The sequence below is a fragment of the Lunatimonas sp. genome, assembly GCF_020832325.1.
In the GTDB taxonomy this organism is placed as follows: domain Bacteria; phylum Bacteroidota; class Bacteroidia; order Cytophagales; family Cyclobacteriaceae; genus Lunatimonas.
The window spans coordinates 1-57,671 of the sequence record NZ_JAFIEU010000018.1 but is presented as its reverse complement, the minus strand read 5'-3'; the positions used below and the strand labels follow the sequence as shown (position 1 = coordinate 57,671).

Genomic DNA, 57,671 nt, shown 5'->3' with positions numbered 1-57,671 from the left:
TTTAAATGAGATTTAAAGAAACTTTGATGAATTTAGTTAAAAAAATAACCTGGTTTTGCTGGCTGCTTGTCCTACAGGGGACGGTCCTGATGGCCCAAGGGGGTGCGCAGGATGCCAGAACATTGGACACCAAAATTGCAGATTTACTCAATCGCTTTCCAGCAGAGGACGCTACAGCCCAAGCCGGCCTTATGGAGAACATGGCTTCCCTTGGCCAAGAAGGTCTTGTGAAAATGGCGATGATGCTTTCGCCGAATGCTTCCAATGAAAAATTAACATATGCCTTGGCGGGATTTGCGTTTTATGCCAGCCATCCTTCCAAGAGCGACTATGCAAGAATGGCCGTGCAGGCGTATGGAAAAGCCTTGGACAAACTGGAGTATCCAGAAGGCCAGGATTTTCTACTCGCACAGTTTAAATGGATAGGTAAGGAAGATGCGGCACCTTTCGTGGAGCCGTTTTTGCACGATGACTACCACTCGGCCAGGGCTTCGCAAGTGTTGGAAAACATTGGTTCAAGTTCTTCCGAACAGGCATTGCTATTGGCACTGCGTACATCTTCCAACGATGAACACAAGGTTAATTTTATACAGGCTCTCGGTGGAATAGGTAGTTCTTTGGCCTTGGACGATATCAATCCTTACGCCCAGTCACCCAATGCGGACCTAAGAAAGGTGGCGTTGTATGCCCTAGGTGAAATAGGGGATCCTAAAAGTGCCAAGATACTTAACCGTGCGGCAAAGGCAGCCGGTGCATCGTACGAGCAAACCAACGCGACGGCCACTTACCTGAGGTATATCTCCAAATTAGCGGATGCAGGGCATACCAAAACAGCCTTGAAATTGGCGAAAGGTCTCCATAAATTGGCTGCGAGCGCAAATCAGCCGCATACGCAGGCCGGCGCACTGGCTCTTTTGGCTCGCTTAGAACCTACCAATGCTCCCAAACTTTTGGCTGCAGCGGCGCTGTCTGACAATGCACAGTACCGTGGAGCTGCGTTGAAATATGCGTTATCATCGGGACTTGCAACAAATTTATCGATTTGGAGCCCCTTGTTGGAAAGGGCCTCACCAGAGGCCAAAGTTGCGATTATCGGTATGCTTGCGCAAGTGAAAGACCCGGCAGCACTTTCTCTTTTGAAGCCGCTGATGGTGTCTCCGGATCTCATGGTCCGAGTGGCAGCGATTGATGCATCGGTACCGGTAGGAGGTGACGCTGCCTTAGCTGATTTACTGGCCCAAACAGCAAATGCTGACGAGGCGATTCTTGCTCGGATTCAAACCGCACTGAAGACCATGCCCGGATCGAATGTCACCGGCGAGGTAGCCAAGACGATTCCTGGTGCAAACGCATCGGCAAAAGTGATGTTGATGGAGGTACTCGCAGCCCGTTCGGCAGAGGATTACATGGAGGTTGTCTTAGCGCAAGTGACTGACGGAGATGAATCGGTTCAAGGCGCAGCTTACGCCGCTCTTAGTTCTCTGGCCAATGCCAGTCATGCGGGTCAGCTTTTAACTTTATTAAAGTCCAGTCGACAAGAACAGCAGCTTCAGGCAGTCCAAAAAGCGCTGGTGACTTCCGTATTGCGGATGAACAACCAACGAAGCCAAACCAACTGGGTGGCGCAGAATCTCGCTGGATTGGAGCCAAGCAAGCAACCTTATTTATATGAAATCTTGGGGCAAACAGGTGGAGAGGCTGCTATGACACAGCTTGAAAGCATCTATGAGGAGGGAACCACCGCCCAAAGGCTGGCTGTCATAGAAGCTTTGACAAATTCTAAAGACAGCAAGGCACCTACCATGTTGTTGGGGATCGCCCGTGCGGGAGCAGTGGAGTTAAAAGAAGCCGCGCTCAAAGGCTATGTGCAACTGATACCTTCGCAGTCTTGGACTGCCGAAAACAAAGTTATACACCTTCGAAATGCCTTGGAACTGACTACAGTTGATCAGACCAAGTCATCGGCCATTAAAGTTCTGGGCCAATATCCGACGTTTCAGGCATTGGTGACAGCTGGGAGCTATTTGGACATTCCCTCCTTACAGCAAGACGCTGCCCGATCGGTCATGAACATCGTTTCCAACAGCGATCGGTTTTATGGCGAGGCCGTGCGGGGACTGGTAGAAAAGACCCGAGACGTGATCAGTGGGCAGGACAGCCAATATTACAAAACATCGCTGCAAAAATACCTGGATGAGATGCCCGGCGGTAGAGGTTTTTATACGCTTTTCAACGGTGTAGATCTGGACGGGTGGCAAGGGGTATTTTCAAACCCGATAAAAAGGGGGCAAATGGATCAGAGAACCCTTGATAGAGAACAGGCCAAAGCAAATCAGGTGATGCACGACGGCTGGGAAGCCAAAGATGGGTTGTTGGTCTTCAAAGGAAAGGGAGAGAACATAGGTACCGTAAAGCACTATGGTGATTTTGAAATGTATGTGGACTGGAAGATCACCGCAGATGGGGATGCAGGAATTTACTTGAGGGGTACCCCCCAGGTTCAGATTTGGGACATTGCCAGAACCAACGTGGGTGCAGAAGTAGGATCCGGAGGCCTGTATAATAATACCAAGCACGAAAGCAAGCCATCCAAGGTAGCGGATAATCCAGTGGAGGAGTGGAACACGTTCTATATAAAAATGGTTGGCGAAAAGGTGACGGTTTATCTTAACGGAGACTTGGTGGTGGATGAGGTAGTTTTGGAAAACTACTGGGACAGGAGCCAGCCCATTTTTCCATCGGAGATGATCGAGTTACAGGCGCACGGGACCTATGTAGCATACCGGGACCTCTACATCAGGGAATTGGATGCGTCAGCACCGTTTGAGATGAGCGAGGAAGAGAAAGAAGCGGGATTTGAAGTACTCTTTGACGGAACGAATTTGGATAAATGGACCGGTAACAAAACAGATTATGTGGTGGAGAACGGTACCATTGCCATCTACCCGGATAGAGGGGGTAGCGGAAATCTGTTTACCGAAAAAGAGTACGGTGATTTTGAGTTCCGGTTTGAGTTTAAGTTGACGCCTGGTGCGAACAACGGATTGGGTATCCGGGCGCCATTGACTGGAGATGCGGCTTATGCAGGTATGGAGTTGCAGATATTGGACAATACAGCAGATATCTACAAAAATTTGAAAGAATATCAGTTTCACGGATCGCTTTACGGTATAGCGGCTGCCAAAAGAGGCGCTTTGAAGCCGGTAGGTGAATGGAACTACCAAGAGGTAATCGTAAAAGGGAACTCAATCAAAGTAACATTAAATGATGTAGTGATCTTGGATGTAGATATCACAGAGGCAAAAGAAAAAGGTACCCTGGATGGCAGAGAACATCCTGGTCTGTTCAGAACCAAAGGTCATATTGGATTTTTAGGTCACGGAGACGTGGTGTTTTTCCGAAATATCCGAATTCTGAATATGGATAAATAAGGAGAAGAAAATAAGCTCTACAAATAAAAAAGCAGGAGAACCTCTCCTGCTTTTTATTTTTGAAAACTAAACCAACTATTATTTAACTACCATAATATTGGCAAATTTAATAATTAAAAGGAATTTTCAAAATCAATTTGAAAAAAGGTAAGCGAAACCTCACTTTTTGTTATTCACTTTGTAAAGTATGCCCAACGCCAAGGCTTGGCTAAACTGAACCCCGGGGTCTTGATCGATATCGTACAGGGTGATGGTGGTCAAAGTGACGTTGATTACTTGGGTGATTTTTGCCGTTAAGGTGATATCCAGCCGGTGGTCAATATTCTTCAAGCTTAGGGTCTCGTAATTGGCAAACATCATATATCGGGTTTTGATGTTAAAATTTTCGGTGATGTCTTTGTTGTAGTTGGCAAATATTTGCATCGCCAACCACTCAATACGGGTTGTTTCTCCCGCCGGAACACCATAATTTGAGGGTACCGTCTGGATTATGTCTGGGTTATTGACAAAGGTAAAGCGTGGCGAAAATGGCCCGATACGTAGGTTAAACTCATTATTTGGTTTATATTCAAAACCCAAGGATGAGGTCAAAAATCCTGGCGCCATAAAGTCGGATATCAATGACCGCGATTCATTCGGTCCATATTCATATCCTTCGGTGAACTGGCTCAGAAAGTTAAGAGAGAAAAAGGCGCCCCAGTTTTGAGACATTCTGTAACCCATCTTGGAATCAAAAAACATCCGGTCGTTTGATTTTCGCGTTGATTGGCCCTCATTTTTCACGATACCATAGAGCAGTTCAATTTCATTGTCCCATGAAAGGCGGTCCTTACGGTACATGGCTTTACCAGCGATAATACTTCCTAGGGCCACGGAGTTGATCCCCCCCGCTTTCCAGTTGTCGCTAAAACTCGCCTGGTTGAAATTTAGCCCACCGCTAAATTCGGAAACCCAGTACGTTGTGTCTTTTTTTGCTTCTTCAGAGAGTACATCTACGGCATCTGCCAAATCATTGATTTGTCCGTGGATAGTTGAGCTCAGCATGAGGCATAAAATACCCAGAAGTAGTAGAGATTTATTCATCATTTGGTTTTTTTGTGATACATTCCGCAATCTTATTGGATTTCGGTAATAGATTTTAAGTGGTAGTAAAGGAGTTGCCCCAAAATTACCCGAATTCTATGGAATGAAACTTATTTTTCGGGTGTTTTTAGGTGTAAAATTGTTCAAAAATGGAAAAACAAATAGAAGAAGAGTTGATCGTCAGGGATTTTCTGGCCAGGCAACGCACCAAGCTTGCAAACGATCGTACCCTGTTAGCCTATATCCGAACAAGTCTTTATTTTTTAGTTTCGGGTACAGCCTTGATAAAAGTAGAAGATTTGGAAAATGTACGGGAGTTTGGCTACCTATCCTTTTTAATCAGCATACTGCTCGTGGCGTTGGGTTTTGTGAATTTTTTCCGACTCAAGCGGAAGCTGGAGAAAGGAAAGTACTATTCCATGTGAGCGCGCCATAGCCAGATAGTTTGGTAGGCTTTTTGAACTACACGAGCCAACTAAATTAAAACGTTATGAAAATATTTGGAATTATCTTGATTGTAATCGGTGTGATTATGTTTGTGATCACCGGAATCTCATATACCACGGAGGAAACCATCATTGATGCGGGCCCTATTGAGGTGAGCGCCGATAGAGAAAAAGAAATCAATTGGCCTCCTTATGCCGGTGGTGCCGCGGTGGTGGCTGGATTGGTGCTGGTAGCTATTTCGCGAAAAAAATAAGGTTATTTTGGGTTAGTTTTTCCAGAAACGGGCTCACCAGGGCAATTTCTTCCTTATTTTTGGCGATTCAACCTGTTTTTAACTCATTTAACGTACAACTCATTGAAATTAGCAGCCGTGGATATAGGGTCGAATGCGATCCGCCTGCAGATAACAAACGTTACCCATTTCCAAGGTGCCTTTGGGTTGAAGAAATTAGAATATGTACGTTTTCCGTTAAGACTGGGTAGGGACGTTTTCCTCAATCAAGAAATCAGCCCGGGCAGCCGATCGAAATTTGTCCGCTTGATGGGTGTGTTTAAGGAACTCATTGAATTGTATGAAGTAGACCATTACATGGTATGTGCAACGTCTGCCATGAGGGAGTCCAAAAATGGGGAAGAAATTGCTCAAGAGGTGGCCGATACCATCGGGCTGCATATAGAAATAATAGATGGAGATCGGGAAGCCGAACTGATCGATAAAGCCCTGTGGTCTAGCATCGATACCAAGACCTACCTGCATGTGGACGTGGGAGGCGGTAGCACCGAGCTCAATATTTACAAAAAAAAACAAAAAATAGGCAGCAGGTCTTTCAAGATCGGATCCGTGAGGACGCTGGACGAGCACCATGTGCCTCTTTCCATTTGGCGGGACATGGAGGCATTTATAGCCGAGCACCTGAAAAGGGAACAATCGGTCACCTGCATTGGCACCGGAGGAAATATAAACAAGATCATGGAGTTGTCCAACCCTCGTAAGAATAAACGGTATTTGGATAAGCATACCATACAAGTTGTGCAGGAACGCTTGTTGAGCTACAATTACGAAGAGCGTATGCACGTACTCAACCTTAACCCAGACAGGGCAGACGTCATCATCCCTGCCTCCAAGATTTATCTTGCAGCGATGGACGCTGCGGGTTCATCCCGAATGATCGTGCCGGATGTTGGGCTAAAGGATGGCCTCATGAACTTACTTTTTGAGCGCGCCATGAGCAATCAAACGAGTCCTATTCGATAAGTTTTACGCCATAAATCTGTTCCGGTGTAAGCGTAAAGAACTCGGTATGGATATTGAATTCCTCCCCGTTTTCACCGGGCTGTTTGCTGATGTAGTTGCCGTCCTCCTGCATCACGTAGGAGTTCACATTGTCTTTTAGGTTGAAAGAAATGATATTCATTAATTGTTTTTCGAGGAAAGGGGCCTCTACCCGGAATAAGGATTCTAGGCGTTTGTCAAAGCTTCGTACCATGGCGTCTGCACTGCCTACATAGGTCCGGTGTTTTCCGTTATTGTGGAAATGATAAATACGCGAATGCTCCAAGAAATCTCCGACAATGGAAATCACTTCGATATTGTCACTCAATCCCTTTCTGCCTGGCCGGAGACAGCAAATACCCCGAATGATGAGTTTTATGGGGACACCAGCCTGCGAGGCCCTGTAGAGTGCGTAGATGAACTCCGAATCCTCCAACGAGTTTATTTTAATGAAAATTCCAGAAGGACGGCCCTGACGGGCGTGTTCGGCTTCGTCTTCGATAAATTCTACCAAGCTTCTTCTCATCTCTCTGGGTGATGTAAGGAGGTTTTGGTAGGTAGACGGTACCGAGTGGCCAGTGATTACGTTGAAAAACTCCGACACATCGTTTGCCAATACTTCGTTGGTGGTCAGCAGTCCAATATCTGTATAAATACGAGAGGTCTCTTCGTTGTAGTTTCCAGAGCCCAAATGCACGTATCGGGTTACTTTGTTTTCGTCCTTTCTAACGATTAACATCAGCTTGGTGTGTGTTTTGAAGTTGCTGACGCCATAAATTACAAAACATCCCGCTTTTTGTAGACGCTTGGCCTCCCGGATGTTGTTTTCTTCGTCAAATCGAGCCTTTACTTCAAAGAGAACAGAAACGTGTTTGCCGTTTTCTACTGCCCGCAGTAACGCGTTTACGATGCGTGAGTTTTTGGCGAGCCGATAGATGGTCATCTTAATGGCCATTACGCTGGGGTCATCCACGGCCTTGTCCAGTAAGTCCAAGATGGGTTCCATGCTATTGTAAGGATGGTGCAAGAGGATATCCTTGTGCTTTAGTACTTGGAATATATCTTCTGTGGCGGCGTCCGGATAAGACAGCGGCGGAATAGGGTTTGGTGTAGCGGGAATTTTGTCTTTAAACCGTTTATTGCCAATCACCTGCCAAAGCCCTGTAAAGTCCATAAGGCTTTTTCGGGGTATTTTAAAAATGCTGTCGTCACTGATTGTCCACCTTTCCTTGAGCAAGTTTATCATCCATTTGCTGTAGCCTTCCTCGATTTCGATACGCACTACCCGACCGGTTTTCCGTTCATTGAGCTTGCGCTTTACCTCTTCCAGAAAGTTGGTGTCCATGTCTTCGCTTTCTTCTAAAGTGAAGTCACCGTTTCGGGTAATACGAAACAGGTTGATGTGCTCGATGGTCACATTTCTGAAAAGAGAAGAAATGTGTTCCCGGATGATTTCATCTATAGGAACGAATATGGTTCCATTTTCCCGCTCCACCTCAAAGAATCGGGGGATATTGGAGGGGATTTGCACAAAGGACAGTTTTCGATTGTCTTTTTTGTCTCCCTCGCTGATGGTAATCACCCCAAATATAAGCAGCTTGTTCATCAGAATGGGAAACGTATGATACCCATCAAACACCATCGGAGTAAGCATGGGGTATACCGCTTTGAAAAAATAATCTTTGATAATCGATTGCTCCTCTTCCCGTAGATTTTTGACATTGCTCAGTATCAGCCCGGCTTCTTCGGTTTTGGGGAGCAATTCTTGAAGAAATATTTCCTGTTGCTTTCGGTGGAAGTTCTGGCATTCGATCATCAGCTTCATTTTGAAAGCATCCTCCCGTAGTCCGGAATAGTCCACCCGGACTTTGTCGTAATCCAAGTAATTATAGAGGGACCCAACCCGGATCATGAAAAACTCATCCAAGTTAGAGGCTGTGATCGCGAGGAACTTGAATTTCTCGAAAATATTTCTTCGCTCCCGAAGGATTTGATCAAATACCCGCTCGTTGAATTTCAGCCAGCTAAGGTCTCTGCTGATGAGGTCACTGCTGTAAATAATCTCCTCTATTTTATCGCTTTGAATCATTTCTTCTTGATTAGGCTGTAAAAGCACCTTGTAAGTTTACTAAAATATTCAGACATAAAAAAAAGGGCCAAGGCCCTTCCGCTGCTACGGACGGATAGTCCTTCGCTTTCATATCTTACTCATTGGTTTGTAGCGGTTATAACTTGTTCCCTGCCGAAGCTCAGGATAAAATCGAGCATGGATGATTGTCATTGCATCGTATGACGACATCTTGCCATGCCCGATTTCTTAACGGAAATCGTTTAGGGAAGGTTATTTGAAGTTAACCTGCTCCCATCAGGTATCAATTTTGGCGTATTTGGCGTTGCGTTCGATGAACTCCCTTCGCGGAGCCACCTCATCTCCCATCAGCATGCTGAACAGGTGGTCTGCCTCGGCGGCAGAGTCAATCGTCACCTGCTTTAAGGTTCGGGTATTGGGGTCCATGGTCGTTGTCCATAGCTGCTCGGGGTTCATCTCACCCAGACCTTTGTATCGTTGGATGCCTACACTGTCTACCTTTCCGTCAGCCGCCATTTCTTCGGTGATACGCTTGCGTTCATCCTCAGACCAACAATAGCGCTCATCTTTCCCGCGCTTCAACAAGTAAAGTGGAGGCAAAGCGATATACACATAACCTCTTTCGATCAAGGTGCGCATGTATCGGAAGAAAAGGGTCAAAATCAAGGTTCGTATATGGGAACCGTCTATGTCGGCATCGGTCATGATGATGATCTTGTGGTACCTCAGATGTGCGAGGTCCAGCTCTTTTTCATCGTTCATGGTACCTATTTTTACGCCTAAAGCCGTAAGGATATTTTTGATTTCGTCGTTGTCGTATATCTTGTGCTCGAGTGCTTTCTCTACGTTTAGGATTTTACCCTTAAGCGGCAAGATGGCCTGATAATCCCTGTCGCGCCCCTGCTTGGCAGATCCACCCGCAGAGTCTCCTTCTACCAGGTACAGTTCGCATACGGTTGGGTCGGAGTTGGCACAATCGGCGAGCTTTCCGGGTAAACCTCCCCCACCAAGCACGTTTTTCCGCTGAACCATCTCACGCGCTTTTTTGGCAGCATGTCGCGCCTGTGCGGCAAGAATCACTTTGCCTACAATGATTTTGGCCTCCCGCGGATGTTCTTCCAGCCAGAATTGCAGGGTCTCTGATACTGCCCCGTCCACAGCGCCAATTACATCCGAATTGCCCAATTTGGTTTTGGTCTGTCCTTCAAACTGAGGCTCTGCCACTTTTACAGAGATAACAGCGGTAAGGCCTTCCCGGAAATCATCTCCCGAGATTTCCAGCTTCACCTTGTCCAACATACCCGACTTATCGGCGTAGGTTTTTAGTGTTCGGGTAAGGGCTCTGCGGAATCCGGAAACGTGGGTGCCTCCCTCGTAGGTGTTGATGGTGTTGACATAAGAAACTACGTTTTCATTGTAGGAACTGTTATAGCCCATGGCCACTTGTACGGGTACCCCATTTTTTTCCGTTTCAATGTAAATGGGTGTTTCGATGATCTTTTGTTTGTTTTCATCGAGGTATTCCACGAATTCCACCAGTCCCCCTTCGGAGAAAAACTCATCGCTTCGAGGTTTTCCGTCATCGTCTTTGTCCCGGAAATCCTCCAGAAAAATGCGGATTCCTGCATTTAGGAACGACATCTCCCGAAGTCGATTCGCGATAGTTTCATATTTGTATTCGGTGGCTTGGAAGATCTCGTGGTCAGGCTTGAAGTGGATAATGGTGCCTCTTTTCTCCGTCTCACCGATCTCTCTTACGGGATATTGGGGCACACCTCGGGAATATTCCTGCTCGTACATCTTGCCCTGACGGTGTACCGTGGCTAGCAAAGTTGTAGATAGGGCATTTACGCAGGAAACCCCCACGCCGTGAAGTCCCCCGGAAACTTTGTAGGTATCCTTGTCAAACTTACCGCCTGCGTGGAGTACAGTCATGACAACCTCCAATGCAGATCGGTTTTCCTTTTCGTGAAAATCCGTGGGTATACCCCGCCCATTGTCTTCTACCCGGACGGAGTTGTCTTCCAGGACAGAAACCTTTATCGTGTCACAATGTCCTGCCAAGGCTTCATCGATGGAATTGTCCACTACCTCCCATATCAAATGGTGAAGCCCTTTGACGCCGATATCTCCGATGTACATGGCAGGCCGTTTTCTTACTGCCTCCAATCCTTCTAAAACCTGAATATTTTGGGCTGAATAATCGCTGCGATTCGACTCTTTTTCTTTGCTCATGGATGCTAAATAACGTGCTTCGTCATATGTACAGAAAGCACTGTTTAAAAACTCATACGATTTACAAAAATACACAAAAATAACGGAAGTACATACCCTGAATCAGGGGTATTGTTGATCAGGTCTGGCATTGGACTCAATGCCTGAAGCAGCTTCTGTAACTTGTCTACCTAGCCGCTAAAACTGACCCGAACTTAGCATCACTAAATTGCAGGCATACAGCGTTTCGATGCCGTTTTCTTTTGCCATTTTGGCAAGTTCAGGGTTTTCAGTGCCCGGGTTGAAGATTATTCTTTTAGGGGCCAATGAGAGTAGGTAGTCATACCATTCCGGCTGATTTTGAGGGCCGATGTAAAGCGTGATCGTATGTACCTCGTTGATTGGCGGCTTTTCTTTCAGGTTTAGGATGGGTTGACCCAAGACTTCCCCGCTTTTTATCCCTACCGGGACAAAGTGGATGTTTCGCTGCTGTAGCATTTCGGCAGCGAGGTAGGCATACCTGGATGGGTTTGGCGATGCCCCGATGATAACGGTTTTTTTATAATCCATGTAGTTGGTTTGGTACGGTAGTTTTGTATTTGGCAATAAGCTGTTCGGCACAACGCTCGCCGTCCATGGCGGCACTGACGATCCCGCCCGCATAGCCGGCCCCTTCTCCACACGGGTACAAACGGCTAATCTCTGGGTGTTCGAGGGATTCTTTATCCCTAGGGATCCGAACGGGAGAGGAAGTACGACTCTCGACGCCGATGATTTGGGCCTCGTTGGTGTAATAGCCTTTCATCTTTCGGTCAAAGGCCACAAAAGCCTGTCGTAGTCTCTCTGCAATGAAAGGTGGCAATACTTGATCCATCTCCACCGACCGAAGGCCGGGCTGATAAGACGTAGGCAAAAGGGTATCACTTTGCTTTCGGTTGACAAAATCCACCATACGCTGTGCAGGGGCAGTTTGGGTTTTACCCCCCATTTCCCAGGCGCGCTGCTCCACTTCCTGCTGAAACTGCAAGCTGGCCAATGGGCCAAGATGACTATATCCCGGAAGATCTTCCAGTTCCACCGCAACAACCATTCCCGAGTTGGCGAACCGCCCATCCCGCCTGCTTGGACTCATGCCATTGACCACAATTTCACCTGGAGAGGTGGCCGAGGGCACGATGAATCCTCCAGGGCACATGCAAAAGGAAAAAACTCCCCGCTGTACACCCTCGAACGTGGTCTGCTGCACCAGCGAATAGGATGAAGCGGGTAGGTAGGGACCACGGTCTACCTTGCAATGGTATTGGATCTGATCGATCAATTGCTGGCTGTGTTCTATACGAACGCCCAGCGCAAAGGGCTTGGCTTCTATCTGTATTCCTTTGCGATGTAACAGGTGAAATATATCCCTGGCCGAATGGCCGGTGGCCAAGATTACCCCCAACCCGGTGATTTTTTCACCGTTTTCGCAGACCACACCCTTCAGTTCTTGGTTTTCAAGGATAAAGTCTACGACTTTGGTTTCAAATAAAACCTCTCCACCTGCATCTAGGATGGTTTGCCGCAAGGCCGCCACTAGTATGGGCAGTTTGTTGGTACCGATATGCGGGTGAGCATCTACTAAGATGTCCTCTTTGGCACCATGGGCTACAAAAATCTCCAAAATACGACGTATATCGCCTCGTTTCTTGGACCGGGTATACAGTTTTCCATCTGAATAGGTACCTGCACCTCCTTCACCAAAGCAGTAGTTGGATTCGGGATTGACGATATGGTCTTTGTTGATTGCTGCCAGATCGCGGCGCCTTGCACGGACATCTTTTCCTCTTTCGATCACAATGGGCTTAAAGCCCAGCTCGATGGACCTTAACGCTGCAAAAAGGCCTGCAGGTCCTGCCCCGATGATGATCAAGGGGCTTTTGCCGGAAACCTTCGGATAGGTAAAATGAAGTTGTCGCAAAGGAGAAGGTGCTTCGTTGGCAAAGATCTCCGCAGTCACATTTACTTTGACCTGCCGACTTCTTGCGTCGATGGACCGCCGGGCCTGCCGGATGTAGGTTTGTGGAGCCTCTGGAGGAATCCCGGCTTTTTTGCGTACTGCCTCTTGGAAAGCCCGCTCATCGTAAGCTTCCTCGGGCGTAAGGGTGAGTTGTAGTTCTCGCTTCATTTGTGGTAAGGTAGTTATCCTTAAAATCAATGCTGTTTATACTGAATTTGCTCGAGAAAAGTTCAGTGTCGAATTACGGTAAGGTGCTTAGTTCCGCGGTAGGCTGAGTCAAACGGCGTTCGTTCATTTGCTGTGCAAGATGGCCCTTATTGTCCAAAAACTTCTTTCACCACCCAGCTTCTGCCCCAATTTGCCTGCTCGTCGTCATTCCATAATTCGGGATAAAACACCACCTTTTGGAATCGTGGGGGAAGGTATTTCTGCCAGTTTGTTCCGCCGGTGGCGGCTATGTCCACAGGGTCTTTTTGCAGGTACCGTACCGCTGACTTGTAGTGTGCCAATGGCCAATGCACATTGGCTTTACTGTCCAAATCACGCATGAGTTCGGTGAGCTCGGTATCTTTTTCGGAGAAATACAGGTAAAGGCGCCAGAGGTTTTTCTTTCGAAAGTTGGCGATCAATTCTTTCAGCTGATCACCGTATTTTTTTTCGAACGATTGTAGCGTCAACGTTTTTTCTCCGGTGGACAATTCCATGGCTCCAAACTGCCAATACAATATTTCAAATAGGGAATCGATGCTGGTGATATTGATATCTCGGTAGTCCTCTCGTTCTTTGAGGTGTATCAGGTTTTGGATGTCGGTACACATGATCTCGATCATGCGGTACTGGGCGCTCTGAAATCCACTGGACGGAAGCAGCGACATCCGGAATTTCATAAACTGATCCCGTTCCATGCCCTTGGCCATTACGTCAAACGACGAAATCAACAAATCGAAATACATGTTGATTCGGCGCAAGCGCTCTTTAAAAAAGGCAAGTGAAAGGTCCGGATTTCCGGAAATTTGCTCGATTTCCCAGATGATCAGGTTAAAATACAGCTCGGTGATCTGATGGTAGATGATAAAAATTTTCTCATCCTTGAACGAGGTCCGGGGTTGCTGTAACGTTAGCAGCGTGTCCAAGTTGATGTAATCCCAGTAGTTGAGGTAGTCGGCATGGAGCAGGCCTTCTAGATACGACTTCAGGTCCTGGCCAGAAGCGCGAAACTTCGCTTCCAACTGCTTGATTTTTTCGATGATTTCCGCGTTTGGAATCTCTTGATCCATAGTTCCTGCGTGGTGGTATAATAAAGAAAGCGTAAAAATACGTAAAATATGCGGCAAAAACGGCTATATGCCTTAAAAGCCTCCGGTTTCATACCGGAGGCTGTTCAAATGGAGCCAAACTGGCCCAACGTTGTACGTTTTTAGGTAGGCCAGGGCCCGCACGGGTTCCTAAGAAATGGGTTGACAGTCCGCCTTAGAACTTGCGGTATTTGCCGTCTAGGTACTGGTTTGCTTCTTTTTCGGCAAATTTGGCCTTTTTGCTGTCCCAGTGCAGGGTTTGATTGGGGAATCTTCCCGCAATTACGCCCAGCAAGATGGTTTCGGTAAGTCTGGCAGAATAGGAGAAAGGTGCGGAGCACTCATCCTTCCCAAGGCAGGCGTCTACAAATTGGTGGTAGTGTTTTTTGCTTTCCGAATCGTAGTCCTTTACAGGAGCACCTAGATTGAATTTGGCTATGTCCATCTCTTGGTACTTGCCGTCCACGATCAGTCTTGGCAACTGCTGGAAGTGCGGCAGCAACAAGCGTCCCTTTTCACCCATAAACATGGCACCTTGGTCAGGCAGTTCTTCACCATTGGGCAGTTTGAGGTCCTCGTGTGATGCCGGAGCACCGGTGCCGTCATACCATACCCATTTTAGGGTTTCTGCGGTGTAGTTGGTTTGTGGGAATTCATACGTAACGGTGTTGTGCTCGGGAAAACCAAAGCCGGTAGGCTGCCGGCATTCATTTACAATCGTCATGGGGACATCCAATTCCAGTGCGTTGTAGGGGGTGTCAAAGATGTGAACACCCATGTCGCCCAGGGTTCCGCATCCATAGTCCAGCATCTTCCGCCAGTTGCCGGGGTGGTAGTAGCCGTCTTTGTAAGGACGCTCCGGTGCTGTACCTTGCCATAGATTCCAGTCCAGGTTGTTCGGTACGGGATCACTGCCCGCTGGTGCAGGGCCGTCGTATCCCCAGTTTTTCGGTGACCAAGCCCTTACGGTATGTACTTTTCCGATGATTCCGGATTGGATAAGCAGGGTGGCCAATTTATAATCGTAAAATGAATGCACCTGTATGCCCATTTGAGTCACCAGGTTCTTTTTGTCGGCCAATTTTTTCATTGCCCGCGCTTCGGTAACATGGTGGGTTAGCGGCTTTTGGCAGTAGACGGGTTTGTCTAGCTTCATGGCCATCATGGAAGCAGGAGCATGGGTGTGGTCAGGTGTGGAAACGATCACAGCGTCTATGTCGCTTTTCATTTCTTTGAGCATCACCCGATAGTCCGTGAAGGTTTTTGCGTTGGGGTGCAAAGCTTTGGCTTTTGCCAATGCGGAGCTGTCTACGTCGCATAGCGCTACCACATCCACCAGGTCGTGGGATGAAATGGCGTCCAAGTCTGCCATTCCCATGGAGCCAAGACCTATATGGGCCGTTCGAAGCCGTCCGTTGGCACGGGCTTGGGCAAAAAGGGTCGGAGCCATGCTTAAACCCAACACCCCCAAACTACCTTTCTTTAGAAAGTCTCTACGAGCGTTATTTGCTAGGTTGTCGTTCATTGTGTTGCTTTAAAATGTTGATTAATCCAATTCTTTGATTCGTAGGTTGCGGAAGCGGACCACGTCACCGTGGCCAAGGAAGCCGATGTGCCCACGGCTTCGCTGCAATCCGGGATGATCTTCGCCATCGATGGTGCCGTTTTTGGCGGCTTCCAGGTAGTCACCTTCCAGGATAACCGTGCCGTTCAGCACTATTTTGATCTTGGGATGTTCTACCGTCACTTCCTGTTGATTCCATTCGCCCACAGGCTTGAGGAATCCCTTTTTGGCAGGCATGACACCGTAAACAGATCCATGGGCCTGGTAATCTTTGAGGTTGGCGTATTTCTCTGCGGTGTTGTCCAATATCTGAAGTTCCTTGCCCAAGTAGGCAGCGTTTCCTTCCAGCGGGGCATGAATGCCAAGGCCGTTGTTTGCACCAGGAGTCAGTTGGAATTCAAAACGAAGCACAAAATTGCCGTATTCTTTTTCGGTGTATAGGTTTCCGCCGCTTCCCTGACTTGGCTCAATGACGATCATTCCGTCTTTGGCTTTGTAGGATTCCGTATTTCCAACCCAACCTTTGAGGTTTTTTCCGTTAAAAAGCTTTTTGAATCCTTTTTCAGAGTCCTGTGAAATGGTGGCAGAGACAAGGAGCAAACTTGCGATAACGATTCCTGTGAGGGAAAGGTATGCGTGATGTTTTTTCATGACGAGGGTTATATGTAGGTTTTTTACAAATCTAATGGAGATTTTGAATTAATCCGTTGCCTCGTTCCAAAATTCATCGTTAACTTCTCTGCCTCGCTTCGGTTAATGAGTTGGTGTAAATCAAGCGGTAGGTAAAAGAATGTTTTTTTAGTTAAATAGATAGGTTAGTAACCCGATAGGAGAAATATCTGTCAACCATTTTTATAGCCATGGATGAAGGTACTGCTTGAAATGCCAGATTTCGAAGAGCGACAGAAAAAGGGTGGGTAAGTTGACCGATCTTTCCCAATTGTAGGCTTTCGGATACGACGCGTTTTGCCCGGGGAAACTGTAAACTTTCGTATCGTTGAAAAGCCTGTGGCCCCAATTTGTATTTTAGTATGGTCTTTGCCAATACATAAGATCCCTCAATCGCCATGCAACCGCCCTGCCCAAGGTTTGGCGTGGTGGGATGGGCTGCATCCCCCAGTAATGTCATGTTGCCTTTACTCCAACCCCTGATGGGAAGACGGTCCAATGCGCCATTTTTCAGTATCGTTGCTGTGTTTCGGATCAGCTCTGGTATGGGATCATGCCAATCTCCAAATAAGCGAAGCAGTTTTTCCTTGGTGCCCTCCGGGTCGCAATTTTGTTGAAACGAATCGTTGCAGGTAGCCCACCAGCCGTATTTTCCATCCTTAATAGGGACTATTCCCACTCGTTGTCCAATTCCCATGGTTTCGCTGGCATAACCCGTGGCAAAGGTTGTGTCAACTACCCCACGCCAAATAGTATATCCCCTGTGGAGGGGAGCTCCATCGTTGACAATGTGCCGGCGCACTCGGGAGTGGAGGCCATCCGCGCCTACCAGCCCATCTACCAGCCGGGACTCTCCATTGGTAAACCGAATCTGTATTTGCCCATCTTTGGTTTCCTGAAGGCTTGACAGTTCAAAGCCAGGGGATAGTGTTGCCGGTATTCCTGTGAGCAAAATCCCATGCAAATCAGCTCGGTGAATACAGATGATGGGATAGTCACTTTTTGGCGTCGAATGACTAAGCTTTTTACCTTTACTGTTTCGAATATAGACCCGCTGGAAATGGCCGCCGGCACTCAAAATTCGATCCAATAACCCAATCTCCTCCATGACGCATAGTGCGTTTGGAAATACACTGATCGCCGCTCCAGCTTCGCCAAAAGACGATTTCCGCTCAAATATTTCGATGTCGTAGTCGTCAGACCCGAGACAATGGGCAAAGGTGAGTCCAGCGATCCCTCCCCCGATTACGGCAATTTTCTTCTTTGTCTTCATACGTCTGGAATTAGATCTTCATGGGTACAGCGTGGTTCAAACCCCTGTCATAGTCGATCTGCTTTCCCTGCAAATCCGGTCTGCCGGATAAATAGATCGTTTGAACCTTCTAAACCTACCACCTAAATAGGATCGGATTAACACCGATTTGTTTGTTTAGCTCAATTGAGCAAAACAAAAGTAGGTATTTTTTTGTAAATTTGCTCCAATGAGCAATAGTTCGATGGATAAAAAAATAATCTCGGCCGCGGTTACCTTATTTAACGAAAAGGGCTTGGTACAGACAAGCTTTCGGGATATTGGGGGGGCATTGGGGATAAGCGATGGGCATGTGCGGTATTATTTCCGAACCAAGGAGGCCTTGCTGTTGGCTGTATTCAACCAAATGGACGAGGAGATACTCACCAAGATAACTTTGGTGGAAGAGCACTTGGTAGATCTCCATGCACGCTTGAAAGGTCAGATCGAGCATGTATTTGGCGTCATGGCAAGCTACCGCTTTTTCTTTATGGAGTCTCCCAAGACCTTGGGACAGTATCCGGAGCTGATCAATGCCTACACGCTATTGATGGAAAGCCGCAGACACCTATTTCTGATGCTCTTTTCGGAGTTGGGAAAGCGAGGTGTTTTTCACGTTGGATTTGATGGGCCAACACAGGAGCGGATTTTTCAAACCGTCTTTTTGGTGTCAGAGGGTTGGATAAGGACTCATTATCTTTCTAAAGGTACTGCTCCAGACCGGGGAGCCATCGAATCCGTAACAACCCTGCTGATCGGGTTGATTGCTCCGTACATAGAGGAGTAGGCTAGGTCAAGGCTTTTTCGATATTGTCGAAAAGCTGTCTATGCTGCTTTTCAAAAAATGAGGCCATAAAATTCGTGATTGGGAGCACCGATTCGATTTTAAGTTTCTCGGTGACCTGCGTTGAACCTGAGGCAGTCTCAAAGCGGAACAACATGTTGATGTGGGTTAGGCCCATCACGCTGGCGCTTATGTGTATTTCGTCTGGGAACGCGCTTATCGAAGCCGTATAGGAAAAGCGGTACGGGAAAAGGCCAAGAGATACTTTTTCACGTACCAGGTAGTCCCCTCCAGGTAGGGCTGTCATTTGATAAATGAGGGGGTGGACAGAGACAAATCTATCAGGATCCGTTAGGTAGTTCATCACAGCGATCCTGTCTCTATGCACGATAAATTGCAGCTTAGTTACTTTTTCCGCCATCTTGTTCTTGTGTTGGTACACAGGTTTGAGTCACCGAATCAAACGATTTATTTGTGGTATTAACCGAAAACGTCCAGAATGTAGACGCGCAATGCGTCCGGTTCAGGCAATTTTGGAACCGTCCGATACGTACTTCCGTCAGTTATGCTGTTCCTTGAATCCCAGCACTTCCTATTTGAAAATAGCGCCACGTCCTCTCCTAATTCCCTAGAAAGTGGCACTCCCGGAAAGAAGCGATTTGCCAGCTCTTTGCTGGGGATAATCGCACCATTGTGGTCGTTTCCAGCATTGAAGACCATAAAGCCTAGTCCGTCTTTTTGAATGCACAGATCCTCAATTTGTCCTAAGTCACGCGCGTCGATGTAGCAGAAAGCGTTGCGCCGTCGAACCTCCGGATGTTTGAAATAGTAGGGAAAAAGCGTTTCATATTCGAGTGGCTCAATCACATTTCCAATGCGCATTGCTACAGCATCAACAAGCGGTGGGGAAGTTATCCAAAAATCAGGTAGGTTCCAAAGTGGGTTAAAAGAGGTCATGGCCTATGTATTTAAAATCCTGCGATAAGATGCCCCTGTATGTATCTCTACACATCGCTATTCTCCTTTTAGGGAAGTGCATCGCAATTTTTGGACCCTAATTGATGTCGTCTGTCCTTGATAAGATGCTTTGGTTTACTGGTGTTAATATAAAATTAAACACTGAAATAGGTTTAAAAATCAATAATTTATAGCTTTTTATCCAGAAGTAATTTATTATCTTTAAGTCAGTTCGGAATGAGGCGGCTTGCTTCCTAAGTTGCAGTTTTTTTTTGCACGTAAGATAAAATCTGGAGAACGTGCTATAAGTATGAATGACTTCATATCATTCAACGAAGTTGGTTTCAAGCCAAGGGGGGGGGATAAAAAACAAATCTCTGGATACTCCTAGAGACTACATTGATGTTCGGTTTCTCAAGCCCTTTTTTCAGCCAAATTTAGCAATTGCCACAAAATATTTTGATTTGGCGATTTCTCCAAGACTGGCCTACCTAACTTACATTTCACTAGATGACTATCACCTCGATTCTCAAGATTTAAAAAACAGTGTCAGAGATTATTACAATGAAAACAACAATCGGGTGGTTTTTGAGCCCGGAATTATGGTTCGCGGGGGATTTCCTAATGCAAAGTTGGAATTGCAATACAGTTTCTCTACGCTTGCAGACCCTATATTAGATATGTTTTTAGTGAATCACAGCTATTTTTCCATTGGAACGCGGTTTCAACTTGCCGGTCGTTCAGATACAGGAAGTTCTCCCTGATCAACTATTGTTTTTGTGGGTGCGCCGCAATGTATAGGAAAAATTATTTGGCAGGATGTACAGTTAGTGGACATTGTTGCTATCTTTCTTACGAAAATCGGAGTCGATTTTTTTTCATAGATTTCTTTAGAGATGAGTAGGTTTATTTTGGTGAAACGACGGCTATGGCTGTTATTTTTGTTAAGTTCGTTGATGGTCGGCTGCCAAGAGACCGATGACGCTATCGAGCCGGTTGGTTCCCCTCCACCAACCAATGGAGGGGCAGATTTTTTCGATGTTACTGACTTTAGTGTTACGTTATCGGCGGACGACCTTCGTGCAAATGAAGCAGGACGCTGGGCTATTCACAGTGGACTGGTGGACAATAAGGTTTTTTTTAGCAACGAGACGCACCCAAAGGCTGTTTTTCATGGACTTCCGGGAGAGGAATACAAATTACTTTGGTATGTTCGGAATGGTGGCCTGTTGACCACAGACACCGTGAAAGTGCATTTCGCTCCCTTACAGGCTGAAATTCTGGATGACAGTCATTACTTCTATCAGACCCGGCGTAGGTTGTATGGGAAAGCCTATGACCGAGGTAAATGGACGATTGAGGGGAACTATCAATATATTCGGCGTATATCCAGTGGAGGGGTTGTGCTGCCTGACGAACAATCTGAGGCTATTTTATTCAACGGGTATGAAAACACGGATTATAAGATTACTTGGACCACTTGGTACGGAAGTAAAAGCGCGTCCACAACACTAACAATTAGAACCGGGGAGTACCAACAAGAAGAGGCATTGGAAGACTTAGGTAAAGTCTGGCGACCTTCAACGTATAGACGAAACGAGTCTGGCGATGTGACAGAATTATATATGAACAGCGATCCCTATGGTTGGATTTTTGGGGATAGCGTGCAGTTTCCAGCGCTCAAAGCATTGAAGCATCTAACCAAGCTTCATCTCAACGGAAGCAGTCTGTCCAACGTTCCCCATGTTATATCGACTTATACGAAACTTCAGTTCTTGGATCTTGGCCATACCAGAATTACCCAATTGGGCGATGACTTTGGTAATTTAACAGAGCTGGATACCCTTTACATGAACAATCTAAACATACCGTCCCTTCCGGAGAGTTTTGGAAACCTAGCCAATCTGCGGTACTTGGAAATGACGTTCACGGGGCTTACTAGCTTGCCGGAGAGCTTTGGAAACCTAAGCAAATTGGACTACCTAAGCTTTGAACTGAATTATATCGATAAACTGCCTGAGTCTATCGGTAATCTACGGAATTTGAAGACCTTTCGTGGTCCGATCTTGACAAAGAGCATACCCGCTTCTTTTTCCGACTTGACGAACCTTGACTTTTGTTTTTTCACAGTAACGGAAAAACCGGCTGTTTTGCCGCAAGATTTTGGTAGGCTTACCAAGCTGGAAACCCTATGGCTTTGGGGCGATTATCGGACACTCCCCGAGAGTTTTTCGTTGCTAAGGGACCTAAGAGAGTTATGGATTCTCAACGGGACGGGCCTCAGTAGCATACCAGAGAGCTTTGGGGATTTTCCTGAATTATACCATTTGCGTTTGGTCCTGAGACTTTCTGAACTACCTTTTTCGGTAACTAAGATGGTGAAATTAAGAAACCTGGCCTTGCACGGTTATCTCGACTTCTTGCCGGATGATATAGGTTCATTGAGCAAGCTAGAAACCCTTGGGGTGAGTCACGTAGGGTTAAAGGGCATACCGGATAGCATAGGAGAATTAAAGAAACTGACGGATCTTAACCTAAGTATGAATAAACTAACGGAAGTACCAGCCTCCATTGGTGATTTGCACAGTCTGAAAAACCTGTATCTCGGCCGAAATTACATCCCGAAATTTCCCCGTACAATGGGGAGTCTTTCCGAAACACTTCGGGAACTGCATATAAATGCCAATCCCTATGCAGAGGAAGAATTGAAATTTTTGCGGGATGCGCTTCCCAATACCCATATTTTAACCAGGCTGGAGGGCGATAATATGCCCTGGTAGCTCACTGGTCTTTCAATTTTCCGGCAAGGGTCGCATAGTATTTTTTTTGTAATTTTCTTTCGGGGATTGGAAAAAAGTGAGTATACTAGCTTCTACATATCACCTCAAACTCATGAATCGGACGAGCCTTGTCAGTACCTTGCTATGCATGTTGTTTTTTTCGCTACCTGTATATTCCTCCGCTCAGACCGAGCGCCAGCCGAATATCGTCTACATCCTTGCCGATGACATGGGCATTGGAGATGTGTCAAGCTACAACGCCGATTCAAAACTGTATACAACGCACATTGATCGATTGGCCCAAAACGGTGTCAAATTTACCGATGCACATACCAGTTCCGCTGTATGTACACCTACCCGTTATGGGATTTTAACGGGGAGGTATAACTGGCGGTCTACCCTGAAGAGTGGGGTTTTGGGCGGGTACTCCGCACCGTTGATCCCCACGGATCGGCTGACCGTCGCTTCCATGCTGCAAGAGTCAGGGTACCACACCGCCTTCGTGGGCAAATGGCATTTGGGCTGGGACTGGGCATTTACCGAGTCCTATGACCAACTAGACAACCTGGACCGCAATCTTTCGGTGGATTACACCCAACCCATTTTAAACGGACCGAAGGAACTGGGCTTCGGTTATTCTTATGGCTTCAGCAGTTCACTGGATATACCGCCTTATGTCTACGTGGAAAATGGCCGGGTTACCTCCTTGCCTAACCGGGTGACGGTCAATGTGGACGATAAAGGCTTTTGGCGAGAAGGGCCTACGGGAGCAGATTTTGATCACACGCTTTCCCTGAGTCACTTGACAGACAAGGCCATTTCGTATATAGACAGTCATTCTGAGGAGCCCTTTTTTCTGTATTTTCCGCTACCTGCGCCCCACACCCCGATTTTGCCTCTAACCGAATTTATGGGAAAGAGCAATACCAATATGTATGGGGACTTTGTCCTCCAGGTAGACGATGTGGTGGGACGTATCACCAAGGCGTTGGAGGAACGGGGTCTGCTCGAAAATACCATCCTGATCTTCACCAGTGACAACGGGTGTTCACCACGTGCCAATTACCCGGAACTGGCTCGGGCTGGTCACAACCCAAGCGGAAATTACAGGGGCCACAAAGCGGATATTTACGAGGGTGGACACCGGGTTCCTTTTATCGTACATTGGCCGGCAGGCATTGCAAATTCCGGAGCGTCTGAATCCCTCTTGTGTACCACAGACCTGATGGCCACGTTGGCCGATCTGGTAGGCTATTCACTTCCGAATGATGCGGCAGAAGATAGTTTTAGTTTTTTGCCAGCACTACAGACCAATGGGTCGGTGGAGCTACGTCCATCGGTGGTGCATCATTCCATTGAAGGCCGCTTTGCGATTCGAAAAGGACCGTGGAAGCTTATTCTTTGGCCAGGTTCCGGTGGCTGGAGTGCACCCCGCTCCAATGAACTAGAGGGATTGCCACCTATGCAGTTGTATCGATTGGATCAGGACCCTGGAGAGCAGGAAAATTTGATCGCACTAGAGCCTCAGCGTGTCGTTCAGTTGAAGAAGGAGCTGGTCGAGCTGATCAGAAAGGGGAGAAGTACTTCGGGAATTCCGGTTTCCAATGATGGTCCGGAAGTCTGGCAGCAGCTAGGGTGGATGGATGATTGACATAATCCGTTACGAACGGTTGCGTGTGGGTATCTTTGGAGGATCTCCCGGGATTTTTTTTCGTAGATTTAGCCCAATGCATCGCTGAATCTTTAAAGCTATATGATCACCAGAAGAAAACTCTTAAAACGGCTTTCCGCCCTGCCACTAATGGGTGGTTTGTTTGGCTCCCATTGGGCGTTTGGCAAGCCTTCCGTTGCTCCGGCCGCCCTGCCCGCACGTAACGTGATCCATGAAATGGGACTCCGCACCTTTATCAATGCAGCCGGCAATTACACCTCCATGACGGCTTCGCTAATGCCTCCCGAAGTAATGGGGGCGATACAAGAAGCATCTAAGCATTATGTGATGTTGGAAGACCTACAGGATGCGGTAGGGGCCAAAATAGCCGAACACTGCCACGCCGAAGCTGCAATGGTCACCGCGGGCTGTTGGTCGGCATTGGTACTGGGAACCGCAGGTGTGTTGACGGGCACAGATACCAAAAAAGTAGCACAATTGCCGTTTTTAGAGGGCACTGGGATGAAGTCTGAAATTATTCTTCAAAAATCCCACGCCAATGGCTACCACCATGCCCTTACAAATACCGGTGCCAAACTCGTTCTAATTGAAACCCGGGAGGAGTTGGAGGCGGCGATCAACGAAAACACCGCCATGATGTGGTACCTCAACCGAGAGACACCGGTAGGACAGATCAAGCACACCGAGTGGATAGCCATTGCCAGGAAACATGGAATTCCCACCATGAATGACATCGCTGCAGATGTGCCCCCGGTAGAGAACCTTTGGAAGTACAACGATATGGGCTTTGATCTGGTGGCCATTTCGGGTGGAAAGGCCCTATGCGGTCCCCAAAGTGCTGGGATCTTGATGGGGAAAAAGGACCTGATTGCTGCCGCAAGACTCAATGCACCGCCTAGAGGTGGTAATATAGGTCGAGGCAACAAAGTAAACAAAGAGGAAATCATCGGTATGTTAGTGGCATTGGAAACCTTCATCAACCGGGACCATCAGGCATATTGGAAGGAATGGGAGCGAAAGGTAGCTTTTATAGCAGGCGAGATCTCGGGGGTACCGGGATTCAGGTCGGAGACCTTTGTTCCGGAAATTGCCAATGAAAACCCTACCTTAAAGGTATCGTGGGATAAAAACAGGGTAGCTTTGACCGGTGCCCAATTGGGTGAGCGATTGAGAAAGGGCACACCCTCCATCGAAACAATATCCTGGGAAGGGGAAGATTATATACGGGTAGCGGTTTTTACCCTCAATCAAGGCGAAGAAAATGTGGTGGCCAAGCGCCTAAAGGAAGAGCTGCAAGCTGCGGTATCCTAGCATTTTTACCGGATGCTGGTAGCGGTGAGTTTACAATTCTATCCTTGAACTAAGACGTGATAGGCATTCCCGTATGTTGAGGAATTTCTTTTTTGGCGGCCCCGGCGAATGCCTTATCTTTGGCCCTATCCATTGAAGCCAAAAATAACCCCGATGAAGCGAAGAGAATTTTTGATAACTAATAGTAAGGTGGCTGTGATGGCCCCGTTTATTCCTTCCATGTTCAGCTATGAAGGGCTTGAGCGGAAGCGCGATAATCCCACTATGCCCGATTGGGTGGTGCAACTGATTAGGCAAAACGATCAGAGTCTGAAATCCATTTTGGAGCGAACGGAGGCAGATCCATCATCGCCCCAGTTTGGCTCGGTGGTGGACGGAGTGGGCATGGTGACTGCCCATTCGGTTACTTCGCTTATCAAGACCGCGCTAAACGCGTTGATAAGCGAGCCCTCAGCCTATTTTGGGGATCAACGACTGATAGAGGTTGTTGGGGCAGCTGTTGGGGTGCTGCTGAAGTTGCAGCATGCGGATGGTACCATCGATTTGGTGACTACCAACTTCCACTCTACGCCTGATACAGGATTTATCGTCAAATGGTTGGCACCGGGTTACCGGCTGCTAGCGGCAAGCGATGTACCTAATACAGATCGGATCACCAAGCCTCTTTGGACCTTTCTGGAGCGTGCCGGTGAGGCACTAAAGGTAGGGGGGATACACACACCAAACCACCGCTGGGTGGTATGTTCGGCTTTGGCAGAACTGCACAAAATTAGTCCCGAACCCGGTTACCGCAAGCGCGCCGAGCAATGGCTGGCCGAGCGCATCGATTTGGATTCGGATGGGCAATACAACGAACGGAGCAGCTATATTTATTCGTCTCTCAGTAACCGGGTATTGATCAGTACCGCGAGGGGATTCGATATGCCGGAGTTGCTGGACTATGTTCGGAAGAATCTAGCGATGACCTTCTACTACATTCACCCAAACGGGGAGATCGTGACTGAGGCATCTGGAAGACAGGATAATTCCATCGTCGGGTTTTTGGAAAATTACTATTACCCCTACCGATACTTGGCGATCCAGGATAAAAACCCCCAATTTGCCGCCGCTTGTAGGTTGATCGAGCAAACAGCCTTTTCAAAGGTCACCGGATTTCTTCATTATTTCCTGGAAGATCCTTCCCTGTGGCAGGAGCTTCCCGGGTCAACACCCTTGCCGGTATCCTATTCAAAATTGTTTACCCATTCTGGCTTGGCCCGTATTCGAAGGGGTAACTACGACGCCTCCATACTGGCCAATTCCGCTGCCTTTTTTAACTTTCACAAGAAGGAGGCGGTATTGCAGGGAATCCGATTTGCCAGTGCCTTTTTTGGAAAAGGGCAGTTTGTAAGTGAGCACATCGAAGAGGGAGCGGGTACGTTTATTCTTAAAAGTTCCCTGGAAGGTCCGTATTCCCAACCACTTCCTGTGGAGCACCTTCCCAATGACGGAGACTGGGAAAAGATGCCGCGGGCGTTACGGCCGCAGTCGGAGGTTCAGCGATACCATGCGCAGGTTGTCATCAGTGAAGTGGATGGGGGCTTTGCGTTGGATGTGGAAATTGGAGGGACCGATCAGGTTCCCTTTGCCTTGGAGTTTATTTTCCGACCGGGCGGGACCTTCAGCGGGGTGGAGGCACACGATTCTCTGCCAGGTGTTTATTTCCTAAAAAGCGGGATGGGAGCGTACAAGGCTGGCGAAGATACCATCGCGTTTGGTCCCGGACACCATACCCATCAGTGGGTAGACATTCGCGGGGGGCTGCCCCGTACCGGTTCACCCACAGTCTATTTGACCGGTATGACGCCGTTTCGGGAAAGGCTGCTGATTACGTAGGGAGTGCCAAAAAAAATTGGCCCACTGAAATTTTTTTTCAGTGAGTAAAAATATCTTTGTAATAGTATTTAAACCCTAAATGTTACTAAAGAGTTAACAAACGAAAGTAATCCAAGGAGGAGTAAATCCTTATGAGGTCGGTTCCGGAATGGCTTGTGTCTTAGGTATTGGTGCGCTTGCTGTTTCAACAACTGCCACTGTTTTATCTGGTGGCATTTTAGGATATGGGATGCTGTGGAGCATGGGTGTTGCTGCTTCATCTTGTGTTATGTTTGCTGGGAGTGTGGCCTATGGAGGGAGGTAATCACTATGCGGGTGAATTCGATTACATTTAAGTGGATTTATTTGATGCTGGTTTTTCTTGGAGTAGTAGCACTTGTGCTCTTCTTTGCCAGTGGACTATACGCTTACCTAACAGCCGCATTTTCCTTTGGAATAGGAGCATGGGGAATGAAGAGGGGCAAATTGTAGATGGTTTAGGTTAAAACACATTAAGAAATTGATTCACGTAAAGCGCATTTAGTCCAGATTGTTTATCAAGAGTTTGTATTTTAGAACAACAGATTATTCATTTCGAGTGTAGCGTTAGAGAAATGGATTGTTTGTCAAAAAAAGGATGACTATACGGTCATCCTTTTTCTAATTGTGGCAGAGGGTTTGGTTCTCATGTTAGTACATTTTGAACCAGTTGTTTTTTCTTGACATAGGTTTTTCTAGCTCCTAGCCAAATGAGGGTTGCTTACTGGGAATGAGTTCGACTAACCTGATGTTTACTTGTTGAGATATTTCAATCTGTGTAGAAGTCAGTGGAGGTCAAACCCCGGCATTTATGGATTTGACGCTACCAAGTAAGGATTGAGCTTAAGTTTTTCCACAATGTAGTTGATAGCGAGCTGACCCTTCACGGAATTTCCAGCTTCATCTAAAGGAGGAGAAACTACTGCTATACCGAATTTCCCAGGGACAACGGCTATCAATGCACCGCCAACACCACTTTTTCCAGGCAGCCCGGTTTGGTACAACCATTTTCCCGAGTTTTCGTAAAGCCCCGCCGTAGCCATGACCGGTAGTGTGTAGGAGACTGCTTCAGCAGAGACAACACGTTTATTGGTGATCGGGTTGATTCCTCCGCTTGCCAAGGTTGCTGCCATCGTAGCCAGGTCACGAGCGTGTACACTGAGTGCGCATTGCCTCGTATAGATATCTACTGATTGATCGGCATCAAAGTAGATTTTATTATATGCTTTCAGAAGGTGTGCTTTCGCTACGTTTCGTTGGTTGTCGCCTGCTTCACTTATGTAAACCGGTTCATCTACCTCAAGCGTTCGTCCTGCAAATTCCGATAATTTGCTAACAATAGCCTCCCATTTATCATTTGCTGTCTCACCATTTACCAAGCTCGTAGTAGCGATGGCACCTGCATTCACCATGGAGTTAATACCCGACTCTCTATTGATCTCCATGGCAATGATAGAATTGAACGGAAATCCCGTTGCATTGGCACCTACGTTTTCTTTGATTACAGCCGGACCTGATTGATTCAAAACAAGTGAAAGTACAAAAGCTTTGGATACACTTTGAATCGATACTTGTGAAAAATGGTCTCCCGCTGAGTAAATGTTTCCATCAGTATCTACCATGACAATGCCGAAAATAGAGGAATCGACTTTTGCCAGTTCTTTGATGTAATCCGCGTTTTTCCCTTCTTGTATGTCTTTAAACTCACGGTAAGCTTGTTCCACTACTTGTTGGATTTCTTGTTGGTTTTGGGCAATCGAAGAAAAGCTGATTACCCAAAAAACTGCGATAGCAAGTGTTTTTTGAATGTTCATAACGGTTAATTAGATTTAGAGAAACGATACACGAAATTTGCTTGTATTTTATTGATAGCAAAGAAGTTTCCCTGAGCTGCTGGTAATTCAAACTCCGGTGCTCCGGCAAAATTTGCATTCTGTCGGTTGGCATGTTGATATTCAAGTCCAAAGGATATTCCCGGAATAGGCCTATGAATAAGCCCAACAGTCAAGTAGCTGCCACTCTGAAAGGATGTACTTAGTTGCGATTCAAAGGTTTGGTTTACAACTCGTGAAAAAGCAACTGTTGAGCTCAGTGTTTCTGCTAACGTAATTTCACTTGCAGCCATAATAGCGTAGAAGGGGATAGCAGCCCCGTTGACGGGAGTGATTACATTTGTTGGGTTTGCCTTTACCCCTACATCGGCCGTACCGTCATTCAAAAAGTTTTGAATTCCCCTGCCTGTAACGACGGAACCCAAAAGTCTTATTTTACCAGTCGGGTTGATGCTTCCTGATATATTGGTCCCATAGCCCCAAGTTTCACCCGAAAAATCGCTCGCAGGTGTACTGCCTCTATCAAACCATGAAATGTACTTTGTAACCCATCCAGCCTGAAAATGACCATGCTCGAAATTTCTTCTGTAGTGGAACGTCAATGCGGGTAGTTTGTTGGTAAACACTATGTCGGAGAGTTTTTCCCGAAATGTGAAGTCTTCACGGAAGGGACCCAAATCTGAACTGGCGGAAGGATTTTCCAACCCTATTTGAACTTGAGATTTCTGGGAGTCTACGACTTTGTAACTCACCTGAATATTTCTTAATAGAACCATTCCATTTGGTCCGAAAAATTCAACCGTATTTGGTACCACACTCCCATCCATAAAAACGGAGTTTCTTTTTCCAAATGTCCATCTGTTCCATTCTGCATAGGCATTAAAAACCCGAAAAAATGTTTCTCCTGCATTACTTCCTCCACCTACTAGATCCAACTCAAAACGCGTAATTAAATCCCCCTTTGTGGTTGCCTGCCGCGTGTTAAAGCCAACCCTAGAAGGTCTTACACTAATAGAAAATAATCCATTGTCTGCAAACGGCCTGCCTGAATCATCCAATACTCGCGTTGGTCTTAACATTTCCGCCCAATTGGGATCTGATGATTGAAAATTATAGGTAGTTATGAACCAAAACATTCCCGTAAATTCAACGTCTATGGGTGGTTTGTTTTGGCTTTTAGCAGGAAAAATGAAGATTATGGACAACAATACAGCAATTATCCCTGTAGAAGAAATTTTCATGATGATATAAATTTTAAAAGTTCTTAAAATGTTAAATCTATATGAGGGATTAACCTATACCTGATTAAAATGTTTGAGGGTTTTCTGGAATATTTTTTGCCCTCTTTAAGACAAAAAGGGACGCAAGTACGTCCTGAAAGCAAAACCAACTGTATTAACTACCTTTTTTATGTTGAGTATCATCATTTGTTCGGCAAACCCGGATCTCCTTTCTGAGGTAAGCCGAAACATCGACGAAACCGTAGGAATCCCGTATGAGATCGTGGCCATCGATAACCGTTTCAATCCCAAGGGTATCTGCGAGGTGTATAACCGGGGTGCTGCCAGGTCCAAATACGATTACCTGTGCTTTGTGCACGAGGACGTGAAATTCGCCACGTCAAACTGGGGCGCCAAGCTCGTGGAGGCACTGCGCAGACCCGAAATCGGTTTGGTGGGGATTGCCGGGGCAGCCCATAAGCCAAGAATCATGTCGGGTTGGGGAGCAGAGGGCTTGCGAGAGCGGTTTGTCAAGATCAATCTGGTGCAGCATTTTAAGCGCGAACAGCGTGAACCTATCCATCAATACTTCAACACCGAAGGGGAATCCCTGGCACAGGTGGTGGTTGTGGATGGGGTGTTTTTGGCCAGCCGCAAATCCGTAATCCTTGAAATACCCTTTGACGAACAGGTACTCCGGGGGTTCCACGGGTATGATATCGATATTTCGCTGGCGATCGGGGAGAAATACCAGGTTGCGGTGCTCTTGGATATCCGTTTGGAACATTTTTCCGAAGGCAGTCTCGATGCGGAGTGGGTCGCCAATTCCTGGAAGGTACACGAAAAATGGGCCCATAAATTGCCCAAAACGGTGGTGCCCATCACCAAGCGAGAACGCATCAATTGCGAGAAGCGAACCTACCGCCACATTATCCGAATTCTTAAGGAGAATGGGGCCTATGGTCTTGCCTGGAAGGTGCTGCATCGGGGAGAGCTTATGCAGTTGAATAAGCTGACCTATCTGAAAATGTATTATAGCTATGCAAAGGGCTATTTGGGGTCATTTAGGAGAACTTAAACAGCGACTTGGCTTTCAATCCCCAGATTTGGCGAAACACAAAGCCAAAACCATGGTAGGATTTCTTTTTGGGTATTTGTACCAACCTGCCTTGGTGCTTCCATACCAGGTATCCGAAGCGCGGGTTCACCAGGTTGTGTGTGCGGTTTTTTGCGGCGTTCCAAAGGCAATTGGCCAAGTGGGACGCTTCGTGACCAGACATGGCAGCACAGAGGCGTAGCCATTCGTTTTCCCGTTGCATCCTCGTTTGGGTGATTTTGTACCGGCTTTTTGGTTTTCGGGATCCCAATACGTCCGTGGCGTTCTCCTCGTGGCGTCTATGCTTCACCAGCGGTTCGGGGACATAGGCGATTTGCCCTTGTGTGCTCGCCATAAAGGCGAGGTAATGGTCGTACACCCCCAGCGAGGGAAAGGGTAAAACGGATTCTAGCAGGGACCTTCGCACCATCAGGGCATGCCCAGACACGCAATTGAAGAAAAGAAACGCGTAGGGGTTGGATCCTGAGACCATGGTAAACTCGTCCGACATATATCTTCCCAGGCTTTGGCCATCCGCATCGACAAACTCCGAGTCGTGATAGATCAGCAAGTTCTCACCTATTTGAGACACTAACTTTGCCACCTTGGTGAGCTCCCAGATATCGTCCTGATCGGATGCACAGACAAAGGTGCCACGGCAAAGCCCAAGTGCCTTTTCAAAGTTCTTTTGGTACCCTAGGTTTTCTGAATTTTGAAGCGCCCGAAGCTGGGGAAATCGTTCGGCATAGTGGTTGGCCAATTCCCAGGTACCGTCCGTGGACCGATCATCTACCAATACGATTTCCAACGGCGCGTAGGATTGATGCAGCAGGGATTCCAACTGTTCCGCTAAGTATTTTTTACCGTTGTAGGTACAAATCGCTATGGAAACCAGCGGGGTTTGCTCACTCATGACTGGGCAAATTGCTGCATGTCGATCAATCGGGCATAGAGCCCCTCTTTGAACAATAACTCCGCATGGGTGCCTTCTTCTACGATCTTTCCCTCATCCAATACCACGATCCAATCGGCATTTTGGATGGTAGAAAGGCGGTGAGCGATGACCAGGGTGGTCCGGTTTTTCATCAAGTTGTTCAAGGCCTCTTGCACCAGTTTTTCGGAGGCGGTATCCAATGCGGAGGTTGCTTCGTCGAGTAGGAGAATGGAGGGGTTTTGCAGAACCGCACGTGCAATGCATATCCGTTGTTTTTGTCCACCCGATAATTTGACGCCTCGATCACCCATATTGGTGTCGTATCCATTGGGGGTTTTGGTCACAAACTCGTGGGCGTTGGCGATTTTGGCGGCATGAATGATATCCTCCATGCTCGCATCCGGCTTGCCAAAGGCGATATTATTGCGGATGCTGTCATTGAACAGGATGGATTCCTGATTGACGATACCAATGTGGGAGCGAAGGGAGTGTGTATTTATTTTCCTGATGGGAATATCATCGATCGTGATTATGCCCTCTGTGACTTCCAAGAAACGGGGGATAAGGTCCATCAGGGTGGATTTTCCTCCTCCAGATGGCCCCACCAAGGCAACAGTTTTTCCTTTTGGAACCGTCAGGTTGATGTTTTTTAAGATTGCTTTGTCACCGTAATGAAACCCCACGCTCTGTAATTGGATGTTTTTGGTAAACCTTTCTAGAATAACCGCTTGGGCATCGTCGTTAATGGTCGGTTTTTCATCAATCAGTTGCAGCACGCGCTCCCCGGCGGCAATGCCCGAATGGATGGTGCTGAAGGATTCCGTGATCGCTTTCGCTGGCCGCATGATCTGCGAAAAAATGGCGATATAGGTGATAAATTCCGCTGCCGACAGATCGGATTGATTGGTCATTACCAGAGAACCACCGTAGAGTACGATAATGGCCACCATGGTCACGCCCAGGGTTTCAGATACAGGAGAAGCTAGTTGCTGTCGGTAGGCCATTTTACGGCCCAGGTTGGAATAGGCTACGTTTTCGTTGTGAAACTTTTCCTTGATCCGCTCGGTGGCATTGAATGCTTTGATAATCTTGATACCGGATAGGGCTTCGTCCAGTAGGCTGATCATCATCCCGTAGCGCTGCTGTGCATCGGTGGCCTGTTCCTTCAGCCGTTTGACGATCCGGGAGATGATAAACCCCGAGACCGGAATCACCAGCATGGCAAATAGAGTCAGCTTCATCGAAATCGCAAACAGGATAAAGAGGTAGGCAAGGAGCTGAAGGGGTTCCTTAAATAAGACCTGCAAGGTGCTGGTAACGCTAAACTGCACTACTTGCACGTCGGAAGAGATTTTGGAGATGATATTTCCCTTACGCTGATTGTTGAAGTACTCCACTTGCAGGTCCATGACGTTGTCAAATACCCGCTTGCGGAGGTTGAGTAGGGTGTGTATTCGGAGATTTTCCATCACCCGCTGCGAAAAATAGCGGAAAAAATTACTCAGGAATACCGAGATCACGATCACTAGGCAGACCACCTGAAGTGCACGAAAGGAGCCAAACTCATGGTGGATGTAGTAGGTATAATAGTCGAAATAGCCCATAATGTCCGTCAGGGATTCGGGTTTTTTCGCCACCACGCTTCCGCCCTCCTTGAATAGGGTGTTTAACAGGGGTGCCAGTAGGGCAAGGTTAAGCGTATTGAACACCACCGCCAGCAGGGTCATGATCAAATAGGGGATGGCATATTTTTCGATCGGTTTAGCGAAGGAAAGTAGCCTAAAATAGGTGTGCATGATAACTACCTGCGGTTATAACCATACCAATTTCTTCTTCGGTAGGTTCTTTTTTACTTGTTTTTGAAGGTCAAAAATAGACATTTGGCGGTTACGGGCCTTCATCAAATGGCTAAATTTTTCCTTGGAAGAATAGATGGCGTCCAATTGGCCGATAAAGGACATGTAGCTCTTTAGGTACCAAAACTGCCCCATCAACAGTTTAGGAAGCAACTCCAGCAGGACTACCTGCACAAACCAAAACGGAAGCATATGGGTTTCCAGATGGATGGCGTGGACCATGAATCGGTTCCGGAAATAGATCTGTTTCACCTGCTTTTTGAGACACTGGGTTTTGGTGGTAAAGGATCCTCTGTGGTAGCAGGTGGATTGGTGCTCGTAGTAGCACTTCCATCCCAGACGCCAGGCCCTTAATCCAAGGTCCAGGTCTTCGCTATAGTAGGGAGAGAATATTTCGTCAAATCCTCCCAAGGTCCGCATTTTCTCTGCGTCAATTAGTGCATTCGCGCCCGAAAGAAAGGCGGTGGGCGTTTGTCCATTTCCTCCCCGCTGGTAAAAAAGCTTATTGGTCTTGAATTTCAAGCCGACGTTTTTGAGCGAGCGGGCAGCGACCTCGATCTTTTGGGAGTCCATTTCCAGGATTTTTCCCATTACGCCAAAGGTGTCTCCCTGCTCGAAGTACTTCCACTGATGCGTGAAATAGTCCGGTGTAAGCTTTACATCCGAATTGAGAAAAAACACCAACTCATGCCGGGCAGCATGCAGGCCTTGGTTGCAGGAGTGGGAAAACCCGCTGTTTTTTTCGTTTTGCACCACGATAATCCAGGGGTACTGGGCGCGTAGGAAATCCACGGAGTCATCGGTGGATGCATCGTCCACCACGATGATTTCGTAGGGGGTGTCGGCATTTTCCATCGCATTTATGGTAAAAGGCAGGTATTCTTGCAGCAAGGCTCTCCCATTAAAATTGGGGATAATGACAGAAATAGACTTCTTCATCACAAAATTGGTTAGCAAATAATGTTGGTTTCTCCCGAGACGTAGCTGACCGCGCAAACGCTACAAGTAACGTGAACTATTTTCGCGGGTCATCGCATATCCTTATCCAAGGGGTACATGCGTCAGGTGGGAGTCATGCGGGGATATTTTGGGTCGGAAAGGTTTTTTCCGTTATTCACGTGTATCAATGGAGTCAAAAGGAGTGCCAGAAGATGAGATAGCGTTTATTTCTGTGCAAGGAGCTCCCTCAGCCGGATAAGGTTACCAATTTAAGGTGGTATAGACCTACGCAATTGCAAAAAAGAAAATAGCTGGAGTTTGTTCGGACTGGAATTGATCAGGAAGGGTCTCCAAGCATCAAAAAAAAAGCCTTCCCGTATCGCACAGGGAAGGCTTTCTTGATTTATACATGTGGGTTGCCTTAGAGCGGCCGTACCGACGTGCTGCCGGACTGCATGATTTCTTCAAATACCCGCATGAAGTTCCCGCTCCAGATTTTTTCGATGGCTTCCTCGGAATAGCCGCGTTTTACCAATTCGATCGTGATGTTTTTGATCTCGCTGATATCATAACAATCGGCAAGCCCTCCTCCACCATCCAGGTCCATACCGATGCCTACGTGTTCGATGCCCACCAGGTTCACGATATGGTCGATATGATCTACGTAGTCTGCTACGGTGGCGAGATCTGCTTTGTATTTTTCACGGATCTTCATCATCTCTGCCCGGTATTCGTCCCGACGTTCGTCGGTGAGTTCTTGCATGGGGCCAAATGACTCCCGTAGCGCAGCCATATCGGACTCTCTAGCAGGGTTGGGTTCCGGGGTTTTTACGTAGGAGCTGAGTGCATTCACCTGTATTACCCCACCGTTTTTAGCGAGCTTCACAATCATATCGTCCGTCAGGTTGCGGGGGTGGTCACACAATGCCCTGGCAGAGGAGTGGGTGGCCACGATGGGTGCGGTGCTGATTTCCAATACGTCAAAAAACGCGTCATCGGAGATATGGGATACATCGATCATCATCCCCAGGCGGTTCATTTCCTTAACTACTTCCTTGCCAAATTCACTCAGTCCTCCATGTTCGGGGCCGTTCGGGTCGGTGGAAGAATCACAAATCTCGTTGTTGCCACCGTGGCTAAGCGTGATGTACCGGGCGCCTAAGTCGTAGAATTTCCGCACTTTGCTAATGTCTGTTCCCAGTGGATAGCCGTTTTCCATGCCAATAAAAATGGCAATCTTACCAGCGTCTGCGATGGCTTTCAGGTCTTTTGGCTCCTGGGCAAATGCCAGTTTATCCCCATTGTCAGCGACGGTTTGGTGGATCAGCTCAAAATACTCGGTCATTTTTTCGTCCGCAGCCACATGGGAGGCGCTGTCCCTAGGGCCCTGTCCCAAATAGGCGACCATAAACAGGCCATTCAATTCCCCCTTTTCCATGCGTGGGATATCCACTTGGCTGCCAGTTGTCCAAGGATCATGCTCCTCACGAATATCAAACCCCGGACGGGCCATCTGAAGAGGCGTGTCTGCATGGGTGTCAATTTTCAATACCCGGCTATGGATGCGATCGGCGATTTCCATCAAATCGGGTTCTTTTTCACAGGAAAAGCTGGCTGCGGCTGCCGATATCAGTAGTCCGGTAACCAAGGGCTTTCCCCATTTGGCTGTCAGTGGTTGTTGGTTTTTCATGGTATGAAGTGTATATTGGTTGAAGCCGCTAATTTACAAGATGAAATCTTTAATAAATAAACGTTTGCCAAAAAAGCTACGCAGATTAGTGGATTGAATCTTTGTGGTTGTATAATTTGTTGGAAGGATTTACGTAACTTGCCTTTAGTACGAATAGAAATAAATCATGGCAAGAAAGACTTGGATCGAAAAATTTCGGGTAGAGAAACAGCCCGAGATCAAACGGACGGACAAGGCATTTGCGGATATTCCGGAAAAAAGCCTGATGCTGATCGCTACGCCACGGTTGGTCGATGCGTATATTCGGGAAATACCTCCAGGGACCTTTGTGGATACCGCGACCATTCGCAAGGATTTGGCCTTGGCGCACGGGGCCGAGTATACCTGTCCGGTGACTACGGGTATTTTTCTGCGCATTGTAGCAGAGGCAACTTACGAAGAACTACTTGCGGGGAAGTCGCTTGAGGACGTTACCCCCTTTTGGCGCGCGGTAGCTCCCGGTTCACCCACTGCAAAGAAATTGACTTTCGGGCAGGAGCTGATTATACAGCAACGGGAGAAGGAGCAACAGGAAACTAATTAAGTCAAGCCAGTGGCTGGGCCTTCATCCCGGAAGAGCTTGATATTGAATCAATTTGGCTTTTCGTTCTTCGGAGAGGAGCATAAGAAACTTTACAAACCTATACTATGGATATCCAGCATCAGGAAAAAAACAGCAAAGGAAGTTTTTTCATTGAGCAAGATCAACAGGTCGTGGGTGAGATGACCTATAGCCGTGCCGGGGAGAAGTTGATCATCATCGATCACACCGAAGTAGGTGATGTGTTACGTGGAACCGGCGCTGGAAAGAAGCTGGTATTGGCCGCAGTGTCATGGGCTCGGGAAAATGATCTTCAAATAATGCCTCTGTGCCCTTTTGCCAAGTCAGTGTTTGAGCGAAATCCCGAATTGGGAGATGTGTTAAAACGGTAGGAACGGATGAGACAAACCAAAGCAAGTCAGACTATCTGGTACCTTTTAATGGGCTGCGCGCTCTTTCCAGGATGGCTTTCGGCGCAACAGCTCCGGCCAGGTTTTGATCCATCGGAATACCTGGAGGCGTTAAAGGTGTCCGCCTACATAGTGGAGGATTCTACCTACACTTCGAAGATACCTCCTCCGGAGGCATTTTCGAAATCATACCGATCCGGTACCGTCGGGTTGGACAATGTCTGGGAGATGTGGGAGCACAAGGATGACCCCATCGCACTTATCAGCCTACGTGGTACCACAATCAACGCGGTCAGTTGGCTTGAAAACCTCTATGCTGCCATGGTTCCAGCACAGGGGGAACTTCAATTGGAAAGGGAATTCAAGTTTTCCTATGCCCTTTCACCAAATCCCAAGGCCGCCATCCATGTGGGTTGGCTGATTGGCATGGCCTATTTGTATCGGGACATGGAGCCTAAGATTGCTGAAGCACATAGAAATGGTATCAAAGATTTTTTAATCGTAGGACATAGTCAGGGGGGAGGAATTGCCTATCTGCTAACCGCCCATCTGAGAGATCTTCAGGCAGCCGGTAAGCTTTCTGAAGATATGCGGTTTAAGACCTATTGCAGTGCGGCACCAAAGCCAGGCAATCTTTATTTTGCCTATTCCTACGAGGATCCTCGCTATAAGGGCTGGGCTTACAATGTGGTCAATGCAAAAGACTGGGTGCCGGAGGTGCCCATGTCCATTCAGACCACCGACGATTTTAATGCGGTAAATCCCTTTGCGAATGCGAAGCAGGCAATTGACGAGCAGCGGTTTCCAAAGAATATCGCACTTCGCCGAGTCTATAATCAATTGGATAAACCTGCAAAAAAGGCCCGGAAAAATTACAGAAAATACCTTGGAACCTTTGCGTCGAAAGCCGTGACCAAGCAACTGCCGGAGTTTGAGATTCCAGACTATTACATGAGCAATCATTACGTTCGAACAGGCGAGACCATTGTGCTCCTTCCTGACGACGCGTATGTCAGGGAATACCCGGATGACCCTAAGCATCCCTTTTTACACCATCTCCACCAGCCCTACTTGCGATTGACGCTGCAATTGCCTACGTATTAACATAAAATGGATCATGGAAAAAGCTACTTTGTACCTACTTGTTGGATGTTTTTTATTGGTTTCTTCTGGATGTGGGTCTAACCGCATGCAGACCGAGGAAGTGGTTACCTATACCGAGCCCTACCAGCCTCAGGGATGTTTTGTATATGAATCCGGGGTGAGCAAGGCGTTTTTGGAAGTTCAGTTTACAGGGGACGTGGTGCAGGGTAGGTTACGATATGCCCTGGAAGGGAAAGATGAAAATAGAGGTACGATGCTCGGAAAACTCTCTGGTGATCGCATCACCGCGGTTTATACGTTTGCATCGGAAGGACAGACCTCTACGCGAGAGGTGGTGTTTCGGGTGAGAGGGGATGGTTGGGTAGAGGGATTCGGAACCGTCGAGGTGGAGGATAACCGCGCGTTTTTTACAGATCCAGCTTCAATCGATTTTTCGGAAGGGCTATCCTTTACACCCGTAGTCTGTTCAGAAGCCTCGTTTTAAAGTGGATAGTTTGTTCGGGATGAGGCTCTCAATGCTTTCCCGAAGCGCCAAATCCACTTTTAAAGCACAGGCGACCACTTCGGGTAGTTGGGTATCCTCCGATTTCTCCGGTGTCCAGCGTTTACCTTCTTTTTCCAATTGAATGGCTTCCTGAGGATAACTCAGGACAGATTTTTCATCGATTTCCTTTGCGTTAAGCAGATCGGATTGCTTCTACGGGATCCAAACCCGCGGCAATCGTGGCTGGGACGATACCGGAAAGAATACCGATTACCGAGGAAAGTCCCAGTCCCAACAGGATATTTTTTAAACTTAAAACAAGCTCCAAGCTGCCCAGATCCACAAATGTAGCCGCGTAGACGATGCCCAGACCAGCCAAGCCACCTATTAGGCTAAGGAACACGGCCTCAAATAAAAACTGCAAAAGAATGAAGTAATTCTTTGCTCCAAGGGATTTTTGGATTCCGATGATGTTGGTACGTTCCTTCACGGAAACGAACATGATATTGGCGATGCCAAACCCACCGATCAGGATGGAGAACCCTCCAATTACCCAGCCGGCAGCAGAGATGACCGAAAAGATGGCTCCAATAGCGTTTTGGATAAATTCTGACTTATTGAGTGCAAAGTTGTCTTCTTCGGTTGGTTTGAGGCCCCTTTTTGCCCGCAACAGCCCAGCCATTTCATTTTCAAGGGCAACCAGCTCCAGGTCATCATCCATGCCCTTGGCTGCGATCACGGGTTCTAATCCATAGCGGCCCACATTGTAAAGTTTTGAAAAAGCGCCAAATGGAATCAGAATGCCCTCGTCTTTGGATGGAGCGTCAAACAGTCCCTCGCCTTCCTCTTCAAACAACCCGATCACGGTGAATTTCAATCCTTTTACTTTGAATTCCCGGCCCAAGGCGCTGCGCTGTTCGGGAAACAAAGCCCTCGCGATCTTGACGCCGACTATGGCTACATTTCGTGCTGCGTTTATTTCCAGTTCGGTAAAAAACCTTCCCTCACCGATAGGAATATCGTACACGTCTTTGTGGGTAAAAACCACTCCTTGCAAATTGCAGCGCTCATACGCGTTACTTCCTTGCTTGGCGGTAGTCCTTGCTTCGGCAAAGATGGTCACTGCCTCCGCGTTTTTTAGGCGTTCGCTGAGAAACTGATACTCGGCATAGGTTCCGGGGGGACGGCGGAAATACTTCCACCAAGGATACTCCTGGGGTCCCGAGGAGAAAGGGAAGCGGTCTACCCGTATGATGTTGTTACCCAGAAATGACAGGCTGTTTTTGATGTTGTTTTCCAAGGAATCTACCAGGGTAAAAACGGCGATGATCGCAAAAATCCCGACCGTAACGCCGAGTAAAGACAGCACGGTTCGGGTGAGGTTTGATTTAAGCGCCTGCATGGCAAAGCGAAAGCTCTCCCAGATTAGTCGAAGTAACATCACTCTTAACGGGTTGAGATAAAACTATTTGGCAAGATAGATACAATTAGGCAATATTCTTGCTATCTTTGCACTTTTTATGATTGATACAAACGCTAGAACAAATACCTAATATCATACCCATGAAATTATCAGATTTCAAATTTGAAGTTCCCAAAAAGCTCATTTCCCTTTATCCAACTGAAAATCGCGACGAATCCCGTTTGATGGTGGTCCATCGATCCACTGGCAAAATTGAACACCGGGTGTTCAAGGAGGTCATCGAGTATTTTAGCGACGGAGATGTATTTGTGACTAACAATACGAAGGTATTTCCAGCCCGCCTATATGGCAACAAAGAAAAGACGGGTGCGAAAATAGAGGTGTTTTTGCTACGGGAACTGAACAGGGAGCTCAGACTATGGGATGTGTTGGTAGATCCAGCCCGGAAAATACGTGTGGGCAATAAACTCTATTTTGGAGACAGTGACCTAGTAGCCGAGGTGATCGACAATACCACCTCAAGGGGACGGACTATCCGTTTTCTCTTCGACGGTACGGACGAGGAGTTCTTCAAAACCATTGATATTTTGGGTGAAACGCCGATTTTGAAGGATTTCATCGAGCGGGAGGTAGACGATTCGGACCGGGAACGGTATCAGACCATCTATGCAGAGCATGTAGGAGCCGTGGCAGCACCCACCGCAGGATTGCATTTCACCCCTCATTTACTCAAGCGATTGGAAATCAAGGGGGTTTCAGTTAGCCCGATCACCTTGCACATTGGATTGGGTACCTTTCGTCAAGTAGACGTAGAGGACCTGACCAAACATAAGATGGATTCGGAGAATTACGATATACCCGAACGCACCGTAGAGCTGGTCAACAAGGCATTGGATAGCAAGAAGCGGGTAGTGGCCGTAGGTACCACCTCGCTAAAAACCATTGAGTCCTCTGTGACTGCCAACGGGCGCCTGAAAGCCAGTGCTGGTTGGACGGATAAATTTATCATCCCACCTTACGAGTTCAAGATTGCGAATTCGCTGATCACCAATTTTCACCTGCCAGAATCCACGTTGCTGATGACCACTTCAGCCTTTGGTGGGTACGACCTCATCATGAAGGCATACCAAGAGGCCATCAAGGAGAAATACCGGTTTTTCTCCTATGGAGACGCCATGTTGATCCTCTAATACAGAAGGGCGCCGTTGGCGCCTTTTTTCGTTGGGTAAAGACCTTGTGATAAGCGCTTGGATTCTCTTATGTCTGGCAATCAGTAGGTAGGTGTATGATGCGTTTGAAGCAAAGTGATTGACATTCCTAGCCGAGGGTACGGGATTATTTCTGATCAAAGAAATTTATATATAAAAAGATGATACGAGCAGCCATCATCGTAGCAGGCGGCAGCGGATCCCGCATGGGAGCACCTTTGGCAAAGCAATTCATCCCTCTAGGTGGGGTTCCGATACTGATGCACACGCTACGTGCTTTTCACGCCTTCGATGCCAGTATGCAACTGATCTTGGTACTGCCGGAAAAGGACAAGGAATTTTGGGAAGACCTTTGCCGGCAGCATCAATTCCGTCTCCCCCATCAGGTAGTGGCAGGTGGGCAGTCCCGGTTCCAGTCTGTGAGAAATGGGCTTGCTTCCGTGCGTGAAGAGCGAACGCTGGTAGCCATCCACGATGGTGTGCGTCCCTTTGTAGCCCAAGAAGTGATCCGGCAGAGTTTTGAGGAGGCCGATAGGTCGGGGAGCGCCATTCCCGTGGTACCCCTCAAGGATTCCCTTCGGAAGGTAGAAGCGGATGGGCAGTCTGTCTTTCAGGATCGGCAAGCATTCCGGTTGGTACAGACTCCTCAAACCTTTCAGGTTGCACGGATCAAGAAGGCTTTTTTGGTAGCAGAAAGCGCAGCATTTACCGACGATGCCACTGTCTATGAACATCAGGGTTGGCAGGTTAATTTGATTTCGGGTGATCCCAACAATATCAAGATCACCACTCCGGAAGACCTGCGCTATGCCGAATTTCTGATAGGGTCACGGATAGTCTAGGTATGGGGGCAGTATTTCACCGATAGAAACCCGGCGTTTACCGATTTTTTATGGTGGATTGCCTATATGAAAGAGGGTTATGCTGTAGGAATGGCTATGTTTGGTGTATAAATCAACCATTTCCATTATGAAATCAGATAATCAACGAACCCTGGGGATCATTGTTTTGGTCATCGGTGCCGCACTTTTGCTTAAGCAGTTTGGGATCATTTTCCCCTCTTGGATCTTCTCCTGGCCCATGATTCTCCTAGCTTTAGGGGTGGTCATTGGGGTCAAGCACGGCTTTTCAAATACCGCTTCCCTCGTCCTATTGGGTATAGGCACCTTCTTTCTTCTCAGAAACAACGATATCTTGCCATTCGGTGCAGAAAAGTATATGATACCCGTGGGCTTGATCGTTCTAGGTCTCTTTTTGTTGGTGAAAAAAAAAGAAAAAGGGGTCAACTGGGAGGGTAACTACGACCGATTTGAACGAAAGCTTCGCACCGGAAAGGCAGGCAGGCAGCAGGAAGGGGATCCGTCCGATTACCTCAATGTGGAGGCGATTTTCTGCGGTATCAAGCGAAAGAGTATATCAAAGTCTTTCAAGGGAGGAGAGATCACCACGATATTTGGAGGTACCGACATTGACCTCAGCCATGCGGACTTAGAGGGTACTGCGGTGCTCGATGTATCGGTGGTCATGGGGGGGATCAAGCTAATTGTGCCCTCGCATTGGGATGTGTCTTTTGGTGTTAGTAACATCGCAGCGGGCGTGGAAGATAAGCGCATGCCGAATATGACACTGCCCGATGGAGAGAAGAAGCTAATCCTTACCGGTGCCGTGATCTTCGGGGGGATAGAAATCAGCAGTTATTAGCATGGATACCTCAGCGAGGCGGCCGGTATCCAAAAGGGGCAGAGGTTGGTTCTTTGCCGGTCTCTTTGGGGTATTGGCAGGGGCCTCCATGCTGCTTTTTCTGTACTATAGAGGCTTGGATCCGTTTGCGATCACCGATAGCTGCCTCCATGCAGCATTGGTCACCGCGGGTGTTTTTTTGTTGTACCAGGTATATCCCTACCTTAGGCTTTCAGGAGCTACTTATTTGCCAACGCTCAGTTTTCCGGCTATTTTGGCATTGGCGGTCGTTTTTTGGGGTAAAATGATGCTTCAATGGATTTGGGGCAAAGGCGATTACCTCGATTTGGTAGAGTATTCTTTGCCTCTTCGTATGGCTTTTGTTCTTTTGCTCTTTTATGGCATGTCGCTGTGGATATTGTGGCAGCAAGAGCGGGAGCGAGGTTGGGAGATTAGAGAGCGGGAGGCGCTGACCGAAAAGCTCGCCCGAGAATCGGAGCTTCAGCACCTACGCTTGCAACTACAACCCCATTTTCTGTTTAATAGCTTAAATTCTGTGAGCGCGCTTGTCGGCAAGGACCCGGATCGCGCCAGACAAATGGTACTGCAACTAGCTGATTTTTTCCGTATGACCATTCAAAAATCAGGAGCCGTCAGAGAGCCTTTGGATTGGGAGTGGCAGCGAATTCAATTATATTTGGAGATAGAGAAGATCCGCTTTGGCGAGCGCCTTCAGGTAGATATGGAGCTCGCAGACGGGCTGGGGGACTGGGAATTACCCCCTCTGTTAATGCAGCCACTGGTTGAAAACGCCGTCAAGTTCGGCTTGTACGGGGTGATGGATACGGTTGCTATTCGCATCCGTGCCCGAGAGATTCAGGGGATGCTCCGCATAGAGGTATCCAACCCTTGTGATCCAGATACTCCCCAACTGCCGGGCACCGGGTTTGGCTTGGATAGTGTGCGTCGCAGGCTTTATTTACTGTACGGGAGAAACGACCTCTTACAATACCGGCTCGGGGACAACGTTTTTTCCGCAATGCTTCAAATTCCGAAGACCCATGATAAAGGCAGTAATCATAGATGACGAACCCCTGGCCCAGGAAGTGCTGGAAGAGTATCTCAGCGACCATACAGATGTACAAGTCGTCGGGAAGTTTCTAAATGGCTTTGAAGGATTAAAAGGCATACAGGAGCTCAAACCCGATTTGGTTTTTTTGGATATTCATATGCCGAAAATCAACGGGTTTGAGATGTTGGAGCTTCTGGAAGATGCCCCCGACGTCGTATTTGTTACGGCTTACGATGCCTATGCCATAAAGGCATTCGAGGTGCAAGCCTTGGACTACCTGTTAAAGCCTTACAGCAAAGAGCGACTTGCTCAGGCGCTGGATCGGTATCGAAAGGATAGAGGAAATGCCAGGGCCGTGAAGTCGATGGGGCACGCGTTGGGGGTGCTTCATCCAGAAGGACTCACGCGCATAGTAGTGAAAACCGGCCACAAGGTTGAGGTGATACCCGTTTCCGAAATTCACTTTTTGAGCGCAGAGGATGACTATGTGGGGATTGTAACTGCCAAAGGAAAGCATTTGAAATTAAAGCCCATGAAATATTTCGAAGAATCGCTGGATCCCTTGAAGTTTGTACGCGTGCACCGTTCCTTCATTGTCAACATCGCCGAAGTGACACGACTTGAGCCTTACGAAAAAAACCGGCAGCATCTTGTTTTACGTTCTGGGCAGCAAATCCCAGTGAGTCGGCAGGGAGCACTACGGCTAAACGAGGTTTTCAAGGTATAAAAAAACTCCCAAGTTTAGGCTCAGGAGTTTTCGTCTCTAATATTCGTCTTCGTTGAAGAAGAAGTCATCTTTGGTGGGATAATCCGGCCAGATTTCCTCAATGTTTTCATAAGGCTCCCCATCGTCTTCCAGTTCCTGGAGGTTTTCAACCACTTCCAGCGGAGCACCGGAACGGATGGCAAAGTCAATCAACTCATCTTTGGTGGCGGGCCAAGGTGCATCTTCCAAGTAGGAGGCAAGTTCTAACGTCCAATACATAGTCTACACAGTTAATAATGGTCCCTTTCGGGTTGGCAAAAATAGATATCTTAATTTACAATTTAATGCTAAACGGATTACCGGCTGGATAGTTCCCGTAGCAGGTGATTTTTTACATCCATCTTTCGGACGTAGCTGTTTATCTTTCGCTGTAGGATGGTATCAAAATCCCGTTCGTTGGTTCTGAAGTTCTCGGCATTGCTTTTTACGGTATCCAATTCCTTCTGATCCCGGGCTATCAAGTCTTTCAAAATACCGGCTTTGATGATGTTTTGTTCCTCGGTGGACTTGCTGTCAAAATCCTCGTATTTCGAATGGCATAGCTTGCTGAGAAATGATTTCTCGTACACCAAATCTGTTGAGAATACGAAAGTCTTGATGCTTTGTTGTGCGTTTCGTGGTTTTTTTGGGGGTAATTTTTTCCATTCTGCCTGCAAGCGTTTGGCCTCGATCATGGTAGAGGGAGAGGCAGGGCCTTTCGAGAGAATACGCATCTCTTGGGCCAATTTTTCTATCTTACGCATCAGCAATCCAGGGCTCAGCGTAGGACCACTCTGCATTACACGCTTATATTTGGAAAAAATCCGGTTGTTCAATTTGGAGAATTCATCCCAGATGGGCTGACGCTTGTCGGCTGGTACTCTACCGGACTCTTTCCATTGTTTCTGGATTTTTTTGCTGATCTCAAAAGCCAGTTTTACGTCTGCCAAGTCGTGGGCTTGCCGGGCCTGGATGAGTAGGTTTTCGTATATTTTCAAGTTTTGCTCAGCCTGCAAAGCCAAGCCGTCAAAGTAATTTTTCCTGTTTCCGTAAAATACATCCAATGCCTGCTGAAACCGTTCTTCGGTTTCCTGTTCTACGGCCTTCTCTACCGGACCCGTTTTGAGCCAGCGCAACTTGATGTTTTTAAACTCTTCTGAAGCTGCTTTCCAGTCGGTGCTGTGCATGAGGTTTTCGGCTTCCTCGATCAGGCCCTGTTTAATCTCCAGGTTGCGTCCGCGGTTAGATTGGATAATTTCTTCCAGAAATTTTTCCTGTTCTTCCAGATCAGCTATCAACGAAGGGAAGTCACCCAACGCATCGCTGCTATACAGAGATTCTTTTAAGTGAATAAGCTTCATCAAAAAAGAGCCTTTGTTCTGGTTTTCCTGAATATCCCGCTTCAGTTTTTCCACTTTTTCCCGGATCATTTCGAACCTTGCTTCGAAATATTGGATCGTAGAGTCCTCGTTTTCTTTTACTTCACCGATCACCCGGTCTTCCTGTCCCAAGAATCCTTTTAGGTAAACTTTGTCGTCCTTAATGTATCCATAGGGATGTTCCATGGTGGTATGCGGGGTTCGTTTTTTACTGGTGGTTTTTCTAAACTGCAAATTAATTAAATATGCCTCATTTATCCTAAGAAAGGCGATTTTTTACCATCTTTGTGCCTTGTTGCCAAGGTAAAAACAAAGACAAAACGATATGAGTAACGAGAAAATTATATTTTCTATGGCTGGGGTTTCCAAGGTATACCCTCCCCAAAAGAAGGTATTAAAGGATATTTACCTCTCATTTTTTTACGGTGCCAAGATCGGTGTTTTGGGATTAAATGGCTCTGGAAAAAGTTCTCTTTTGCGGATCATTGCCGGGATGGATAAGGAGTTTTTAGGTGAAGTGGTCTGGTCGCCGGGTTATACGGTGGGGATGTTGGAGCAGGAACCAAAGTTGGATCCCGATAAGACAGTTAAGGAAGTAGTGGAAGAAGCCGTAGCCGATACGGTCAATCTGCTGAAGCAGTTTGAGGAAATAAACGAGAAATTTATGGATCCGGCACTCATGGAAGACCCGGATGCCATGGATAAGCTGATACAACAGCAGGGCGAAGTTCAGGAGAAGTTGGACGCCTGCAACGCTTGGGAATTGGACGTGATGCTAGATAAAGCCATGGACGCCCTGCGCCTTCCTCCCAGTGATGCCAATGTCAAACACCTCTCTGGAGGTGAGAAGCGCCGGGTGGCCCTCTGCCGTCTCCTCCTTCAGGAGCCCGACGTACTTTTGCTGGATGAGCCAACCAACCACTTGGATGCTGAGTCGGTGCATTGGCTGGAACAACACCTGAAGAATTACAAAGGTACCGTGATCGCAGTTACCCACGACCGGTATTTTCTAGACAATGTAGCCGGTTGGATCTTGGAACTGGACAGAGGTGAAGGCATACCCTGGAAAGGAAACTATTCGAGCTGGCTGGACCAAAAGCAGCAGCGGCTGAAGCAAGAGGAAAAGACCGAATCCAAACGTCAAAAGACATTGGAGCGCGAGTTGGAGTGGATTCGAATGTCACCTAAGGCGAAGCAGTCCAAAGGTAAGGCTAGACTAAATGCCTACGAGAAGCTGGTAGGCGAGGAGGCCAAGGAAAGGGAAGCCAAGCTGGAGCTTTATATTCCCCCGGGACCTCGTCTGGGCGCGAAGGTCATTGAAGTAAACGGTGTGTCCAAAGCGTTTGGTGACAAGCTGCTTTTTGAAGATCTTTCCTTTTCGTTGCCCCAGGGCGGTATTGTAGGTGTGATAGGACCAAATGGTGCCGGAAAATCCACGCTGTTCAAGCTTATCACCGGACAGGAAAAGCCCGATGCGGGGCATTTTGAAGTAGGTGAAACGGTTCGGCTGGCTTACGTGGATCAAGAGCACGACGATCTGGACCCTAGCAAAACGGTGTATCAGATCATTTCAGAGGGTAACGAGTTTATCAAGCTTGGAAACAAAGAGATGAACGCACGGGCTTACGTAGGTAAGTTCAACTTTGCCGGAGCCGATCAGGAAAAAAAGGTGGGCGTATTGTCCGGAGGGGAGCGCAACCGGGTACACCTCGCCATCACACTGAAAAAGGGCGGCAATTTGCTCTTACTGGATGAACCTACCAACGACCTGGATGTAAATACCCTGCGCGCCTTAGAAGAAGCGTTGGAGAATTTTGGGGGCTGTGCCGTGATAATCTCCCACGACCGATGGTTTCTGGATAGAATCTGTACCCATATTCTGGCTTTCGAAGGAGATTCCCAGGTGTATTGGTTTGAGGGCAACTACTCTGATTACGAGGAAAATAAGAAAAAGCGTTTGGGAGATATCACCCCCAAGCGTATCAAATACCGAAATTTGAAATAATCAAACCCTAGCGGGCGGGGATTTCTCCCAGCCGGCACCCGACACATTATGAGACAGTTACTGCTTAGGCCTGGAGCGGAGGAATTGAACTACGAAATCCGCGGAATCGTCAAAAAAGCACGCCAAATCGAGGCGCTTGGGTACGATATGACCTGGGAAAACATCGGAGATCCTATCCAAAAAAGCAATAAAATTCCCGCATGGATGAAGGAGATCGTGGCAGACCTCGTCAGTCAGGATCATACCTACGGCTATGCCGATTCGAAGGGAATGCTCGAAACCCGCCGATTCTTGGCCGGGCTCAACAATGCCAAAAAAGGAGCCCAAATCAGTGCAGAGGATATCCTGTTTTTTAACGGGTTGGGCGATGCGATCGCCAAGCTGTACCAGTTTCTGATACCCACCGCACGGATCATCGGTCCCTCACCGGCATATTCCACCCACAGTTCGGCTGAAGCTGCACACGCTAATACCAGCCCCATTACCTATCGGCTGGATCCCGACAACAATTGGTATCCAGACATGGAGGATTTGTACAATAAGGTAAAATACAACCCGGGCATTGTAGGGATCTTAATCATCAATCCAGATAATCCCACCGGCATGGTGTATCCCAAGGAGGTCCTTCAGCGCTTTGTGGAGATCGCTAAGGAATTCAAGTTGCTGCTGGTGGCAGATGAAATCTACCAAAACATTACCTACAACGGCTACGAAGCCATCAGTTTGGCCGAAGTGATCGGTGACCTTCCAGGTATATCCATGAAAGGCATCTCCAAGGAATTTCCTTGGCCCGGGTCCCGCTGTGGGTGGATGGAGTTTTATAATAAGAATGCCTCTGTGGAATTTGCCAAATTGTGCGCGACGTTGGAGAATGCCAAAATGATCGAGGTCTGTTCCACTATCCTTCCGCAGCTAGCCATACCCCGCATCATGCAGCATCCATTGTATGCAGCCTATCGGAAAACAGCCAATGCCAAAATTGGCAGGAGGAGCCAGTTGATGGAGGATATCTTGTCCCCTGTCAAGGGAATTAAGTTCAACCGAACCAAGGGTGCATTTTACAACACCATTATATTTGATGAAACCTTGCTTCACGATGGGCAGCACTTGCCGGTAGAAGATGCGCGCATTCAGGTATTATTGGATGCTTGGCTCAGGGAAAAGGAAATGCCCCATGATAAGCGCTTTGTCTACAACCTGCTGGCGTCGGAGCGGATATGTGTGGTGCCGGTTTCTTCATTCTGCTCGGATCTCCGCGGATTCCGCGTCACGCTCTTAGAGGAAGACGAGGACGTTTTTGTGGACACGTTCGAGCGGATGGCCAAAAGTATACGGACCTACCTAAAGTCAAACAAGGAAGTAGCGGTGGACGCATAGGGCTGCCCTTACTTGCTAGGGGTCGTGTTCTCTTATTCCTTGCAGTTCCTCCAATGGCTTGAATGACTCTTCCTGTTCCGGCTGGGAGCCCAATTGCGTCGGTGTATTTAGGTCAGGTTGACCTGCCATTATCCAAGCGGTAAACCAAAGGTCTGCGATCATCTTTACGGCACCGCGCATTTGCCTTTCCACCTGTCCGTTCAGTAGTTGATGGTATGCCTGTGTGTAGGCCTTGGAGTAGACGCGGGTGTTGATGCCTCCGCGTTCCTCGTAGCTGTACTTGCGGTTTTCCGGGAAAGATGCGCTCAGTGTTTTCTCGAAATGCAGTACACTGTCCAGGGCTTCGTGGGTACGGATGAGGGCGTCCCAGATGGCGATTTGCGGTTGTTCCAAATAGGTAGCCTTTCCCACCCAGAATTCATAGTCATCCGCCAATAGTTCAGGAATCCGGGATTCCCAAAAACCATGAATACCGTATTGGCCGGTAAGTTGGCCGTTATAGTTTTTGGTGGTGTGCAAAGGCACGTGGATGTCGCCCACGTAATGCCCCAAGTCGGCGGAAATTCGCAGGATGGATTTGGTGTCCTTTGCCTCAAAAGCACGGACTAGCTGCAGAAATGTCTGATAGGTGCTCCAAGGGGCAATGCCATGGGCCCTAAGGGAATCTTCGCCATACTGTTCCACTGCTTGCTGCCAGTATCGGGGCAGTCGGTAGACCGCACTGTCACCGTAAACATCGGCATCGAGGTAGTGCTTCTCGGCTTCCCCCTTCACAGCGTACCTCCGGCGGTCCGGGTTTACGGCATTTTCGGTGATGTATGACAAGTGGAACTTGTAAAACCGGATCATTTCAGGGGGAAGGCTAAATACCGCCTGCCGGTTGATGAGCCGGTGTGCGTAAAACCCCCAAGGGGGTATCGTAGGTGGCGACGAGATCCAAAGTGTCAGTAAGACAATGAGTACTTTCATTCGTAGCAGAAAAATGGTCCAATAAGGTTAAATATACGTACTTATCGATTCTGTTCAAAACAGCCAAAAGATTGCGCAGAGAGGGGTATAAAGGACTGTTGGGAAAATATCCAGTGTTTAGCGGAAATAATTTTTGCACGTAACATAAAATGTGTTAAATTTGCATTCCGTTTCCTATACAGGGTGGTTTTAACGCAATCAAGTAATTAAAATAATATATGGCAAATCACAAATCGGCTCTTAAAAGAATTCGCTCCAGCGAAGTAAAGAGACTTAGAAACAGGTACCAAGCCAAAACAACAAGGACCTTTATCAAAAGGTTGAGAAATACAGAAGACAAAGCAGCAGCTCAAGAGTTGCTCAAAGAAGTATCTTCTATGTTGGATAAATTGGCCAAGAAGAACGTCATTCACAAGAACAACGCGGCAAACAAAAAGTCTAAGCTTACCAAGTTGGTAAACTCTTTGGCTTAAGCCTTGTAGATAAAATCAAAAAGCTCCGGTTTCGGGGCTTTTTTTTTGGACCATATTTTTTTATTTTAGCACTTATTCAGGCTGCAGGTTGCGTAGATGACCGACTAGTAGGGTGGGACGTTGTCCGGGCCTTTGGTATTCACCAAACGTTTTTGATCGATGGACCATTTTTCATCCATTCCCATTTCCCTGCTGGCCGAGGAAGATCGACCAAGGGAAAAATTGCTCCTAAAGGGCAAATCTGCGCTCACCGATGCGGAGCTAATCGCTATATTAATAGGATCCGGAACAAAGTCCATGAGCGCAGTGGACCTCTCCAAACACATACTCCGAAGTGTAGACAACGATTTGAGTGCACTTGCGAGATTATCTGTTAAAGATCTGCAACGATTCAAAGGAATAGGCGAGGCCAAAGCCATTGCGATCGTCAGTGCGCTGGAGCTCGGGCGCAGAAGGAAAGACCATGATCCACAAAAAAAAGTAAAGATTCAGTCCTCGGCCGATGTGTATCAGTTGATGAAGCCCGAGATGATGGACGAGACGGTGGAGTATTTTTACGCCGTTCTGCTAAACCGTTCCAACTCGGTGATTCGGAAGCAACTCGTGAGTCAGGGTGGGTCTTCAGGCACAGTGGCGGACCCCAAAGTGATTTTCAAACACGCCATGGACCATTTTGCCAATTCCCTCATTCTCGTGCATAACCACCCCTCCGGGCAGCTTAAACCCTCCGAACAGGATCTTCGGTTGACCCGTCGGCTAGTAGATGCCGGCAAAAGTTTGGAGCTTCCTGTCATTGACCATGTGATTTTCACGGATGTTGGTTATTTTAGCTTTTCGGATGAAGGATTGATCTAAAAGACGTATGAGCCAAAAAAATAGTGTATTGCTTTTTATTGTGGTGGTTGTTTTCGGTTCTCTGGTCTATACGCTGACGGGTGGAGGCGAAAGCCCGGAGCAATACAGGGAGCGGATAGAGGCAGAGCGGGAACGCCAATACAAGTATCTGAAATTTAACCTAGAATCCCCGCTTACCGAGGTTCAAAAGCGGGAGCTGGAGCAGTTGGAGTTTTATCCTGTGGATCAGTCGTTTTTGGTAAAGGCACGTATGGAGCCTATTGAGACTAAAAAAATGGTAGAGGTGCCACTCACGGACGGTTCGGTGGAGAAATACGTGCGACATTCGTTTGCCGTTTTTGAGTTGGATGGAAAAGAAGTCCGTCTGCTGTTGCTTCAGGCGGCCAAAGAAGTGGATAAGCGAAACTTTTTCCTTGCCTTTGCGGATGCCACAAGCGGAGAAGAGACCTATGGTGGAGGCAGGTACCTGAACCTCAGGCAGGACGGGCAGCGGTCCATCACTATCGACTTTAACTTGGCCTACAATCCCTATTGCGCCTACAACCCGGACTATGCCTGCCCCATCCCTCCGCGGGAAAATATCCTGGAGATCCCCATTCGGGCAGGGGAGAAAAATTACGACAAATAGCCGGTCCTAACTCAAGTTTCTCTTAAATTTGTGGGTTACCTGCTAGGAGAAAGATGGAGCCCGAGCTGAAGAGCAGGGATATCCTGGCCGACGTTCGATAGGTCATCACCCTTGTGATGGGATAGGTATCAGTCACATTAAGAAGAATTTACACACATGAAGATTTCTATACATAGGCTAAAAGATTACATTCCCTTTGACCATTCTGCTGAAGAAATCGCGGCCTTGCTGACGGCTTCTGGACTGGAGGTAGAAGGGATAGATACATACGAGTCCATACCTGGAAGTCTTGAGGGGGTGGTCATCGGAGAGGTATTGACCTGTGCCGCTCATCCCAATGCCGATAAATTGAGTGTCACTACGGTAGATATCGGATCGGGAGTAGTACCCATTGTTTGCGGGGCCCCGAACGTAGCCGCTGGTCAAAAGGTGGCGGTGGCAACGGTACATACGACCCTTTATACCTCCTCAGGCGAGTCCTTTCAAATAAAAAAGGCAAAAATACGTGGAGAGGTTTCCGAAGGAATGATCTGCGCAGAGGACGAGTTAGGACTTGGAGATAGTCACGACGGCATCATGGTACTGGATACCGACCTGCCCAATGGTACGCCGGCAAATGCATTTTTCAACGTTGCCCGTGCAGAAGTGTTGGAAATTGGGCTCACTCCCAACCGTGCCGATGCAGCCTCCCACTTGGGAGTAGCTCGAGACCTCAAAGCTCTGCTAAAAAAGCCACTTGACTTGCCCCCCGTAGATAATTTTCGGGTTGACAACGAAAATCTTCCTATTTCGGTAGAGGTGGTCGATGCCGGAGACTGCCCCAGGTATGCGGGGCTAACCATTTCTGGACTGAAAGTGGGGCCTTCTCCTGCTTGGTTGCAGGATTACCTAAAAGCCATAGGTCTGGACCCCATCAATAACGTAGTAGACGCAACCAATTTTATACTACATGACCTGGGCCAACCCCTGCACGCCTTTGATGCCGCCAAGATAAAGGGGAGTAAAATCCGGGTTCAGAGAATGCCGCAAGGAACGCCTTTTACCACCCTGGATGAAAAGGAGCGGAAGCTGTCCGGTTCTGAACTTATGATTTGCGATACTGAGGAGGGACTCTGTATCGCAGGAATTTTCGGAGGATTGGGTTCGGGTATTTCAGACGAGACCAAGGATATTTTTTTGGAAAGTGCCTGCTTTTCTCCGGATATCATCCGAAGAGGTAGTCAATACCATGGGCTAAAGACGGATGCGTCTTTCCGTTTTGAGCGAGGCACCGATCCGAACATGCCGGTGTATGCCTTGAAGCGTGCCGCCATGTTGATCAAGGAACTGGCAGGTGGTGAGATATCTTCTCAGGTAGTGGATGTATACCCCAGCCCGGTGTCCGATCACAGGGTTCCGGTAAAATATCGCCATATTACCCGGCTGATAGGGAAAGAGATTCCCAAAGATGAGATACACGAAATTCTCCGATGGCTGGAGATTGAGGTGACGAACGAATCAGAGGATGGGTTTGTAGCCGTGGTGAAGCCCTACAGGGTGGATGTCACCCGGGAGGCGGATATCATCGAGGAAATTCTCCGAATTTACGGCTTTGATGCCATTCCGCTTAAGGAGGCTTACCAATCCGATTTTCTGGCAAACCACCCCGCAAAAGACGGTAACAGCCTACAGTACCGGATGACGGAGATTTTGTCGGCAAGGGGTTTTCACGAGATCATTACCAACTCTCTGACCAAGTCTGCATATGCAGAAAAGTCTCCCCATCTGGAGGCGGATGGAAGCGTAGTCATTTTGAACAAGCTCAGCGAAGACCTAGGTGTGCTTCGGCAGACCTTGCTGTATACAGGGCTGGAGGTACTTGCACACAATATCAACCGTAGGCAGAAGGACCTAAAATGTTTTGAGTTTGGCACGGTCTATTGCAAACTGGGGGAGGGGTATCGGGAGAACAAGAACCTGTCTATTTTCCTCACCGGTAACCAAACGGCCGAAAGTTGGCTGGAACCTGCCGTTCCGGTTCGGTTTTCACAGCTTTACGCCGTGGTAGAGGCGGTGCTTCAAAAACTGAACGTAGGAGAACCCTTGACGGAGATGGTAGAGGAAGGCGCTTACGAGTACGGCTTAAAGCTTATGTTGGGCAAGAAAGTAATTGGTACCCTGGGGCTGTTAGCAACATCTATTACCCGACAGGCTGAGGTAAAGCAAGAGGTGTTTTTTGCGGAACTGGACTGGTCGGCATTACTTAAGGCCTCGGAGGGCATCAAGAAGTTTCGGGAGATTTCGAAGTTTCCGGAGGTACGAAGGGACCTTTCGTTGGTAATAGACCAAGGGGTGTCCTTTGCTTCCCTGAAGTCGCTTGCCGAAAAGACCGGTGGACCTTTGCTTAAGCGTATTGGGGTCTTTGACGTGTATACTGGGGATAAGATTGAGGCTTCTAAAAAAGCGTATGCATTGAGTTTTTTCCTACAGGACAACGAAAAGACGCTGACCGACAAAGTGATCGACAAGACCATGGGTCGGTTGATGCAGGTTTTTGAAAAGGAAGCGGGAGCCTATATCCGAAAATAAGTGTATGGTATTCGAGGAACTTCAACGACTGGAAAAACTGGTAGGGCATGTGATCCGCAAGGTGAAGATGCTTGAAAAAGAGAATGAAGGGCTCCGAAAAGAGTTGATGGAGGTTCATGCTGAATTAAAAGAGAAGGATGATATCCTCGAAGATTTTAAAAATCAAATAAAAATCAGTAAAATTGTAAAGAACATACCGGTAGAAAATATAGAGTCTGCTGAATTGAGAGGAAAGATTGATAATTATATAAAGGAAATTGATAAAGTAATTACCTATTTGTCTGAGTAAATGGAGACACTTTCGATACGAATCAAGATAGGAGATAGGGAATATCCTATGAAAGTGAAGGCCCAAGACGAGGCTAAAATCAGACGTGCGGGAAAGTTGATCAATGAAAAACTCAAACGATACAGGGAGGAATTTGGCTTGGATGACAGGCAGGACCTACTTGCCATGGTGGCTTTTGACAGCATGGTGGAGGCTATGGATCTGAATGAATCGAATGCGCAGGGAAGCGAGCAGGTAAAAGCTACCCTTACCCAAATCAATGCCGAATTATCTTCCATTTTATAATTAAAAAATACCCCTCTTTTTTGGCTTTTGCTAGCTTTTCCCGGTAGGATAACTTAATATATACCTATGGGAATGTCATTATACATTATTATTGCGGGAGTAGTTGGTATCCTGCTTGGTGCGCTGATAGCGAGTTTGTTTACCAAGAACAACAGTAAGAAGATAGAAGAAGAGGCCAGGGACAAGGCAAAAAGTCTGATACGGGAGGCGGAGATTACCGCTGAAGGCGTTAAAAAGGATAAGATCCTGGAAGCCAAGGAGAAATACCTAAGGCTAAAAGCTGAGTTTGAGGAGGAGGTTAACAAGAAGAAAAACATTATTTCTACCAACGAAAACAAGCTGAAGCAGCGGGAACAGCTACTCTCGAAGGAGATGGAGCAGATCAAACGCAAAGAGGCCGAGCTCGACAGTAAAAAAGAAAACCTCACTGCCCAATTGCATGCCGTGCAGGTGAAAAAAGAAGAACTGGACCGGGTGACGAATCAGCGGATTACCGACCTGGAAAAGGTGGCCCTGCTTACCAAGGAGGAAGCTAGAGAACAACTGATCGAAATGCTCAAGGATGAAGCCACCACGCGGGCCTCATCCCATATCAAGGACATCCTGGATCAAGCCAAGCTTACGGCAACAAAGCAGGCAAAGAAGATCGTGCTTGACACGATTCAGCGTACCGCCACCGAGCATGCCATCGAAAACTGCGTGTCGGTATTTAATATCGAAAGCGACGATGTGAAAGGCAAAATCATCGGAAGGGAAGGCCGCAATATCCGAGCCTTGGAAGCTGCCACGGGTGTGGAGATCGTCGTGGACGATACGCCTGAGGCAATTATCATTTCCGGCTTTGATCCGGTGCGCAGAGAGGTTGCCAGGCTTTCTTTGCACCGGTTGGTTCAGGACGGCAGAATTCACCCAGCCCGAATAGAAGAAGTCGTTGCCAAAACCGAAAAGAACATCGATGAGGAAATCATTGAGATTGGTGAAAGAACGTGTATAGAGCTTGGAATCCACGGCTTGCACCCTGAACTGATTAAGATGGTAGGAAGGTTGCGGTTCAGGTCCTCCTACGGGCAAAACCTGCTTCAGCACTCCAGAGAAGTAGCCAAACTCAGTGCAACCATGGCCGCCGAGATGGGCTTCAACGCCAAATTGGCCAAACGGGCCGGCTTGCTACACGATATAGGTAAGGTATATCCCGAAGAGGCAGAGCTTCCACACGCTATCTTGGGCATGGAGTTGGCAAAGAAATACAAAGAGCATCCGGAGGTGATCAATGCGATTGGTGCCCACCACGACGAAATCGAGATGACTTCCATGCTATCTCCTATTATTCAGGCATGTGATGCCATATCGGGTTCCAGACCAGGTGCACGCCGCGAAATCATGGATAGCTATATCAAGCGTCTCAAAGACCTGGAAAATCTGGCCTTGAGTTTTGATGGGGTCAATAAGTGCTTTGCCATGCAGGCAGGTCGCGAGCTTCGCGTGCTTGTGGATGCAGATAATGTGGATGACGCAACGGCAGGCAAGCTTTCTTTTGATATCTCACAACGTATCGAAAAAGAAATGCAGTATCCCGGCCAGATAAAGATCACGGTGATTCGGGAAATGCGTGCGGTAAACTACGCCAAGTAAATTCGTAAAGTACAAAAACAACCTTTGAGGGAGTGGTCGAGATCACTCCCTTTTTTTAGTGTGCCGTGCATGGTAACTAACTAGGTGGTGAAAGTCCACTGTGGGGGTTTGTAATCGCCAACCACTAGCCAATAGCAAGGGTGTCCATCGTGAGGTGGAATCTGAAGGAAGCAGGCGGCAAAACTCTGC

49 protein-coding genes and 1 pseudogene are annotated in these 57,671 nt (G+C 47.6%); 29 read left to right on the top strand and 21 right to left on the bottom strand.

The annotated features are described in order from the left end of the window. The first annotated feature begins 26 nt into the window (after positions 1–26). Complete coding sequence (locus JJU34_RS06910; protein ID WP_228691602.1) at positions 27–3,431, top strand: DUF1080 domain-containing protein; 3,405 nt, start codon at positions 27–29, stop codon at positions 3,429–3,431. A gap of 159 nt (positions 3,432–3,590) precedes the next feature. Here the strand turns inward: JJU34_RS06910 and JJU34_RS06905 are convergent, their stop codons facing one another. After that, a complete protein-coding gene (locus tag JJU34_RS06905) occupies positions 3,591–4,475 on the bottom strand; it encodes a DUF3078 domain-containing protein (RefSeq protein WP_228691655.1) in 885 nt (294 codons plus the stop codon). A 188-nt stretch (positions 4,476–4,663) separates the two neighbouring features. Here JJU34_RS06905 and JJU34_RS06900 point away from each other — a divergent pair, with 188 nt between their 5' ends. The 3 genes from JJU34_RS06900 to JJU34_RS06890 all read left to right on the top strand — a co-directional run bounded on the left by JJU34_RS06900 (position 4,664) and on the right by JJU34_RS06890 (position 6,216). Continuing rightward, a complete protein-coding gene (locus JJU34_RS06900) occupies positions 4,664–4,939 on the top strand; it encodes a DUF202 domain-containing protein (RefSeq protein ID WP_228691601.1) in 276 nt (91 codons plus the stop codon). Between the two features lie 65 nt (positions 4,940–5,004). After that, entirely contained in the window at positions 5,005–5,214 is a 210-nt protein-coding gene (locus JJU34_RS06895; protein ID WP_228691600.1) for a hypothetical protein, read from the top strand. 102 nt (positions 5,215–5,316) lie between these two features. Next, positions 5,317–6,216, top strand: coding sequence for a phosphatase (locus tag JJU34_RS06890; RefSeq protein ID WP_228691599.1), 900 nt, complete (start codon positions 5,317–5,319; stop codon positions 6,214–6,216). Here JJU34_RS06890 and ppk1 read toward each other — a convergent pair. The 8 genes from ppk1 to JJU34_RS06850 all read right to left on the bottom strand — a co-directional run bounded on the left by ppk1 (position 6,206) and on the right by JJU34_RS06850 (position 17,334). Further along, positions 6,206–8,323: a polyphosphate kinase 1 gene (gene ppk1 / locus JJU34_RS06885; RefSeq protein WP_228691598.1), complete on the bottom strand. Its 2,118-nt coding sequence runs from the start codon at positions 8,321–8,323 to the stop codon at positions 6,206–6,208. The genes JJU34_RS06890 and ppk1 overlap by 11 nt on opposite strands. 276 nt (positions 8,324–8,599) lie before the next feature. Then, positions 8,600–10,558, bottom strand: a complete 1,959-nt coding sequence (gene gyrB / locus JJU34_RS06880) for a DNA topoisomerase (ATP-hydrolyzing) subunit B (protein ID WP_228691597.1) — start codon at positions 10,556–10,558, stop codon at positions 8,600–8,602. A 177-nt stretch (positions 10,559–10,735) separates the two neighbouring features. Further along, positions 10,736–11,107 carry a CoA-binding protein gene (locus JJU34_RS06875; protein WP_228691596.1) on the bottom strand — a complete coding sequence of 124 codons (372 nt, stop codon included), beginning with the start codon at positions 11,105–11,107 and terminating at the stop codon, positions 10,736–10,738. Beyond that, a complete protein-coding gene (locus JJU34_RS06870; RefSeq protein WP_228691595.1) occupies positions 11,097–12,701 on the bottom strand; it encodes an FAD-dependent protein in 1,605 nt (534 codons plus the stop codon). Before JJU34_RS06870 ends, JJU34_RS06875 begins: the two co-directional genes overlap by 11 nt. A gap of 146 nt (positions 12,702–12,847) precedes the next feature. Further along, on the bottom strand, positions 12,848–13,810 hold the full coding sequence (locus tag JJU34_RS06865) for a tryptophan 2,3-dioxygenase family protein (RefSeq protein ID WP_228691594.1): 963 nt from the start codon (positions 13,808–13,810) through the stop codon (positions 12,848–12,850). A 193-nt stretch (positions 13,811–14,003) separates the two neighbouring features. After that, the gene (locus JJU34_RS06860; RefSeq protein ID WP_228691593.1) at positions 14,004–15,353 is read right to left on the bottom strand and encodes a Gfo/Idh/MocA family oxidoreductase; all 1,350 of its coding nucleotides are present in this window, start codon (positions 15,351–15,353) and stop codon (positions 14,004–14,006) included. A 21-nt stretch (positions 15,354–15,374) separates the two neighbouring features. Beyond that, positions 15,375–16,043 carry a DUF1080 domain-containing protein gene (locus JJU34_RS06855; protein ID WP_228691592.1) on the bottom strand — a complete coding sequence of 223 codons (669 nt, stop codon included), beginning with the start codon at positions 16,041–16,043 and terminating at the stop codon, positions 15,375–15,377. A 151-nt stretch (positions 16,044–16,194) separates the two neighbouring features. Next, on the bottom strand, positions 16,195–17,334 hold the full coding sequence (locus JJU34_RS06850) for an FAD-dependent monooxygenase (protein WP_228691591.1): 1,140 nt from the start codon (positions 17,332–17,334) through the stop codon (positions 16,195–16,197). Between the two features lie 223 nt (positions 17,335–17,557). Between JJU34_RS06850 and JJU34_RS06845 the strand changes: the two genes are divergently transcribed. After that, positions 17,558–18,139: a TetR/AcrR family transcriptional regulator gene (locus JJU34_RS06845; protein WP_228691590.1), complete on the top strand. Its 582-nt coding sequence runs from the start codon at positions 17,558–17,560 to the stop codon at positions 18,137–18,139. 1 nt (position 18,140) lies between these two features. Here the strand turns inward: JJU34_RS06845 and JJU34_RS06840 are convergent, their stop codons facing one another. Together JJU34_RS06840 and JJU34_RS06835 are read right to left on the bottom strand one after the other, a co-directional pair. Beyond that, positions 18,141–18,557 (bottom strand): SRPBCC family protein, encoded by a 417-nt coding sequence (locus tag JJU34_RS06840; RefSeq protein ID WP_228691589.1) that lies wholly within the window; start codon positions 18,555–18,557, stop codon positions 18,141–18,143. Between the two features lie 138 nt (positions 18,558–18,695). After that, positions 18,696–19,021: pseudogene (locus JJU34_RS06835) on the bottom strand (NAD(P)-dependent oxidoreductase); the annotation flags it as partial. Between the two features lie 386 nt (positions 19,022–19,407). Here JJU34_RS06835 and JJU34_RS06830 point away from each other — a divergent pair. From JJU34_RS06830 to JJU34_RS06810, 5 genes are all read left to right on the top strand, one after another. Continuing rightward, positions 19,408–19,857: a hypothetical protein gene (locus JJU34_RS06830; RefSeq protein ID WP_228691588.1), complete on the top strand. Its 450-nt coding sequence runs from the start codon at positions 19,408–19,410 to the stop codon at positions 19,855–19,857. 132 nt (positions 19,858–19,989) lie between these two features. After that, on the top strand, positions 19,990–21,873 hold the full coding sequence (locus JJU34_RS06825) for a GTP-binding protein (RefSeq protein ID WP_228691587.1): 1,884 nt from the start codon (positions 19,990–19,992) through the stop codon (positions 21,871–21,873). A gap of 112 nt (positions 21,874–21,985) precedes the next feature. Next, complete coding sequence (locus tag JJU34_RS06820) at positions 21,986–23,524, top strand: arylsulfatase (RefSeq protein WP_228691586.1); 1,539 nt, start codon at positions 21,986–21,988, stop codon at positions 23,522–23,524. 102 nt (positions 23,525–23,626) lie between these two features. Next, on the top strand, positions 23,627–24,856 hold the full coding sequence (locus tag JJU34_RS06815) for an aminotransferase class V-fold PLP-dependent enzyme (RefSeq protein ID WP_228691585.1): 1,230 nt from the start codon (positions 23,627–23,629) through the stop codon (positions 24,854–24,856). A 153-nt stretch (positions 24,857–25,009) separates the two neighbouring features. Beyond that, positions 25,010–26,731, top strand: a complete 1,722-nt coding sequence (locus JJU34_RS06810) for a hypothetical protein (protein ID WP_228691584.1) — start codon at positions 25,010–25,012, stop codon at positions 26,729–26,731. An 827-nt stretch (positions 26,732–27,558) separates the two neighbouring features. Here JJU34_RS06810 and glsA read toward each other — a convergent pair. Both glsA and JJU34_RS06800 read right to left on the bottom strand, forming a co-directional pair. After that, positions 27,559–28,563: a glutaminase A gene (glsA, locus tag JJU34_RS06805; RefSeq protein ID WP_228691583.1), complete on the bottom strand. Its 1,005-nt coding sequence runs from the start codon at positions 28,561–28,563 to the stop codon at positions 27,559–27,561. Between the two features lie 5 nt (positions 28,564–28,568). After that, on the bottom strand, positions 28,569–29,822 hold the full coding sequence (locus JJU34_RS06800) for a DcaP family trimeric outer membrane transporter (RefSeq protein WP_228691582.1): 1,254 nt from the start codon (positions 29,820–29,822) through the stop codon (positions 28,569–28,571). Between the two features lie 169 nt (positions 29,823–29,991). Here JJU34_RS06800 and JJU34_RS06795 point away from each other — a divergent pair, with 169 nt between their 5' ends. Beyond that, entirely contained in the window at positions 29,992–30,879 is an 888-nt protein-coding gene (locus JJU34_RS06795) for a glycosyltransferase (protein WP_228691581.1), read from the top strand. Here JJU34_RS06795 and JJU34_RS06790 read toward each other — a convergent pair. The 4 genes from JJU34_RS06790 to JJU34_RS06775 all read right to left on the bottom strand — a co-directional run bounded on the left by JJU34_RS06790 (position 30,866) and on the right by JJU34_RS06775 (position 36,316). Then, complete coding sequence (locus tag JJU34_RS06790) at positions 30,866–31,810, bottom strand: glycosyltransferase (RefSeq protein WP_228691580.1); 945 nt, start codon at positions 31,808–31,810, stop codon at positions 30,866–30,868. The two genes, JJU34_RS06795 and JJU34_RS06790, sit on opposite strands and share 14 nt — an antisense overlap. Continuing rightward, positions 31,807–33,627, bottom strand: coding sequence for an ABC transporter ATP-binding protein (locus JJU34_RS06785; RefSeq protein WP_228691579.1), 1,821 nt, complete (start codon positions 33,625–33,627; stop codon positions 31,807–31,809). The genes JJU34_RS06790 and JJU34_RS06785 overlap by 4 nt, the downstream gene beginning before the upstream one ends. Before the next feature lie 15 nt (positions 33,628–33,642). Then, on the bottom strand, positions 33,643–34,626 hold the full coding sequence (locus tag JJU34_RS06780) for a glycosyltransferase family 2 protein (protein WP_228691578.1): 984 nt from the start codon (positions 34,624–34,626) through the stop codon (positions 33,643–33,645). Positions 34,627–35,047: 421 nt separating this feature from the next. Continuing rightward, complete coding sequence (locus JJU34_RS06775) at positions 35,048–36,316, bottom strand: dipeptidase (RefSeq protein ID WP_228691577.1); 1,269 nt, start codon at positions 36,314–36,316, stop codon at positions 35,048–35,050. A 166-nt stretch (positions 36,317–36,482) separates the two neighbouring features. Between JJU34_RS06775 and JJU34_RS06770 the strand changes: the two genes are divergently transcribed. The 4 genes from JJU34_RS06770 to JJU34_RS06755 all read left to right on the top strand — a co-directional run bounded on the left by JJU34_RS06770 (position 36,483) and on the right by JJU34_RS06755 (position 38,894). Further along, entirely contained in the window at positions 36,483–36,899 is a 417-nt protein-coding gene (locus JJU34_RS06770; RefSeq protein WP_228691576.1) for a hypothetical protein, read from the top strand. A 104-nt stretch (positions 36,900–37,003) separates the two neighbouring features. Then, entirely contained in the window at positions 37,004–37,288 is a 285-nt protein-coding gene (locus tag JJU34_RS06765; RefSeq protein WP_228691575.1) for a GNAT family N-acetyltransferase, read from the top strand. Between the two features lie 6 nt (positions 37,289–37,294). After that, on the top strand, positions 37,295–38,410 hold the full coding sequence (locus tag JJU34_RS06760; RefSeq protein WP_228691574.1) for a lipase family protein: 1,116 nt from the start codon (positions 37,295–37,297) through the stop codon (positions 38,408–38,410). Positions 38,411–38,423: 13 nt separating this feature from the next. Further along, a complete protein-coding gene (locus JJU34_RS06755; RefSeq protein ID WP_228691573.1) occupies positions 38,424–38,894 on the top strand; it encodes a hypothetical protein in 471 nt (156 codons plus the stop codon). A 193-nt stretch (positions 38,895–39,087) separates the two neighbouring features. Here the strand turns inward: JJU34_RS06755 and JJU34_RS06750 are convergent, their stop codons facing one another. Further along, the gene (locus tag JJU34_RS06750; RefSeq protein WP_228691572.1) at positions 39,088–40,338 is read right to left on the bottom strand and encodes an ABC transporter permease; all 1,251 of its coding nucleotides are present in this window, start codon (positions 40,336–40,338) and stop codon (positions 39,088–39,090) included. 119 nt (positions 40,339–40,457) lie between these two features. Here JJU34_RS06750 and queA point away from each other — a divergent pair, with 119 nt between their 5' ends. The 5 genes from queA to JJU34_RS06725 all read left to right on the top strand — a co-directional run bounded on the left by queA (position 40,458) and on the right by JJU34_RS06725 (position 45,004). Further along, positions 40,458–41,507, top strand: a complete 1,050-nt coding sequence (queA, locus tag JJU34_RS06745) for a tRNA preQ1(34) S-adenosylmethionine ribosyltransferase-isomerase QueA (RefSeq protein ID WP_228691571.1) — start codon at positions 40,458–40,460, stop codon at positions 41,505–41,507. A 179-nt stretch (positions 41,508–41,686) separates the two neighbouring features. Continuing rightward, the gene (locus tag JJU34_RS06740) at positions 41,687–42,367 is read left to right on the top strand and encodes a 2-C-methyl-D-erythritol 4-phosphate cytidylyltransferase (protein WP_228691570.1); all 681 of its coding nucleotides are present in this window, start codon (positions 41,687–41,689) and stop codon (positions 42,365–42,367) included. A gap of 127 nt (positions 42,368–42,494) precedes the next feature. Continuing rightward, entirely contained in the window at positions 42,495–43,226 is a 732-nt protein-coding gene (locus JJU34_RS06735; protein ID WP_228691569.1) for a DUF5668 domain-containing protein, read from the top strand. A gap of 1 nt (position 43,227) precedes the next feature. Next, on the top strand, positions 43,228–44,292 hold the full coding sequence (locus tag JJU34_RS06730; protein WP_228691568.1) for a histidine kinase: 1,065 nt from the start codon (positions 43,228–43,230) through the stop codon (positions 44,290–44,292). Further along, a complete protein-coding gene (locus JJU34_RS06725) occupies positions 44,267–45,004 on the top strand; it encodes a LytTR family transcriptional regulator DNA-binding domain-containing protein (RefSeq protein WP_228691567.1) in 738 nt (245 codons plus the stop codon). The genes JJU34_RS06730 and JJU34_RS06725 overlap by 26 nt, the downstream gene beginning before the upstream one ends. Positions 45,005–45,040: 36 nt before the next feature. On the opposite strand, the gene JJU34_RS06720 is transcribed toward JJU34_RS06725, so the two are convergent. Next, the gene (locus JJU34_RS06720; RefSeq protein ID WP_010855875.1) at positions 45,041–45,262 is read right to left on the bottom strand and encodes a DUF2795 domain-containing protein; all 222 of its coding nucleotides are present in this window, start codon (positions 45,260–45,262) and stop codon (positions 45,041–45,043) included. Positions 45,263–45,339: 77 nt separating this feature from the next. Beyond that, positions 45,340–46,587, bottom strand: coding sequence for a DUF349 domain-containing protein (locus JJU34_RS06715; protein WP_228691566.1), 1,248 nt, complete (start codon positions 46,585–46,587; stop codon positions 45,340–45,342). A 139-nt stretch (positions 46,588–46,726) separates the two neighbouring features. Here JJU34_RS06715 and ettA point away from each other — a divergent pair, with 139 nt between their 5' ends. Both ettA and JJU34_RS06705 read left to right on the top strand, forming a co-directional pair. After that, positions 46,727–48,406 carry an energy-dependent translational throttle protein EttA gene (ettA, locus tag JJU34_RS06710; protein ID WP_228691565.1) on the top strand — a complete coding sequence of 560 codons (1,680 nt, stop codon included), beginning with the start codon at positions 46,727–46,729 and terminating at the stop codon, positions 48,404–48,406. Positions 48,407–48,454: 48 nt separating this feature from the next. Next, a complete protein-coding gene (locus tag JJU34_RS06705) occupies positions 48,455–49,783 on the top strand; it encodes a pyridoxal phosphate-dependent aminotransferase (protein WP_228691564.1) in 1,329 nt (442 codons plus the stop codon). 15 nt (positions 49,784–49,798) lie between these two features. Here the strand turns inward: JJU34_RS06705 and JJU34_RS06700 are convergent, their stop codons facing one another. Next, entirely contained in the window at positions 49,799–50,752 is a 954-nt protein-coding gene (locus JJU34_RS06700) for a zinc dependent phospholipase C family protein (RefSeq protein ID WP_228691563.1), read from the bottom strand. Positions 50,753–50,970: 218 nt separating this feature from the next. On the opposite strand from JJU34_RS06700, the gene rpsT reads away from it, so the two are divergent. The 7 genes from rpsT to rny all read left to right on the top strand — a co-directional run bounded on the left by rpsT (position 50,971) and on the right by rny (position 57,482). Continuing rightward, positions 50,971–51,225 carry a 30S ribosomal protein S20 gene (gene rpsT, locus JJU34_RS06695; protein WP_209330503.1) on the top strand — a complete coding sequence of 85 codons (255 nt, stop codon included), beginning with the start codon at positions 50,971–50,973 and terminating at the stop codon, positions 51,223–51,225. Positions 51,226–51,384: 159 nt separating this feature from the next. After that, complete coding sequence (radC, locus tag JJU34_RS06690) at positions 51,385–52,080, top strand: DNA repair protein RadC (protein WP_228691562.1); 696 nt, start codon at positions 51,385–51,387, stop codon at positions 52,078–52,080. 7 nt (positions 52,081–52,087) lie between these two features. Next, a complete protein-coding gene (locus tag JJU34_RS06685) occupies positions 52,088–52,708 on the top strand; it encodes a DUF1684 domain-containing protein (RefSeq protein WP_228691561.1) in 621 nt (206 codons plus the stop codon). A 156-nt stretch (positions 52,709–52,864) separates the two neighbouring features. Next, the gene (gene pheT, locus JJU34_RS06680; protein WP_228691560.1) at positions 52,865–55,276 is read left to right on the top strand and encodes a phenylalanine--tRNA ligase subunit beta; all 2,412 of its coding nucleotides are present in this window, start codon (positions 52,865–52,867) and stop codon (positions 55,274–55,276) included. 4 nt (positions 55,277–55,280) lie between these two features. Beyond that, positions 55,281–55,565, top strand: a complete 285-nt coding sequence (locus tag JJU34_RS06675) for a hypothetical protein (RefSeq protein ID WP_228691559.1) — start codon at positions 55,281–55,283, stop codon at positions 55,563–55,565. Beyond that, on the top strand, positions 55,566–55,850 hold the full coding sequence (locus JJU34_RS06670) for a cell division protein ZapA (protein WP_228691558.1): 285 nt from the start codon (positions 55,566–55,568) through the stop codon (positions 55,848–55,850). It begins immediately after the preceding gene. 66 nt (positions 55,851–55,916) lie between these two features. Next, the gene (gene rny, locus JJU34_RS06665; RefSeq protein WP_228691557.1) at positions 55,917–57,482 is read left to right on the top strand and encodes a ribonuclease Y; all 1,566 of its coding nucleotides are present in this window, start codon (positions 55,917–55,919) and stop codon (positions 57,480–57,482) included. The last annotated feature ends 189 nt before the right edge of the window (positions 57,483–57,671 follow it).

Bases quoted from the DNA above. Each gene is read 5' to 3' on its own strand.
- JJU34_RS06875 (WP_228691596.1), bottom strand. From the start codon at position 11,107: ATGGATTATAAAAAAACCGTTATCATCGGGGCATCGCCAAACCCATCC.
- JJU34_RS06780 (WP_228691578.1), bottom strand. From the start codon at position 34,626: ATGAAGAAGTCTATTTCTGTCATTATCCCCAATTTTAATGGGAGAGCC.
- ppk1 (WP_228691598.1), bottom strand. From the start codon at position 8,323: ATGATTCAAAGCGATAAAATAGAGGAGATTATTTACAGCAGTGACCTC.
- radC (WP_228691562.1), top strand. From the start codon at position 51,385: ATGGACCATTTTTCATCCATTCCCATTTCCCTGCTGGCCGAGGAAGAT.
- JJU34_RS06720 (WP_010855875.1), bottom strand. From the start codon at position 45,262: ATGTATTGGACGTTAGAACTTGCCTCCTACTTGGAAGATGCACCTTGG.
- pheT (WP_228691560.1), top strand. From the start codon at position 52,865: ATGAAGATTTCTATACATAGGCTAAAAGATTACATTCCCTTTGACCAT.
- rny (WP_228691557.1), top strand. From the start codon at position 55,917: ATGGGAATGTCATTATACATTATTATTGCGGGAGTAGTTGGTATCCTG.
- JJU34_RS06810 (WP_228691584.1), top strand. From the start codon at position 25,010: ATGAAGCGAAGAGAATTTTTGATAACTAATAGTAAGGTGGCTGTGATG.
- JJU34_RS06855 (WP_228691592.1), bottom strand. From the start codon at position 16,043: ATGAAAAAACATCACGCATACCTTTCCCTCACAGGAATCGTTATCGCA.
- JJU34_RS06870 (WP_228691595.1), bottom strand. From the start codon at position 12,701: ATGAAGCGAGAACTACAACTCACCCTTACGCCCGAGGAAGCTTACGAT.
- JJU34_RS06830 (WP_228691588.1), top strand. From the start codon at position 19,408: ATGACTTCATATCATTCAACGAAGTTGGTTTCAAGCCAAGGGGGGGGG.
- JJU34_RS06840 (WP_228691589.1), bottom strand. From the start codon at position 18,557: ATGGCGGAAAAAGTAACTAAGCTGCAATTTATCGTGCATAGAGACAGG.
- JJU34_RS06895 (WP_228691600.1), top strand. From the start codon at position 5,005: ATGAAAATATTTGGAATTATCTTGATTGTAATCGGTGTGATTATGTTT.
- JJU34_RS06815 (WP_228691585.1), top strand. From the start codon at position 23,627: ATGATCACCAGAAGAAAACTCTTAAAACGGCTTTCCGCCCTGCCACTA.
- JJU34_RS06865 (WP_228691594.1), bottom strand. From the start codon at position 13,810: ATGGATCAAGAGATTCCAAACGCGGAAATCATCGAAAAAATCAAGCAG.
- JJU34_RS06735 (WP_228691569.1), top strand. From the start codon at position 42,495: ATGAAATCAGATAATCAACGAACCCTGGGGATCATTGTTTTGGTCATC.
- JJU34_RS06755 (WP_228691573.1), top strand. From the start codon at position 38,424: ATGGAAAAAGCTACTTTGTACCTACTTGTTGGATGTTTTTTATTGGTT.
- JJU34_RS06725 (WP_228691567.1), top strand. From the start codon at position 44,267: ATGATAAAGGCAGTAATCATAGATGACGAACCCCTGGCCCAGGAAGTG.
- rpsT (WP_209330503.1), top strand. From the start codon at position 50,971: ATGGCAAATCACAAATCGGCTCTTAAAAGAATTCGCTCCAGCGAAGTA.
- JJU34_RS06825 (WP_228691587.1), top strand. From the start codon at position 19,990: ATGAGTAGGTTTATTTTGGTGAAACGACGGCTATGGCTGTTATTTTTG.
- JJU34_RS06785 (WP_228691579.1), bottom strand. From the start codon at position 33,627: ATGCACACCTATTTTAGGCTACTTTCCTTCGCTAAACCGATCGAAAAA.
- JJU34_RS06685 (WP_228691561.1), top strand. From the start codon at position 52,088: ATGAGCCAAAAAAATAGTGTATTGCTTTTTATTGTGGTGGTTGTTTTC.
- JJU34_RS06770 (WP_228691576.1), top strand. From the start codon at position 36,483: ATGGCAAGAAAGACTTGGATCGAAAAATTTCGGGTAGAGAAACAGCCC.
- JJU34_RS06820 (WP_228691586.1), top strand. From the start codon at position 21,986: ATGAATCGGACGAGCCTTGTCAGTACCTTGCTATGCATGTTGTTTTTT.
- JJU34_RS06845 (WP_228691590.1), top strand. From the start codon at position 17,558: ATGGATAAAAAAATAATCTCGGCCGCGGTTACCTTATTTAACGAAAAG.
- JJU34_RS06740 (WP_228691570.1), top strand. From the start codon at position 41,687: ATGATACGAGCAGCCATCATCGTAGCAGGCGGCAGCGGATCCCGCATG.
- queA (WP_228691571.1), top strand. From the start codon at position 40,458: ATGAAATTATCAGATTTCAAATTTGAAGTTCCCAAAAAGCTCATTTCC.
- JJU34_RS06900 (WP_228691601.1), top strand. From the start codon at position 4,664: ATGGAAAAACAAATAGAAGAAGAGTTGATCGTCAGGGATTTTCTGGCC.
- JJU34_RS06715 (WP_228691566.1), bottom strand. From the start codon at position 46,587: ATGGAACATCCCTATGGATACATTAAGGACGACAAAGTTTACCTAAAA.
- JJU34_RS06675 (WP_228691559.1), top strand. From the start codon at position 55,281: ATGGTATTCGAGGAACTTCAACGACTGGAAAAACTGGTAGGGCATGTG.
- JJU34_RS06910 (WP_228691602.1), top strand. From the start codon at position 27: ATGAATTTAGTTAAAAAAATAACCTGGTTTTGCTGGCTGCTTGTCCTA.
- JJU34_RS06765 (WP_228691575.1), top strand. From the start codon at position 37,004: ATGGATATCCAGCATCAGGAAAAAAACAGCAAAGGAAGTTTTTTCATT.
- JJU34_RS06795 (WP_228691581.1), top strand. From the start codon at position 29,992: ATGTTGAGTATCATCATTTGTTCGGCAAACCCGGATCTCCTTTCTGAG.
- JJU34_RS06760 (WP_228691574.1), top strand. From the start codon at position 37,295: ATGAGACAAACCAAAGCAAGTCAGACTATCTGGTACCTTTTAATGGGC.
- JJU34_RS06790 (WP_228691580.1), bottom strand. From the start codon at position 31,810: ATGAGTGAGCAAACCCCGCTGGTTTCCATAGCGATTTGTACCTACAAC.
- ettA (WP_228691565.1), top strand. From the start codon at position 46,727: ATGAGTAACGAGAAAATTATATTTTCTATGGCTGGGGTTTCCAAGGTA.
- JJU34_RS06730 (WP_228691568.1), top strand. From the start codon at position 43,228: ATGGATACCTCAGCGAGGCGGCCGGTATCCAAAAGGGGCAGAGGTTGG.
- gyrB (WP_228691597.1), bottom strand. From the start codon at position 10,558: ATGAGCAAAGAAAAAGAGTCGAATCGCAGCGATTATTCAGCCCAAAAT.
- JJU34_RS06905 (WP_228691655.1), bottom strand. From the start codon at position 4,475: ATGCTGAGCTCAACTATCCACGGACAAATCAATGATTTGGCAGATGCC.
- JJU34_RS06775 (WP_228691577.1), bottom strand. From the start codon at position 36,316: ATGAAAAACCAACAACCACTGACAGCCAAATGGGGAAAGCCCTTGGTT.
- JJU34_RS06850 (WP_228691591.1), bottom strand. From the start codon at position 17,334: ATGAAGACAAAGAAGAAAATTGCCGTAATCGGGGGAGGGATCGCTGGA.
- glsA (WP_228691583.1), bottom strand. From the start codon at position 28,563: ATGAACATTCAAAAAACACTTGCTATCGCAGTTTTTTGGGTAATCAGC.
- JJU34_RS06705 (WP_228691564.1), top strand. From the start codon at position 48,455: ATGAGACAGTTACTGCTTAGGCCTGGAGCGGAGGAATTGAACTACGAA.
- JJU34_RS06800 (WP_228691582.1), bottom strand. From the start codon at position 29,822: ATGAAAATTTCTTCTACAGGGATAATTGCTGTATTGTTGTCCATAATC.
- JJU34_RS06860 (WP_228691593.1), bottom strand. From the start codon at position 15,353: ATGAACGACAACCTAGCAAATAACGCTCGTAGAGACTTTCTAAAGAAA.
- JJU34_RS06700 (WP_228691563.1), bottom strand. From the start codon at position 50,752: ATGAAAGTACTCATTGTCTTACTGACACTTTGGATCTCGTCGCCACCT.
- JJU34_RS06670 (WP_228691558.1), top strand. From the start codon at position 55,566: ATGGAGACACTTTCGATACGAATCAAGATAGGAGATAGGGAATATCCT.